Source organism: Listeria cornellensis FSL F6-0969 (assembly GCF_000525855.1).
GTDB lineage: Bacteria > Bacillota > Bacilli > Lactobacillales > Listeriaceae > Listeria_A > Listeria_A cornellensis.
The window spans coordinates 1-57,671 of the sequence record NZ_AODE01000006.1 but is presented as its reverse complement, the minus strand read 5'-3'; the positions used below and the strand labels follow the sequence as shown (position 1 = coordinate 57,671).

Here is a 57,671-nt window from a genome sequence, read left to right as displayed (position 1 = left end):
GATAATAAAATCACGATCACTGACACCGTCTAAACTGTTATCATACATCGCGCTAAAACCAAGCTGTTCAGCACTATACGCCCGATCAATCGGAAAAGTCGTCCCAGCAAGCGCCGCGCAACCTAGCGGGGAAATATCAATCCGCTTCACGCTCTCCGTCAAGCGCTCCAAATCACGGCTAAACATACCGTAATAAGCCAATAAATGATGCGCGAAAGAAATCGGTTGCGCGTGCTGCAAATGCGTATAACCAGGCATAATTGTCTCGACATGGTCTTCCGCCTTCGTCACAAGCACCGTCCGCAAATGCGCCAAAGAAGCAATAATCTCCGTCACCGCTTCCTTCAAATACAAATGCATATCGGTCGCGACCTGATCATTCCTACTCCGCGCCGTATGTAGTTTCCCAGCGACAGGCCCAATCTCTTCATGTAGCAGTTTTTCAATATTAAGATGAATATCCTCATTCACCACGCTAAATTCGAGTTCCCCCGCCGCCAATTTTCCAGCAAGAACTTCAAGGCCAGCCATGATTTGTGCCGCTTCATCCGCCGAAATAATACCACATTTCCCAAGCATCGCAACGTGCGCTAAGCTTCCCGCAATATCTTGTTTTGCTAATTTTGCATCAAAGAAAATCGAGGCGCCGAATTCATCGATCCACGCCTCACTTTTTCCTTGAAAACGACCGCCCCATAATTTTTCCATTGTTTACACCTCTGTTTTCGCGTTTAATTTTGCGTTCACTTCTGCGCTAACTTTCGTCGGTAAGCCCCAAAGCTTGATGAATCCAACCGCTGCGTCTTGGTCAAATGTATCCGCCGAAGTATACGTTGCCAAATTCTCATCATACAGCGAATTCGGTGATTTCCGACCTTCCACAATCGCGTGTCCTTTGAAAAGTTTCATCCGGATTGTACCGTTCACATATTTTTGCGTATCTTTCAAGAAAGCCACGAGAGAACTTGTGAGCGGCGAGAACCAAAGCGCATTATAGATGACTTCGCTGATTTTTTGCTCAATCACCGGTTTGAAATGCGCGACTTCACGAACAAACGTCAAATCTTCCAGCTCTTTATGTGCCGTAATTAAAGCAACTGCGGCAGGGCACTCGTAAACTTCCCGTGATTTAATGCCGACAAGACGGTTTTCAATATGATCAATCCGACCGACTCCATGCGCGCCAGCAATCTTGTTTAATTTTTGAATCAGGACAGCAAGGCTTAGCGATTCACCATTCAAAGCAACAGGAACACCTGCTAAAAACTCGATTTCAATGATTTCCGGTGTATTTGGCGTATCTTCTAGCGCTACCGTCAAGTCGTATGCCGCTTCAGGCGGAGCAACCCACGGATTCTCTAAAACACCACACTCATTCGAACGTCCCCACAAGTTCTGATCGATAGAAAACGGATTATCGAGGTCAATCGGAACCGGAATATTATGTTTTTGCGCATATTCGATTTCTTCTTCCCGCGACCATTTCCAGTCACGAACAGGAGCAACGACCTTCAAATCTGGCGCCAATGCATGAATCGCCACTTCGAAACGAACTTGGTCATTTCCTTTTCCTGTACAACCGTGAGCGATAGCTGCCGCACCTTCTTGTCTAGCAACCTCCACAAGTTTCTTCGCAATTAATGGACGAGAAAGCGCTGAAATCAGTGGATATTTCCCTTCATAATACGCATGGGCTTGCAGAGCGATTAAAGCAAACTCTTCCGCAAATTCTTCCCGAGCATCAATCGTGTACGACGCAGATGCACCGACTGTCAGGGCCTTTTCTTTAATAAATTCCAAGTCTTTTCCTTCACCAACATCTAAACAACAGGCAATCACGTCATAATTTCCCTCAACCAACCACTGAATCGCAACGGAGGTATCTAAACCACCAGAATAAGCAAGAACGATTTTTTTCTTTTTGTCATCTCTACATCCCCTTTTATTAATAAATATACATTTCGATAAAACTAATAATACCATCATACGAATGATATTTCAACTATTTTATTTATTAATATTCATAAAAATGTTTAAATATCCATTGAATGAAAAGCGGAATCGCATCAACTTGCGCGTTTTCCTAGCCTACAAATTGGTTAAAATTTTTCAAAACTGCTATACTTATAAGGTGAATTACTTGAGATTATATTTGAGGAGTGAGCGTAATTGAAACAGACATTGAAATGGATTGGCATTGTTTTAGTCAGTATCGTATTGTTACCACTAGTTGCTATTTTCTTCATCTACAAGAAGGCAGTCGGTAAACGGGAGTACGATCCAAAGGTTCTCGACAATCTAGAAGAAGCAGCACAAGATTATGTGAAAAAGACAGCACCACTATCGGATGTAGATTCGCGTTATAAGTACATCCGCCTAGCTGAAAAAGCACTTCCAGCAGCAAAAGATATCGAAGTCGGCGAAATTGAAAATAAGAAAATCGATGGCCCAGGTGGCAAAATCAGCCTTCGTATTTATTCACCAGAAGCAGACGGCCCGTACCCATTGATGGTATATTTCCACGGTGGTGGCTTTGTAACTGGTAGCGTGCAGTCAACAGATGGTATTGCCCGCAAATTAGTCCAAACAACAGGATATCGCGTGATCTCGGTTGATTACCGCCTAGCACCAGAAAATCCGTTCCCAGCAGCGATTGAAGATGCGTATGCGACGGTTGCTTGGGTTTCGAAGCATTTAACGAGTTTACGTGCGAAGTCGAAGGATATTGTTGTCGCAGGGGATAGCGCCGGTGGTAACATCGCGGCAGTTGTTGCCCAATTAGCTAAGTCAAAAGGAACACCGAACATCTCCAAACAAATTTTGCTATATCCGCCCGTTGATATTTTCTCAAGAGATGCTTCGGTACTTTATCCGTCCATGGATGAATTTGCGGAAGGCTATGTTTTGACGAAAGAATCATTAGATAAATATTTCAAACTTTACTTATCCGGTGCTGGTGATCGCAAATATGATCCACTTATTGCGCCAATTCGTAGTAAAGATGTTTCCAATTTACCAGCAGCGTTTGTTGCGACGGCTGAATACGATCCATTGCGTGATCAAGGTGAGGCTTATGCAGAGAAATTAAAAGATGCTGGCGTTCCAGTTTACGCAAAACGTTTGGAGAAGGTAACGCACGGTTTCATGAGTACACCTTCTGCGGCAACAGATGAAACGTATGAATTGATCAGCGAATTTTTACAAGAGAAATTATAAGTGAGGAAAAGATAGCGGTCTTGGATTGCTATCTTTTTTTGCGATTTTGGGATAATTATGAGAAGATGGGTTAAAAAGAAGGAGGTGGGTTCATGAGCTTAGGAAAAATTTTGATTGCAGAGGATGATAATGATATTAACCATCTGATTTCAGACGTGTTGACGCGCGAAGGCTATACCGTGACGCAAGCATTTTCGGGAACAGAGGCAAAATTGTATTGGAACAGCGAGACGTTTGACTTGTTGCTGTGTGATTTGATGTTGCCGGGTATGACTGGTGAGGAACTAGTCGCGGAAATTACAGCGAAGCAAACCGCGGCGATTATCGTGATTTCGGCTAAAAATACGGTGATGGATAAAGTGGATTTGTTGAAATTGGGAGCTAGCGATTACATGACAAAACCGTTTGATATTGAAGAGTTATTGGCACGTGTGGAGGTTCAGTTAAGAAAAGAGCGTTCTGTGTCAGGCGATGAGGATGATGCGTTAATTTGGAATGGTTTATCTTTGTCGGAGGATCGTTATAGTGCTCAGGTTGATGGGGTAGATATTCGTTTAACTGCTCGTGAGTTTGGTATTTTGCAATTGTTGCTTAGTAATCCGAGCAAGGTTTTCACGAAAGAGAATATTTTTGCGTCTGTGTGGGGCGAGACGGAGTTTATTGATGAGAATACGGTGAATGTACATATGAGTAATATTCGTGGAAAATTGGGGAAAGTAGCGCCGGATCGCGAGTTTGTGGAGACGATTTGGGGGATTGGATTTAAAATGAAAAATTGAAAAGCTGAACGGGCTCGTTCAGCTCCGAAAAAAATTTGTTAGGGGCCGCAATAAAAACCCGTACTTGGTTTTTGTGGAGGGCCCGAAAATTTCGAGGAGCTAGCCCGTGAAGCTGGATCCGAAGGCGCTGAACGTGATGTAACGCATGGATTTATATACTCACTGTAGTTCCTATACATCTGACTATATGAAACAAGACTGAGCGGGAGACACCGTTCGGTTTTTTTCGTTTGGTTTGGAGTAACATACGATTTTAAAGATTGGTGATCGTCATGCTCGGCGCCTCCAGATCCAGCCTCAATATGCAGTAGAATGAAATGAGACTGCCTGCCTTTTTTTGGCTAACGGGCTCTTTTCCGCTTTTCATTCTTAATACTTTCTTAAGCCCCCCTTCACACATACTTGAGACCTCCTTGTTATAGTTAACCTATCGAAAAGAAAGAAGGGATTGAGCGACATGAGAGAAACGATTTTGGAGACCGCTGCGCTTTCGAAAAAAATTTGGGGACAAATATGCGGTGGATCATGTGAATATGACGGTTCAAAAGGGAGATATTTATGGTTTTATTGGTAAAAATGGTGCTGGGAAGACGACGTTTATTCGTCTGGTAACGGACTTAATGCATACGAACGGCGGTGACGTTGCACTGTTTGGCTCGAGTCACCCGAAAGATATCCGACAGGCTAGGACGCGAATCGGAGCGGTCATCGAAGGCCCATCTTTATATCCTAATTTAACGGCGTATCAGAATTTGAATTACTACATCCTACAAAAAGGAATTCCCGATAAAAAGCGTATTGATGAAGTATTAGAATTTGTCGGTTTGGAAAATACAGGACGCAAAAAGTATCGTAATTTTTCGATGGGAATGAAGCAACGGCTTGGCATCGCACTTGCCATCTTACATCATCCGGATTTCCTGATTTTAGATGAACCGATTAACGGGCTTGATCCGATGGGAATTATCGAGATTCGGAACATTATCTTAAAATTGAATGAAACATACGGAACGACAGTCTTTATTTCGAGTCATATTTTGACGGAGTTGGCGCTGGTCGCAAATCGTTACGGTATTATTAACAATGGCCGGCTCGTGAAGGAACTTTCAAAAGAAGATTTAGAGTCGGAAAGTAGGCGCTATCTTGTGCTGAAAACGGTAAACAAAGAAGCAGCAGTCATGCACTTAGAAAGTTTCTTAGAACTGCATCAATATGAGGTCCATAGCGACGGCAGTATCCGGATTTTTGACTACATCGATCAACCGGAGAAAGTCAGCCAAGTCATGTTTGATGCGGGAATTATTATTACCGAGCTTCGCGTAGTTGAGGCGAATTTGGAAGAATACTTTATTGATTTAATTGGAGGGGAAGATAAATGATTGGATTGATTCGAGCGGATAGTTATCGGTTAACAAAGGGAAAAATGTGGATGCCTTTCGTCACGTTGATGGTGATTGCAGTCGCAGTCGCAGGCTTGATATATTTAGCTTTAAATGTAGATTGGATATCCTTAACACAAGACGGAGAAACACTCACAGCGCAAGACAAAGCATTACTTAGTCAAACACTGACGGGGACGCAAATGACGCAGCTGATGCTATCCTTTAGTATCGTCCTAGCCATGGCTTTTATCTCGATTTTCTCGAACTTATGGAGCATCGAATTCTCAGCTGGAGTTGCGAAAAATGTACTCGTATCCGGCGTTTCACGTACAACCTTTTACTTCTCAAAACTTGTAACAGGTTGGGCAGTCGGTACCTTGATGCTACTAGTGTATACAGCATCCATCGCGATCTCATCACAACTTTTTGTAGGGCACGTTGATTTTGTGACGATACTACTCGGCATGTTAGCACAACTCCCATTATACCTAGCCCTAATCACGATTGGCTTTTTCCTCTTCATCCTAATTCCGAAAGAAAGCATTGCCATCGTGACATACATTCTAGCATTTTTATTCATCGAACCGATTATTAAGAACTTAGTCAACGTTTTCCTACCAAAATGGACAATCATCAAAGACATGTTCTTATTCAGTAAAATCAGCGCGATGTCCGATCTGTCAGCCCTAAGCCAGCATGCAATCACGACAAATATTTTAACCGGTTTGGCGTACATGGCAGTCTTCACGATGCTCGGCTGGATGTTGTTCCGATTTAAAGAAATCAAGTAATATGATAGAATAGAGACGAAGGAAGGAGCGGATAGCATGGTTTACCTCTTAGGCGCCGTAATCGTAGTCTTACTCGGCTGGATATTTCTAATCAAAAAACAACTACGAGCCACATCGGCAAAAATAAAAGATATCGCGACAAGACGAGGATCCAACGAGCAACTAACCATGGATATCGCCGCACCAGAAATCAAGCAACTGCTCCTTCATGTCAACGAATTATTGGAAGCAAAGTCAAAAACAGAGCGCCGATTTCAGACGTTAAATAAGGAATTACGCGAGACAATCGAAAACGTCTCCCATGATCTAAGAACACCGCTAACCTCTTTATCCGGCTATTTACAACTCATGGACCGCGACACACTCACACCAGAAGAACGCGAGAAATACAGCCTCATCATCAAAAATAAAATCCAAACCTTAACCGAACTTGTCGAAAACTTCTTCGTGTTATCCAAGTTATCAAGTGATGAAGGGAAATTGCAACTAGAATCGGTGAACCTATCCGATTTCATAACAGAAGCAGCTGCCTCCTATTATGAAGACTTTTCGAAAAAAGGTATCACGCCAGAATTGTCGATTGCCTCTGATATACGTGTGAATGCAGATCGCAAAGCATTACAACGAATGGTGGATAACTTCATCTCGAATATGTTGAAGCACGGCGAGGGACCCATGCGAATAACGCTGATGACGCAAAATAGCAAGGCAGTTCTGTCATTTGCCAATCAAGCGAGCGAACTAACAGAAGCAGACGTTCCACGCTTGATTGAGCGGTTCTACACAGGTGATCGTGTCCGTAGTGGCAATAACACGGGTCTAGGTCTAGCGATTATCGACTTACTGGCGAAAAAGCTAGGAGCGAGCTTCACAGTCGAATGGAAAGAAGAAGTGTTGACATTTATTGTTATTTTTTAAATGAGAAAAGCGCTGAAATCAGGAGTTTATAAAAACTCGGATTTCAGCGCTTTTTAGATGTTGCTTACACGACAGGTTTCTCGCTATTTTCTGCTTCGATTCCTTCGCGTCGCAGTTTTATGAGTCGTACCAAGTTAACAATTAGTGTTTTTGCAAGAGCGTAGGTTGGTACACCCAAAATCATACCTAGAATTCCTGCCAAGTTACCAGCCACAATCAAGATAATAATAATCGTTAGTGGGTGGATTGCGAGAGATTTACCCATGATGTAAGGGGATAGCAAGTTCGAGTCGATTTGTTGCACAATCGTTACAACAACAATAACGAGAACAGCTTGCAATGGTGAATCAAATAGGGCAACGATAACAGCTGGAGCCGCTCCAATAAATGGTCCCAAGTAAGGAATAATATTCGTCACACCAGCGATTAAACCAAACAATAAAGCATACGGCTCGCCGATAATGAAATACCCAATCATCGTAAAAATACCAACAAACATACAGTCGATCGCTTGGCTTGAAATATACGTGGAGATGGTTTTATTCATCGCCTTGATAATTTCGCGAGCCTCTGTACGAATACCTTGCGGGAAAATTTTTCAGTGGAATCAAGGAATTTATGCCCATCCTTAAACATGTAGAACAAGATAAATGGCACAGTCACAAGAATCATCACGAAACTGGAGATAAAACCAAAAATTAAGCCCAAGCTTCCAGTTAAACTACCAACAACAGTATTTAAAATTTTTGGAATCGAGATGTTTAGTTTCTCCATCTCCGCTTTGATATCGATATTTTTAATGTTACTATTCTTAACTAAATTATCCCACCAATGTTGGAATTGTTCCCAATATTGTGGCGCAGCTTTCACGAGAGAAGCCACTTGATCCGCTAAGATTGGTCCGAGTTGTACGACTGCCAATACCAAAATAACAATAAAAGCAACAAAAATACTTAAAACACTAACTAACCGCGGAACCTTCCTTTTTTCCAAAAATAGAACGATTGGGTTGAATAAGTAAAATAAAAAACCGGCAATCATAATTGGAAGGAATAGCGTAGAAACAATTGTTCCGATGGGCGCGAAAATAAAACTCATCTTATTAAGCACAAATAAGATGGCTACTAACGCTAGAATTTCTAATGTCCAAAAAAATAATTTGGACTCTTTAAAGCGTGACATTTTCATGATAGATCCCCTTTCTATACTGGGTTTGTAAGTAAATAACATTACTGAGCCCAGCGTTTTCCATATGTAGACTATCATTAATAGTACCATTATCACACTGAAAAAACCACTCTAATCTATAACTTGACTTATTTTGTATAGTTGTTATACTATATATATAACAGTTGTAGAGAGAAGGTGCGTAGATGCTACTCCAAATAGATTTGCAGGCTGAGGAACCAATTTATACACAAATTATGCACCAAATTATCGAAGGTATTGCTAAGAAAGAGCTAAAGCCTGGCGATGATTTGCCGTCCGTGCGTAGTCTGGCAAGCGATATCGGCATAAATTTTCATACAGTAAATAAAGCATACCAACTATTGAAGCAAGAAGGCTATATTTTAATTCACCGCCAAAAAGGAGTCGTGATTCATCCAGATGGAGTGGAAAAAGCAACGGAAGCCTTTTACGAAAAATTAAGAAGAAAAGTAAGACCGCTCATTGCAGAGTCGATTTCCCGATCTGTTTCCAAAACGGAGTGGGAAGCAATCTGCGCGACTATCTATGAAGAAATTGAACCCGAGGAGGAGCAGTAATGGAGATGTTATTTTTTATCGCGATGATGCTGGTGGTTATTGCATTGCAAGCAGTGACACCATATGTCATACGTCGCGGCGAGAGCTTTGGTGTAATGGTAGGCGAAAAAGCAGCAAGTGACCCAGTACTACGTAAAATGAAGAGACAGTTTTTACAATGGAATATCGTGATTGGCATTATAGTAACGGCCATTGCTACCGTATTTTTAGCCATGACATCCACTGAAAATGGACAGGCAGCAATATTCATTATCGCGATTTTTGCGATTCTCATTATTTCGTTTCTCATATACATCCGATTTTACAAAGCATCTTTGGTTTGGAAACACGAGAATCTGCAAATGAGCGAAAATAAGGTGGACATAGTAATGGTAGATACAACATTTCACCGTCAAAAGCTAACGATTTCTTACGTTTGGTATCTAATTCCGCTCGTTCTGATTTTTATCACACTAGGGTTGACCGTTATTTATTATCAACAAATACCCAGCCAAATTCCAATGCAATATAATGTTGATAATGAAGTAACGAGAATGGTTGCTAAAAGCTACCGTACAGTAATGATGATGCCGATGATGCAATTATGCATGTTAGGGCTGTTTATATTTATTAATTACATGATGTCGCGTAGCAAACAAGTCATTGATAATGATAATCCAACCGACTCTATGCGAAGAAGCGTATTATTTAGGCTTATCTATAGTAAATTTAATTTTGTTATGTGTTTGTTACTTATTCTATTGTTTATGGCCATTCAACTATCGCTTATTTTTGCTATTTCGCAAACCGTTATCATGCTCATGGTAATCGCGATGATCGTCATTATTTTCGGTGGGCTGATATTTCTAATGGTGCGGGTAGGTCAAGGTGGCAGCAGATTGAAATTAGCGGAAAATGGAGAAAAAGATAAACCAAGACCTGTTCGCGATGACGATGCTAATTGGAAGTTGGGCGTGTTCTACTTCAACCATAAAGACCCAGCTCTCTTTGTGGAAAAGCATTTCGGAGTCGGTTGGACAATTAATATGGCAAGGCCAATAGCATGGTTATCGATAGTTGCAATTATAGGTATTATTATCATAATCAGTATCCTATTCAGCTAAACACAAAAAAGGTATAAGAATTTAAATTCTTATACCTTTTTTTTACTTGATGAGCCGTGATGGGCTCGAACCATCGACCCTCTGATTAAAAGTCAGATGCTCTACCAACTGAGCTAACGGCTCTAAAAATGGCTGGGCTAGCTGGATTCGAACCGGCGCATGACGGAATCAAAATCCGTTGCCTTACCGCTTGGCTATAGCCCAATAAAATGGTGGAGGGGGCAGATTCGAACTGCCGAACCCGAAGGAGCGGATTTACAGTCCGCCGCGTTTAGCCACTTCGCTACCCCTCCATATAAAATTTCAAAATCATCAATGCCAACTGCAGGAATTGAACCCGCAACCTACTGATTACGATTCAGTTGCTCTACCAGATTGAGCTAAGTTGGCAAAACAGAAAAACTGTTTAACCGCCCAAGAGAACAGTTTCCTAGTAACAATTACAGATGAATGGTGGGGGCTAACGGGATCGAACCGCTGACCCTCTGCTTGTAAGGCAGATGCTCTCCCAGCTGAGCTAAGCCCCCATAGATGATACTATTTCATAATATAACATAATTTCTGTTTTGACCAGTGTTTTGCTATAAAAACTTTAAAAAGTGACCCGTACGGGATTCGAACCCGTGTTACCGCCGTGAAAGGGCAGTGTCTTAACCGCTTGACCAACGGGCCGTGTGGCTAGCAAATTTACCAGCCGAAAACTATTATATAAAGAGAATGGGTGGTTTGTAAATACTTAAATTAAAGTCTTTTTATTCTGAAAAATAAAAAATAGGTTTCAATCTTAGAGTAAGAAGGGAATAGGGAGATACATTACTTTTTAAAATTTATTCAGACAAGTGATTTCGATACAAGGCATGAAGCTAAATTTCATCTAAATAAACGCGGATATCCAGTTTCAAATAAAAAGCTATTTCAATTTAAAATAGCTGTGTTATAATGTGACGTATACAATTTTTAGAAGAAAAATTTCGTTAAAAAGGCAGGGAGCAAAATGGCATCTCCATTAAAAAGAATGCTGATTGGAAGGCCGCTTAAATCGTCAGAGGCCGGAGATCAAAAACTTGGGAAACTAAAGGCTTTAGCTGTATTATCATCAGACGCTTTATCCTCTGTAGCTTATGGGACAGAGCAGATATTACTTGTGTTGATAACGGTAGGGGCCACGGCAATGTGGTATTCGCTACCTATTGCGCTATGCGTATTGGTACTTTTGTTTGCATTAAGTCTATCATATCGTCAAATTATCTATGCTTATCCACAGGGTGGCGGGGCATATGTTGTCTCAAGAGAAAATATTGGGAAGAATGCGGGGTTGATTGCAGGTGGTTCCCTATTAGTTGATTACATGTTGACTGTTGCAGTAAGTGTATCTTCGGGAACAGATGCCATCATTGCTGCCATCCCTTCTTTGTATCAGTTCACTGTGCCATTAGCGATTATACTGGTTATCATCGTTACCATCATTAATTTACGTGGTGTAACAGAATCCGCAACTATTTTAGCGATTCCAGTTTATCTTTTCGTATTTTCCATGATTGTTATGATAATCACAGGTTTGGTTAAGCTCGCGCTAGGACAGGACGTTTCGCATGAGACAGCTTCTGTTGGGACACATGTTTCAGGTGTAACACTCATTTTGTTATTAAGAGCTTTTGCTTCGGGGTCAGCATCACTGACGGGTATAGAAGCGATTTCTAATGCAGTTCCTTTATTTAAAGACCCGAAAGCGAAGAATGCGTCTAGAACTTTAATTATGATGGCTTCTATTCTTGGGTTCTTTTTTTGTTGGAGTCACATTACTGGCTTACTTCTATGGTGTAGTCCCTGAATTAAAATCGACAGTACTATCACAAATTGCTGAAAATATATTTGGCCGAAATTTCTTTTATTATTTTATTCAAGCAACAACTGCACTTATTTTAGTATTAGCTGCAAACACAGGATTTTCAGCGTTTCCAATGCTTGCTTTCAATCTTTCGAAGGATAAATACATGCCACGAATGTATTTAGATAAAGGGGACCGACTGGGTTACTCTAATGGCATCATTACACTGGCATTAGGTTCCATACTACTTATCATTTTGTTCCAAGGAAAGACGGAATCACTTATACCGCTATACTCAGTCGGCGTTTTCATTCCTTTTACTTTGTCTCAAACGGGTATGATTATTAAATGGGTGAAAGAAAAGCCAGAAGGTTATATGAAAAAGCTATCTGCTAACCTTTTAGGCGCACTCATTTCCTTTACTGTACTCATGGTTCTTTTCATCACGAGAATAAGTGAAGTATGGCCTGTGTTTATATTTATGCCAGCAATGATCTATGTTTTCCATCGAACGCGCAGTCATTATGCGAAATTAGCGCCACAGCTAAGGATTGACGAGCAGATGGACCTACCTGCGTTTGAAGGAAATGCTGTTATCATTTGCGTATCCGATACAACAAAAGTAGTCGAAGGAGCGCTTCGCTATGCAAAATCAATCGGTGACACGGTTATTGCGGTTCACGTTTCTCTGGACAAACAAGAAGGAAAAGAATTTGTGGAGAGGTGGAATAGGATACATCCAGAAGTCCGTATTGCAGACTTGTATTCCACGTATCGTTCAATTACAGAGCCTCTGATGAAATTTATTGACACAGCACAGCAAAAAGCGGATCAGGATAATTATTCATTAACGGTATTGATACCACAGTTTATTCCTAAAAAAGGATGGCAAAACATACTCCACAATCAGACAAGCTTATTGATTCGAGCGAAACTATTATTTAAAAAGGATGTTGTTGTAGCAACGTATCCATATCATTTAAAAGAATAGAAAGAGCAAAGAGATGCCACGGTTAAACCTATAAAATTCTGGGGGAACTCCTAGGGATAAAAGGGGGGAGCGTGTCATCTCTTTGCCTATTCTTACAATTCACAACTATACAGAAAGTTTGTACAGGAGGATTAACACCATCCTAACAAATAAATTGGCAAGTGTAAAAACAGTAAAAAAGCAATTTGAAGCGATTTTTTAAGATAAAATCGCTTTTTCCTCTAAGAAGAAAAACCACTTTTCATAACATAAAATGTTGCTAAAATACACATTTAGCTAAAAATGAAAAAAATTTATATTTTTGAAAAGGAAGTTACTTATGATAGAATATAGGGTAATATATACAGGAGTAGGTGAATGAGATGGAGAAAATCGGGATATTAGGTGTACCTTGGATGTTTCATGAGGAACGACAGGGAGTGGCCTTGGCACCATATGCGATTAGGTATACAGGTGTTATAGGTATGTTAGAAAAGCTAGTAGATGAAGTTGTAGATTATCATAATATGGCTTTCTTTACTGATATGGAGCAGGAAGCCATTTTAAAATCAAAGGATTTGAAAGCGATTACATACAAAGCGAAAGAACTGAGAGAAATTGTCGCGGATATGAAAGCAGAGGAAGGTATGCCGATTGTGTTTGGTGGAGATCAACTGATATCGCTGAGCTCAATCGCTGGTATGGGAGATGATGGGGCAGAGCAGACTATTATCTGGGTGAATGCGCACGCTGACATGGGACGGGAGTTAAAGCAAGATAATTTATGTCATAATGTGATGGCGACGGTTATTGGGAGGGGACCTAAAGAACTAGGTACAATTATGAACCAACGCTTTGTGCCAGGGGATAATGTGTGTATTGTTGGTACAAGGCGAATGGACTATGATGAACTGCGGTTGATTGAAGAAGAAAAAATTCTTCACTATGATATGACAAAGATAGATAGGATAGGTTTTGCAATGATGACAGATGAAATTGTCCAGTGGCTTGCTAAGAAAAATGGTAATGTTCACTTAGTCTTAGATGTGGATGCTATTGACCCAGAATTCACGCCTGGGACTGACTTTATCTCACAGGGAGGAATTTATTGGCGAGAAATTCGTTATTTTATGAAGAACTTGGCGCTTAGTGATAAAGTTGATGCTATGACTTTTGTTGGGATAAACCCGCTAAACGATGATAAAAATAAAACATCAAAATTCGTAACGTCACTTTTAGAGGAGTATTTTCAAGTGAAAAATGTGCAAATAGACCAATTTTGAGGCTATAATAATTATTACAATTTGTAGACAAATATTTCTTTTCTGTAAAGAAGCCAGTTGATTTCGATGGAAGTGAGTGGTACCAATGGATTAAAAATGACTGGATTTTATTATAAGTCTTTAAATGTAATCGTTGTACATGTTGAAAAAAGAGGTTTTTGAGAGTATACTGGAACTAAGATTTAGGTATAAAAGTCTAGTTATAGAATTATGTGTGCAAAGGAGCGTTTGATGTGGGGGATCATGAGATACGGTATTTTGTTATTCCGATGATTGTTGTTTTTATTCTTGGTATTGCTGCTATTAGTGACCCTGTTTTTCCTGTTGTTGATTTTCTAGTTGTGGGGCTAATTGCAATTTTAACGGGTACGGTTTGTGGTTGGCTTGTAGTCGGGATCAAATTACTCGGTAGAATGATTCAAACTGGAAAAGAACATCGCGCTGTAAAAAAAGTTATAACGGTACCAAAGAGATAAAATACATACATCCAAAGCATTTTTCCTATAGGGATATGCTTTTTTTTGTGAGGAAAATTGCATTTTGAGCGAAATTATCGGAAATTAAAACACTACCCTTTTACAAAAAAAACTGCTACAATTGAGTGGAGAAGAAGTAGTAAGGGAGGATACGGATGGCTACATTAGCTGATGTTGCGAAAAAAGCAAATGTTTCTAAGATGACTGTATCGCGTGTGATTAATCATCCAGACCAAGTTTCTGATGAGCTGAAACAATTAGTATACACGGCGATGGAAGAACTGGAATATGTTCCAAATTACGCAGCTAGAGCACTTGTGCAAAATCGAACACAAGTTGTTAAATTCTTAATTTTAGAGGAAATTGATACGGTGGAGCCTTACTACATGAATTTACTTACAGGAATAAGTCGAGAGTTGGATAAGCATTCTTATTCACTACAATTGGTGACGCAAAAGTCAAAAAATATTGGGCCTTACGATGGGCTCATTGTGACAGGGATGCGTGATCGTGAAATTGAGAAAGTCATGGCCGGTTTAGAAAAGCCGGTGATTGTGTATGGTGAAAATAGGCGCGATGTGGATGCGATTGATGTGGATAATCGATTAGGTGCAGAGCTCGCGACGAGGCATGTCTATGATATTGGATTTCGTAATATTATTTTTTTTTGGCATTAATTTGTTGGAGGAAGAGTTCATGCGTTCTAGGCTTACGGGGTATTCGGAGGTAGTGAAGGAGCATGATTTGATAGAAGAGAGTCATTTTATGAAAAATAGTTCACGCATTGCGGAAAAGAAAGCACTGGATATTTTGAGTAAGGTAAAGGAACCGATAGCGGTTATTTGTGCATCAGATCGCATGGCAGTTGGTGTTGTGAGAGCAGCGATGTCTCTTCATAAGAGGTTTGGAGAAGATATTGCAGTGACTGGATTTGACGGCGTATTCTTAGATCGTATTTCTTCACCAAAAATAACGACGGTTCGCTCGCCAGTCATTGAGATGGGGGAAACGTGCGCTCAATTATTGTTGAAAAAAATCAATGAGGGAGGCGCGAAGCAAGGTTCCATCTTATTCCCGCCGGAGTTGATTATTAGAGGATCGACGGTGATTGGGAGGGAGTAGTACTTCCGGATTCTATTTCACGATTGGGCTCTTGGAGTTTTCCAGGGCTAACGGGATTATTTGGTTTTTCATTCTGTTACCGATAACAAGCGAAAATTGATTGTAAGTGTTTTCAAAGCGTGCTAACTTGGAGGTAGATATTAAAAGGGGGTTTTTTTGTTATGGAAAAAGCAGCAATTTATCATCAGCCTTTCAGTTCCTATGCGTATGGCTATGATTCACAAACGTTACATATCAAGATTCGGAGTAAGCGAGATGATATTCAAGCGGTGGTGCTAATCGCCGCGGATCCTTATTTACAAACAGAGGGTGGATGGGCGTCTAAGGAAACCGTACTCCGGAAGATTGCTACGACGGAAGAGCATGATTACTGGTTTGTCGCTATAAAACCAGAGCAGCGGAGGTTACAATATGCTTTTGTATTAACGGATGCGACTGAGGAAACTGTTTTCTACGGAGGACGTGGTTTCTACGACGATACGCCTGAAAACCGTGCGATTATGGATTATTATTTTAAATTTCCGTTTTTGCATGAGACAGAGGTTTTTAAGGCGCCTGAATGGGTGAAAGAAACGATTTGGTATCAGATTTTCCCAGAGAGATTTGATAATGGGAATCCAGAACTTTCACCAGCAAATGTGTTACCTTGGGGAAGTAAAGATCCTGGACGTGATGATTTTTTTGGCGGGGATATTGCTGGAATTATCGGGCACTTGGATTATTTGGCGGAGCTTGGAATCAATGGCATCTATTTGACGCCAGTATTTGAGGCGTCTACGAATCATAAGTATGATACGCTGAATTATTTTGAAATCGATCCGCATTTTGGGGATAAAGAGACGTTCCGTAAACTGGTGAAAGAAGCCCATGAGCGTGGTATTAAAATCATGTTGGATGCGGTTTTCAATCATATTGGGGACAAGTCTCCGGAATGGCAAGACGTATTGAAAAATGGCGAGAAATTGAAATTTGTTGACTGGTTCCACATTCGTTCATTTCCAGTGACACCAGGTGAGAATGGCAATATTGAAGGGAAGAATACACTTTCTTTTGATACATTTGCTTACACGATGCATATGCCAAAATTAAATACGGCGAATCCGGAGGTTCAAAAGTATTTATTGGAGATAGCGACTTATTGGGTTCGAGAATTTGATATTGATGGTTGGCGTCTGGACGTTGCGAATGAAGTCGATCACGCGTTTTGGAAGCAATTTAATCAAGCGGTACGTGCAGAGAAAGAGGATATTTACATTCTCGGTGAAATTTGGCATGACTCATGGTTGTGGTTGCTTGGCGATGAGTTCGATTCTGTGATGAACTATCCATTTACGCAAACGATTATTGAGAATTTTGTGGAGGAGCGAATTAAGCCAACGAAGATGGTTTCAGGCATTAGTGAGCAGTTGATGCGCTATCAAGAACAGGTGAATCATGTCATGTTTAATATGCTCGATTCCCATGATACAGCGCGCTTATTGACTCGTTGTGAAGGGGATAAAGAGAAGGCCAAATTAGCGCTTGCTTTTATGTTTGCCCACACAGGCTCTCCATGTATTTACTATGGTACGGAGATTGGCATGGATGGTGCAGACGACCCACTATGCCGCAAATGTATGGAATGGGACGAAACGAAGCAAGATAAAGAGATGCTAACTTTCATGAAAAAATTAATAGCGTTCCGTAAAACGAATCAGAAAACGCTGACGTATGGCGACTTGGTTTGGCATATTGTTGATGATGAAAATCGATTGGTTGCTTTTTCTAGAACATTTGATAACAAGCGCTTGACGTTTATTTTCAATCAAGATAGCATCTCTAAAACGATTCAAAAAGCAGATTTGGAAATCGCAAACGAAGCTTGGAATGCTTGGACAAAGGGTGTAGTGAAGAACATTGAGGTTGCAGCGAAATCATTTACTATTTTAGAAAGTTAATCTTGTATCAATAATCCTGTTATCGGTAACACGAAAATATGTCTTGAAAACGTTTTCGTTATCAGCCTATAATAGCGTCAGAGGTTAACCTGTTTCACAATGCTTTACCAAGAATAAAAATTAGGGTGTGGAAAAGGAGAGCGCAAAACACAATTTTAAGGGGATGCGCAGGAATTTTTCAAAGAGGAGGAAAAAAGGTAATGAGTTCATTCAAAAAGTTTAGCTTATTAGCAATGGTTTTGGTAATTGTAACAAGTTTAGCAGCATGTGGTAGCGGAAGTTCATCTAAAGACAGTGCATCAGATAGCGATAGCAAAAAAAACGTTGACGGTTTCCGTGGATGAAGGCTATGCAAAATATATCGACAAAATTAAATCTAAATTCGAAAAAGATAATGATGTAACAATCAAAGTAGTTAAAAAAGATATGTTTGAAACCCTAGAAGCTTTGCCATTAGACGGTCCAGCGGGTACAGCGCCAGATGTGATGATGTCAGCTTACGACAGAATCGGTAGCCTTGGACAACAAGGACATTTAGCGGAAGTGAAACTAGGAAACAAAGATCAATTAGACGATAATGACGTGAAGCAAGTGACGATTGACGATAAAATTTACGGCGCACCAGCAATTATTGAAACGCTTGTGCTGTATTACAATAAAGATTTACTAGACAAAGCACCAACAACTTTCAAAGAATTAGAAGCTTTAACAAAAGATCCACGTTTTAATTTTGCAACTGAAAAAGGGAAATCAACTGCTTTCCTTGCTAAATGGACGGATTTCTACTTCTCATACGGCCTACTAGCTGGTTATGGTGGTTATGTATTTGGCGATAATGGTACGAATCCAAAAGATATCGGACTGAACAATGAAGGCTCTATCGAAGGAATCACATATGCTACGAAATGGTTCGAAACTTACTGGCCAAAAGGAATGCAAGACAATAAGAGTGCAGATGACTTTATCCAAGATCAATTTGTAAAAGGTAAAGCAGGCGCAATCATCGGTGGACCTTGGTCAGCAGCAAGCTATAAAGAAGCAAACTTAAACTATGGTGTGGCAGAAATTCCAACACTTGATAACAGCAAACCATACTCTCCATTCGCGGGTGGTAAAGGTTGGGTTATCTCAAACTACTCTAAAAACAAAGAAATCGCTCAAAAATGGGTGGATTATTTAACGAATACGGACAACCAAAATACGTTATACGAAATGACGAATGAAGTGCCAGCAAATCATGAATCACGCGATGCTGCAGCGGCTAAGAAAGATGAGCTATCAACAGCTGTTATTGCACAATACGCGAATGCACAACCAATGCCAAACATTCCAGAAATGGCTGAAGTTTGGACAGGTGCCGAGAACTTAATGTTTGACGCGGCTTCTGGTAATAAAACACCAAAAGAATCTGCAAATGATGCTGTGAAAGTAATTTCTGACAATATCGATCAAAAATATCAAAAATAAATAAGAACGAGTTTAGGAGTTTCAGAGTGCCAGCCATGATTGTGCGTTGACACTCTGAAATTCCTAGACTTACATAAAATAAAAAGATAGAAATGGGGATAACACGATGGATAAAGAACAACCAATAAAAAATGTTCGTAAGGCGACGCTGTTATCGATCATTCCAGGACTGGGTCAATTTTATAATGGGCAAATTTTTAAAGGTGTCGTGTTTATCGCCGTATTTATTGCTTTTGTTATCGAATTTATCGCAGTTGGTATTAATGCATTTATTGGTCTTATTACATTGGGCTCTGTACCTGGTGTGGATCACTCGCTATTCCTGATGATTGAGGGAACGCTTCAACTGATTGTTACAGTTCTTTTTTATCGGTTTTTATATTATCAATATATTCGATGCGAGACGTGTAGCGATAACGTGGAATTTAGGAGAAACGGTTAATAGGAAAACGATTGATATACTTAAAAATATGGTAGAGAAAGGTTTTCCGTATCTTTTCACGCTACCAGCATATCTTGTGATGACATTTGTTATCATTTTCCCAGTTCTAGTTACATTATTTATGGCTTTTACAAACTACGATTTCTATCATATTCCACCGGCCAATCTGATTGACTGGGTGGGCTTCAAAAACTTTTTCAGTATCTTCTTCCTTAGCTCCTATCGTGATACGTTCTTAAGCGTATTTTCTTGGACGCTCGTGTGGACGATTTGTGCGACGACATTACAAATTGTGATTGGTGTTTTTACAGCGGTTATTGCCAATCAGAGTTTCATCAAAGGAAAACGCCTTTTTGGAGTTATTTTCTTGCTTCCATGGGCAGTACCTGCTTTCATCACAATCATGAGTTTTTCAAACATGTTCAATGATAGTATTGGTGCCATTAATATGCAAGTTATCCCGCTTTTAAACCATTTACCGTTTGTCGATATCCCATCGCTTGCATGGAAAACAGATCCGTTCTGGACCAAAATAGCGTTGATTTCGATTCAAGGTTGGCTGGGATTCCCATATATTTACGTTATGGTAACTGGGGTGTTGCAAGCTATCCCGGGTGAATTATACGAAGCAGCGAAAATTGATGGTGCTAGTGCGATTGCTCGCTTCCGCAAAATTACGATGCCAATGATTTTATTCGTTACAGCTCCAGTTTTTATCACGCAATATACGTTTAACTTCAATAACTTCTCCATCATTTATCTATTCAATGAAGGTGGACCAGGAAGTGTTGGCGCAGGTGCTGGCTCGACGGATATTCTTATTTCATGGATTTACAAATTAACGACGGGGACATCGCCACAATATGCGGTCGCAGCTGCAGTCACGCTACTCATATCGGTTGTTGTTATTTCTGTGTCGATGATTGCGTTTAAGAAAACGAATGCCTTTGGTAATGAAGGGATGATGTAGGATGAAATCATTTTTGAAAGATCAACGTACCACTAATTTCTTGACAAAATTCTTTACGTATTTATTCTTGTTAGCCTTATCGATCGTGATTTTATATCCTATTTTAATTACAGCATCATCGGCCTTTAAGCCAGGTAATATTGCGGCATTTACATTGGAGTGGAGCGATAGTTGGACGCTCGATAATTTCGTAAGACTTTTCAATGAGACCTTGTATTTAGATTGGTATCGTAATACGCTGATTATTGCTGTCACAACGATGATTTTCCAAGTGGCGATTGTGACAATTGCGGGCTATACGTATAGTCGTTACCGTTTTAAAGGACGTAAAAACAGTCTGATTTTCTTCTTGATTATTCAAATGGTGCCAACGATGGCGGCCTTAACAGCATTTTATGTGTTAGCAATGCTTTTAGGTGCATTGGATCAATTCTGGTTCTTAACGCTGATTTATATTGGTGGTGGGATTCCGATGAATATTTGGCTAATGAAAGGGTATTTCGATACAGTACCAAGAGATTTAGATGAATCGGCCAAACTCGATGGCGCAGGGCATTTCCGGATTTTTGGTCAGATTATTTTACCGTTAGTGCGACCAATGATAGCAGTTCAAGCTCTGTGGGCATTTATGGGGCCATTCGGTGATTTCTTACTTGCCAAGTTCTTATTACGTACTCCGGAGAATTTGACGATTGCGGTTGGTTTGCAAAGTTTCATTGCGAATCCTCAACAACAAAAAGTCGCGCTATTCGCGGCCGGAGCTATTTTGGCAGCTTTACCTATTTGTTTATTGTTCTTCTTCTTGCAAAAGAACTTTGTATCGGGGCTTACTGCCGGTGGAACAAAAGGTTGATCGTCCGAGAAGCTACAAACGCTCATTTCCGTCGTTAAAGCCTGTGCCCCGGCTTATATACACAAGTACACTCCGCTCCGGTGCGCGGCGTTGCCTAGGAACTAAGCATTTGTAGCTCCTCGGAAGTTTGGCGGTGAATTTGGATCGAGCAAGTGAAATTGATTTTTTAGATTGTGATGTGAGTAGAATGAAGCGTGGATTTCCGATGAGTTATTTCTGGGGGATGTGCTCGCCAAAGCGAATGTTTGCTAGCCGGACTTTGTTTGGGTGGGGTAAATTGGTGTTTATCTTTGTATTTTTGACGGCTTGTTTGCTTATTCCTGTGTCGTTACATTTTGTGAAGCAGGAGTCGTTTGATTTAAAGACGTTGATGCCGAACATGATGAAACAAGTGGATGATGCTTTTGTTAGCGATGTTACGGCGAGTTATCAGCTACAAAATGGAATCTTGTCGGGGCAACCAAGTGAGACCTTGCAGGAATCGAATAAGGGCGTCGCAATGGTGAACCTGGGTGATACGAATGTGCCTGATGCGAAAAATATGTTTGTTTTAGGTAAGACTAGCATGGAGCTTCGGGACAGTTCGGGATATGCGTTTACAGTGCAGTATACGCGTGATGCAAGTCTTGCGGATGTGACGAATGCAGAGGATATGCAGGCGTGGATTAGTTCGCAGTGGTTTGTGCAGAACAAGGCGTTTGTATTCTTGACGATGTCTGCGATGCTTGGCTCGGTTCTTTTTGCGAGTAGCCTGATGCTGGCGCTGTTTGCGGCTTTGTTTATCTGGTTTACGAAGCGAAATCAGATGTCGGAGATTAGGTCTTATAAAGAGTCGCTGTCACTGACATTGCTGGCGTTGGGCTTACCTACCTTATTTGCTGCGGTAATCGGGATTATTTATTTTGATATTACAGTGATGATGGCGATTCAGTCGCTTGGAATGGTGCTCATGATCGCATTTACCTTCATTAAAACGCGCTTTAAACAGACGGATGATATTTTGGAACTGGGGGGACGAACAGGATGACTCAACGTTTATTTGAAATAGATGAATGGAAATTAAAATCGAAACGTGTAGAAAAAGATGCAAAACGATTACAGGAAAGCCTGACATCACTTGGGAATGGTTACATGGGGATGCGTGGTAATTTTGAAGAGCGTTATTCTGGGGACACGCACCAAGGGACCTATGTTGCGGGGGTTTGGTATCCAGATAAGACGCGTGTCGGCTGGTGGAAGAATGGTTATCCTGATTATTTTGGAAAAGTGATCAATGCGCTGAATTTTATCGGTATTGATGTGAAAATAGACGGGGAAACGCTGGACTTATTTCAGGATACGGTGACAGATTTTAACTTGGAGCTTGATATGGAGACCGGGATTCTGCGCCGATCGTTTGAAGTGACTAAGGCTGGGAAAGCATTTTTTTATTGAGACGGAGCGTTTTCTTAGTATCGTGAAGCAGGAAATTTGTTTGATTCAGTACCATGTTACTGCGCTAGATGCGGACGCTGATGTCGTGTTGACACCTTATATTGATGGTAACGTAACGAATGAGGATGCGAACTATGATGAAGTTTTTTGGTTGGAAGTGGCGCAAGAGGCGGATGCGAATAAGGCGACCATTGTGACAAAGACGATTGAAAATAATTTTGATATTCCACGGTTCACGATTGCAGCTTCGATGGAATCTCATGCGGTAAATCAGAAGGAAACATCAGCTGAGGCGAAAAAACTTTACGTTGAGAATAAATATCAATTTAGCCTAGCAAAAGGCGAGACGGCAAAATTGGAGAAACGTGTGGCTGTTGTGACATCTCGTGACTATGAAGAGCATGAGTTGGCATCCAAAGCACAGCAGATTTTAGCGGATGTAGAAGGTTTGGACTATGAAAAACTGCGCATAGAGCATGCAGACGCTTGGCGAGAGCGTTGGCAAAAAGCAGATGTTTTAATTTCAGGTGATAATGAGGCACAACAAGGAATTCGATTCAATATTTTCCAATTGTTTGCAACGTATTATGGCGAGGATGCACGACTCAATATTGGACCCAAAGGTTTCACTGGTGAGAAGTATGGTGGGGCGACATACTGGGATACCGAGGCGTTTGCATTACCGCTGTACCTCGCGCTTGCAGACAAGAATGTATCTCGAAACCTGTTGCAATACCGTCGTGATCAGCTAGATGGGGCTAAAGAGAATGCTCGCAAAATTGGTTTGAATGGCGCGCTTTATCCGATGGTTACTTTTACAGGAATCGAGTGTCATAATGAGTGGGAGATTACATTCGAGGAAATTCACCGTAATGGCGCGATGGCACATGCTATTTATAATTATACAAATTATACGGGTGACAGTTCTTACTTAGAGAATGAAGGTATGGATGTACTGACGGAGATTAGTCGTTTTTTGGGCGGATCGGGTGCATATGTCGGAACGTTTGGATAAGTATATGATTCATGGCGTTACTGGGCCAAATGAGTACGATAATAATGTTAGCAATAATTGGTATACAAATTATATTGCAGCCTGGACACTGCGCTACACAATCGAATCACTTGCTAAAATTACGCCAGCAAAGAAAACAGCGTTGCAAATTACGGATGCTGAAATCGACCATTGGCAGGATATTATTGATAACATGTACTTCCCATATGATGAAAAGTGGCAAATATTTGTGCAACATGATACATTCTTGGATAAAGAATTACGCTCTACAGATACACTTACAGATGCGGATAAACCGATTAATCAAAATTGGTCATGGGATAAAATTTTGCGGTCGTGTTTTATTAAACAAGCGGATGTATTACAAGGAATCTATACGTTTGGCAACGAATTTGATTTCGAGACAAAACAGCGGAATTTTGAATTTTACGAGCCGTTGACTGTGCATGAATCTAGTTTGTCGCCAGCTGTTCATACGGTTTTGGCTGCAGAAATTGGTCGAGAAGACAAGGCGGTGGAGCTTTATAACCGAACGGCGCGTCTTGATTTAGACAATTATAACAACGATACGGAAGATGGATTGCATATCACATCGATGGCCGGAAGTTGGATTGCTATTGTGCAAGGCTTTGCGGGTATGCGTACCTTCAATGAACGCCTTTCCTTTGCTCCTTTCTTGCCGAAAACGTGGAACAAATATGCTTTCAAAATTAACTATCGCGATCGCTTGATTAAAATCACAGTTGATGCGAAAACGGTTAGCATAGAGCTACTTGAAGGTTCTGCGCTAGAGTTAGATCTATTCGGTGAGGCTGTTCAATTAGTTGATAAGTTAGAAAAACATGATTACCACAAATAAATACAATGGGGGAGCTCCTTTTTCGGGGGGCTTCTCTTTTTGTTTGCCCTTTTTTAATCATAGCATCTCGGAGTGTGTCAAAACCAACCAATCATCACAATTTGATTTTTATGATATTTACAAATTGTGATGAATCGATGAAATAGTGGATAGGTTATCGTATAAGATAGAACTAAAGGAGGGATTCAAAATGAAACGCGGCACAAAGGACCTCTTGACCTACTTGTTGTTGAACCATCACGTTGATGTCGCCCATGTTTCTAAAAATTTACATCAAACACCGAACGAAATCAAGAAAAATATTGAGGAAATCAATCGTTCTTTAAAATCGGAACCTATTTTGATGGAGCATCAGGTGATTTCGATGACAGAACGTTGCCGGGAAGATTGTTATCGACTTTTAACGGAGAAGGAGCAGCAATTATTTTCTTATTATGAAGGGGATTTACGGCGGCAACTCATCATGATTCAGCTACTCATGGATGGACGTTATTTATCACTTCAAGCATTAGCCGACTATGTGTATGTCAGCAAAAATACAATGCTTAGCGATTTCAAACATATTAAGTCGCGGCTAAATCAGCTACAAATACAGCTTGATTATTCACGCAAAGCTGGTTACGCTATTTCAGGTTCTGAATTCCTTATTCGCAATTTACTCGGAAAGCTCATTCGTGATGTTATGAAAACCCCCTATGGAAAATTCATCCTCGACGAAAAAAGGTTGATTACAGTCAGTGAGGTATTTTTGTTGAAAAAACGGCTAGAGAAAGTGGAGAAGGATCTCCAAATCACATTTACAGACGAGCAGTTAGAGGAATTGCCATATATTCTTTTCGGTATTATCAAGCGTGCAGAAATTGCTAATATTGCATGGTCTTTTAAAATTGAGAAATATGATATTAAAAACACGCATGAATATCCGATTATCAGAGAAATGTTCTGGGGATATGATTTTTTGAATGAGACGGACTTGCTCTATTTATCGCTACAAGTCTTAGCATCAAACCTTGTCGAATCGGCATTGCTTTTTTCAGATAGTGAAGAAATTGCTTTTGCGGTAGACGATTTCACAGTGCGACTGGAGAACTATTTTGCAACGGAAATCATTCGTAAGGGAGAATTCAAAGAGAAGGTAATGCTGCATATTAGGCCTGCAATTTATCGTAATTTACTTGGTTTCCAAATAAATAATACATTAACGGAACAGTTTATCGAGGAGTATACGACAATGTTCCGAATAGTCGAAAAGGCTTCTGAACCGTTCGCTGAATTGGTTGGACACCAATGGTCAAAAGAAGAAATGGTCTATTTATCCATGATTGTACTTGGTTGGATGTATCAAACAGAGGAAACGGAGCAGAAGATTTTCAGAGCCGCGATACTGTGCCAAAGTGGTACGTCGATTTCCAAATTATTATTGGAGAATTTGAAAGGCATGTTTCCGACAATTGATTTTCAAGGGGCTTTTGCGGTGCGCCAGTTAGCTCAAGTGGAACGAGATGTGGACTTCCTTTTCACGACAGTACCGATTCAGACGGATGTGACTGTTTTTGTAGTACCTTCTATTTTGGATAAAGAGAGTCGGAAAATATTACGATGCCAGGTCGAGCAAACGATTGATATGGATATTGAGAAAAAGACAAAGGCGCTTATGGCGATGCTTCGTGACTCGATACCTTCTGAGAACATCCCTCAGGTGACAGAGAAGTTAGAGCGATTTTTTGGACAGAAGGATTTTGAAGTACGGCCATTGGATATGTCGGATACATTGCGTATTGAAGCGCAGAATATATGTATTTGGAAAGATGCTGCGCGTTGGAATGAGCTGGTTGTCAGGTCTTTTATGCCATTACTTCAGCGTGGAAGCGTTACACAGAATTATGTTGCGACGTGCGAAATGATTTTTTATGAAAATTATCAGCAAATGGTGATTGGGCCAGGGATTTATTTGCCGCATGCAAAACCGCAAGCAGGCGTTCAGAGGGCGGATATTCAGCTTCATATTGTCAAAAGAGGAATGTGTAATCCAAGTGGAGAATATGTACAAATGATGATTGCATTAGCGCCATCTGGCCGGAATCGACATATTCCGTTGTTATTAAAAATGAATGAGGTTTTCCTGCAACCAGAGAAGTTACAGTTTATTTTAGCATCGGAGAATAGAGCAGAGATTGCAGAAATGATTGAAAGGGGTTGAGTTCGTTGAATTTTGATGATTTATTCCAGGAGGATTTCACATTAATGGACGGTGAGTTTGAAAGCCAAGCCGTATTTTTTATAGAAGTTTCCGCGATTTTAGAACGGAAGGGTTGTGTAACGCCGTCTTTTTGTGAAGCAATTATAGAGAGGGAGAGGGCTTTTCCGACTGGACTCGAAATGAACGGGATAGTGATTGCAATTCCACACACGGATACGGTGCACGTGAATCGGCCATTTGTGTTTGTGGGTCAGCTTAGAAAACCGCTAGAATTTATACAGATGGGTACGATGGATAAAGCGATTGATGTAGAGATAGTTTTCGTATTGGGTATTTGCGATCCTAAGTCTCAAGTGCCTTTACTAGCAATGATTATGGAGCACTTCACACAGGAGAATTTTATAGAAGAGCTACGAGAAAAACAAAGCAAAGAAGATTTAATAGCTTTTCTGAAAATACAATTTGGAAGGATGACGAAATGATGAAAAAAGTGATTGTAGCATGTGGATCGGGCGTCGCAACGAGCCAAACGGTCGCATCAAAAGTGGAGCGAATTTTGAAAGAGCGTGGTATACGTGCGAATGTAGAGGCAGTGGATATTAAATCGCTGGATCAGCATATTCGTACAAGTGACGCGTATGTGGCGATTACGAAGGCGAATAAGGAGTATGATATTCCAACGCTTAATGGTATTGCTTTTTTGACAGGAATGGGCATGGAAGAGGAAGTAGAGAAGCTGATTGATGCTTTAAAATAATATATTGAAAACAGGGAGAGTGCAAAATGGGATCATTACAATCTGTTGTAGAATTTATTTTGAATTTAGGCGCGGCTGTGTTTGTGCCTGCGTTGATGATTATTATCGGTTTAATTGTCCGGATGAAGGTCAAGGATGCAATCAGTGCTGGGATTATTTTAGGGGTCGCTTTCCTTGGAATGAATATTGTAATTGGGTTTATGATTGAGGCGCTTACTCCTGCTGCGCAAGGTTTGGCGGAGCGGACGGGGATAGAGCTAACAATTTTAGATGGTGGTTGGACATCGATGGCCACACTTGCCTGGGCCTGGCCACTCGCGTTTTTGATGTTCCCTCTGCAATTGGGAATTAACGCGATTATGCTCGTATTTAACGCGACGAAAACGCTGAATGTGGATTTATGGAACGTGTGGGGAAAAATTTTGACTGCCGTACTCATTGTAGGTGTGACGCATAATGTATATTTGGCCTTTACAGTTGCGGCGATTCAGGTTGTCGTTGAGTTGATTTTATGTGATGCGAATCAACGTCAAATTCAGGAACTGAATGGAATTCCGGGTGTTACGGTTTCGCACAGTATGATGATTTTCTGTGTAGTGTTGATGCCGATTGATTGGCTGCTTAAGAAAATTCCAGCTCTACGCAAAAATATGGACGCGAATGCACTTAAGGACAAGATTGGAATTTTTGCGGAAAATCATGTGATGGGATTCATCGTTGGGGCGTTACTTGGGATTGCCGCGGGTTATGATGTCGCGCAAACATTGATGTTAGCCATGCAAGCTGCGGCTGCTTTGACGCTGTTTCCGATGGTTGCAAAATTATTTATGCAGGCTTTGTCGCCGTTATCTGATGGTATTTCTGATTATATGAAGAAACGCTTTAAGGATCGTGAACTTTTCATTGGTTTGGATTGGCCGATTTTAGCGGGCTGTAGTGAGGTTTGGGTGGCGATTGTTATTATGGTGCCAGTAACGCTGATTTTTGCTCTCATTTTACCTGGGAATGGCGTACTACCATTTGCTGGTATTCTAAATATCTCACTCTGCGCGCCAGCTCTTGTTGTTACGGGTGGGAACTTACTACGAATGATTATCTTAGGCGTTGTTACAACACCTGTTTTCCTATATGTGGCTACGTTTTTTGCAGGAACAATTACAGATTTGGCAAACTCGACAAAAGCAATTTCGCTACAAACTGGGCAAGAAATCACGTGGAGCACGATTGAATACCCTGTTTTCCGCTTCATTATGGGTGAAGCTAGTAAATTCTCGATTATTGGGCTATTGATGCTTGCTGGTTGGATCGTATTGCTCGTTTTCTATGTGAAAGCAATGCGGAAACGGACGACAGAATTGGAGCAACTAGGATGATTTATACATTGACGTTAAACCCTGCAATCGACCAGCTTTTATTTGTAAAAAGAGATGTGAAAAAACGGCAAGCTAATCGGATTATTCGAAGTGAATGGGACTGTGGTGGTAAAGGATTACATGTTTCAGGCGTTCTTAGCCAGTTTTCTATAAAGAATGAAGCACTCGGTATCGTGGGCTCTCAGAATAGGGCACAATTATATGGAATTCTGTCTGAAAAGCAAATTGCACATGACTTCTTAGTCCAACAAGGAGAGCGAACTAGAACTAGTTTTGTCATTATTAGTGAGGAATCAAGCGGCAGTATTATGATGCCGGAATCTGGATTTGCTATAAGTGATGCGAACAAAATAGCATTATTAGAACAAATTCGCCAAAAAGTGACACAAGAAGATATGGTTGTTATTGCGGGTTCACCACCACCAGAGTTCACATTAGCGGATTTTGAGACACTTTTACAAACAGTGAAGGCTACTGGATGCTTCTTAGCTTGCGATTTGTCAGGCGAATATTTACGATTAGCAGTAAAACTGGGCGTCGATTTCTTGAAGCCAAACGAGCATGAAATTCAAGAAATTCTCGTGGAGGAGTCGGCAACATTGACCGAAAATATGCGAGAACTGGCGAAAAACATCCGTTACCTTGTTGTATCGCTTGGTCAGCATGGCTCATATTGTGCGCATGAAGGAAAGGTATATCGCGTGATTGCCCCACCAGTCACAGAAAAAAGCGATACGGGAGCTGGAGACTGTTTTGTGGGGGCATTCATTGCCGGAATCTCCGAACATTTGCCGCTACCTGAAATTCTAAAACGCGCGACAGGATGTTCGGCAAGTAAGGTGATGCACGCGGATAGCTCGACATTTAGTCTAGTTGAAGCGGAAATTTTGAAAGAGCAAGTGACAATAATCGAAGTTGAGGAGATGTGAGGAAAATATGTTATACCAAAAAGAACGTGAGGATTTAGCAAAAGTAGTGAAGGTGATGTTTGATCGGTTTGAAACGAATGCAGCGGGTGGAAATGTATCGGTACGAATGAATGAGAAGCATATTATTATGACGCCTACATTGATGAGTCAGGCGAAGTTATGCGATTTATCGGCTTATGAAATTCTTGTGGTGGATAATAATAATGAGGTGGTAGAAGGCGATGGGAGGGTGACACGTGAAATCAATTTGCACCGAGCATGCTACACGGAAAATCCAAAAGTTGGTTGCGTTCTACATGCACATCCAAAAGAATCAATGTTATTCGCAACACTCGGTATGGAGCTACCAAATTTAACAGAAGCTACACAAAAATTAGGGGTGATCCCAACGCTTGATTTTGCGCCGGCAACAAGCCCAGAACTTGCAGAAATTGTTCGTGCTCATGTGATTGCACTAGGTGAAGCGGCTGTTCCAAGCGCTAGCTTACTTAATAAACATGGCATTGTTGTCCTTGATACTAGTCTGCATAAAGCATACGATTTGCTGGAACGCATCGAGTACAACGCCTATATTGCAGAAAAAGCACTTGTTTTTGATGCTTTAAATATTAAAAAATTAGAACACGATTTGGCGCTAAACTACAATTTAGAGGAGTAGATGGTATGGAGAAAGGCTTGTTCAACATAAGCTTATTTATTGGTGCACTGATGCTAGCTGTGGGCATTTTCAAAAACTCGCTTCTATTAACAGCTATGGCCTTAATACTAGCTATCGTCGCCCAGCATTTGTATCACAAAAAATATCCCAAACGAAATCGAAGTTTCAAAGAACTATTAGCAGAACAGAAAAGTAATAGAGAATAGTAAGGAGGAGCTGGTGAAATCAAAGAAATTATGATTTTATTGGCTTTTTTGACAATTGTCATGATTCTTTATCAATTCTTAAACAAATCTTTCTTATTTTCCGCATCTCAAATCTTTTTCCCCCTCTATTTCTGTGCTATAATGGCAAGTATAAGCATTTTAACAGCTTATATTTACGATAGAAGCAACAAAATGAAATAAGACTTGCTTTTTGAAAATGGAGGCGAATTTATGACCATTCCAGACGGATCGATTTTGCATTATTTAGCAAATGTGATTGATATTTTAGTAGTATGGTTCGTTATTTATAAATTAATTATGTTGATCCGTGGAACGAAAGCGGTGCAACTCCTAAAAGGTATTTTTATCATCGTGGTCGTGAAAATCGTCAGTAGTTTTTTAGGACTGCAGACAGTCGAGTGGATTACAGATCAGGTGCTAACTTGGGGATTTTTAGCCATTATTATTATATTCCAACCCGAATTACGCCGAGCGCTTGAAACTCTTGGGCGCGGTAGCTTTATCTCAAAAGCAGGGTCCAAACGTGAGAAAGAACAGCAATATCTCATTGACTCCATTGAGAAATCAGTTAGTTATATGGGAAAACGCCGGATTGGTGCTTTGATTTCCATCGAACGGGGAACGGGTCTCGATGATTATATTGAGACAGGAATCTCACTCGATGCAGATATTTCCTCACAACTACTGATTAATATTTTTATTCCAAATACGCCGCTCCATGATGGTGCAGTGATCATTAAAAATAATAAAATCGCAGCAGCAGCAGGTTATTTACCACTTTCGGACAGTCCATTTCTTTCAAAAGAACTCGGAACAAGACATCGTGCAGCACTTGGTATTAGCGAGGTTACTGACAGCCTGACTGTCGTTGTATCTGAGGAAACTGGTGGTATTTCAATTACTAAAGGTGGCGAACTTTTCCGAGAAGTAACACCAGAACGTTTACATGAAATTTTAGAGCATGAACTTGTTGTTCCAATGCAGAAAAAAACCGTCTATTTTCAGTAAGTGGAAAGGAGGCGGTAAGCAATGATGGATCGTATTTTAACGAATAAGTGGTCTGTTCGGATTATCTCGCTTATTTTTGCGGCGATTCTGTTTACCTCTGTGACTTCTACTAGTACCAACGTAACAAACGTCACGGATGGCGTTTATGTCGATGTGATCAATAATGTGCCAGTAGAAGTATATTATGATAAAGACAATATGAATGTCGCGGGTGTTCCGGATACAGTAGATGTTACTATCAGTGGTCCAAAAGGTCTTGTGCAACTAGCTAAAACGCAGCCTAATATCATCGCTTACATTGACCTCACAAACGCCAAGGCGGGAACACAAAGCGTTAAAATTAAGGTAAAGGGCTTATCTGATCGACTAAAAGCAACGGTAAATCCGCCGACTACCAAAGTAACGCTTGCAGAAAAGGTAACGAAAAAATATTCTGTAGATGTCGAATTAAATAAATCGGTCATTGCAGACGGGTATCAAGCTGGAACGCCCAAAACGGATCCGAAGAAAGTTTCTATAACGGCTTCCAAAGAAATTTTAGATCAGATTGCTTATGTGAAGGCAACGGTTTCTGATGAAAAAGATCAGAAGAGCGATTTCACCACGAAAGCTACAATCAGCGCTTTTGATGCGAACCTAAATAAATTAGATGTAGAAATCGATCCAGGTGAAGTAGAGGTAGCTGTGTCAGTTTCCAAAATAGGTAAAACGGTCCCGCTACGATTTCAACAAAGCGGTAACCCCGCGGATAAAACAGTGACAATTACGAGTATCACATCCGATGATGAGAAAGTAACCGTCATTGCTCCTGAGTCAGTTACGGATACGATTGAACAAATTACAATTCCAATTGATGTGACGCAAACGACAGCTGATAAAACAATCGAGGTCTCCGTGCCAGTTCCAACCGGGGCGACATCTGTAACTCCGACCTCTGTGAAAGTTAAAATAACAACTGGAAAAAAGCAGAGTGACCAGAGTTCTAATGGGGCAAATGAGGGCACTGGTCAGCCTAAAGAGGAAAGTCCAAACGTAACAACGCCAGATACTGAGACTGGTAATGAAACAGACGAGGATAAAGAGGATGACCAGACTGACACGGAGGATACAACAAAGCAAAGCTCGACAGAATTCAAAGATATAGCCATCAGTATTATTGGTCTAGTTAATTCAGACAGTTTTAGCACAGCATTCCTTAATCCAGCTAGTGGAAAAGTTAATATAACGATAAGCGGCCTAAAAACAGAGGTGGATGCGCTTGGACGAAATGATTTCAATGTCGTAGCAAATATGTCTAACTTACAAGACGGCACGCACACGATTCCACTAGCTGTCCATGGCCTAGCATCTAAGTTTACATTTACACTATCGCAATCTAAAGCAGAAATTCAAGTCACTAAAAAGGTTGCAGATGCATCAGATCCAGTTTTAAACTAATTATTCGCCCGATGAAAACCGCATTTAAAGCCAATTCATCGGGTGTTTACATAAGATTAGGTGTAAAAAAGATTAAAAAAAGGTATAATAAAAAGATACACGGATCAAAAGTTGGTCTACATCGCGTCATGGTAGGATTAAATAGAAACAAATATAGGAAAATAAGTATGGCCAACCTCTTAATGAAGAAGGAGCGAATTATAAAATGGGTAAATATTTTGGTACTGACGGTGTTAGAGGAATTGCAAATAAAGAGTTATCTCCAGAATTAGCTTTTCGACTAGGGAGATTTGGAGGATATATACTAACGAAGCATGTTGGGGAACATCCTAAAGTTTTAGTAGCAAGAGATACAAGAATATCAGGGGAAATGCTAGAATCTGCTTTAATCGCAGGTCTTGTCTCAGTAGGAATTGAAGTGATGCGTCTAGGCGTTATCTCGACTCCAGGTGTGGCTTATTTAACGAAGGCGCAAGGGGCTGCAGCAAGTGTTATGATCTCAGCTTCACACAATCCAGTAGAAGACAACGGTATCAAATTTTTTGGCTCAGATGGCTTTAAATTGTCTGATGATCAAGAGCTGGAAATAGAAGCATTACTCGATGGAACTAGTGATGACTTACCACGTCCAAGTGATGCTGGTCTTGGTACAGTAAGCGATTATTTTGAAGGCAAACAGAAATATTTACAATATCTAAAACAATCTGTGGACGGAAACTTTGCTGGTTTGCATGTAGCTCTAGATTGTGCACATGGCGCGACATCATCACTTGCAACACATTTATTTGCTGATTTAGATGCAGATACAAGTTCGATGGGGGCGTCACCTAATGGGCTGAATATCAATGCAGATGTTGGTTCCACGCATCCTGAGAAATTAGCGGAATTTGTGAAAGAAAAAGAAGCACATGTCGGCCTAGCTTTTGATGGTGATGGTGACCGTGTCATCGCAGTAGATGAGAATGGTGAAATTGTTGATGGTGACAAAATCATGTTTATCTGTGCAAAACATCTAAAAGTACAAGGACGTTTGACGAATAATACAATTGTATCTACTGTTATGAGCAATCTAGGTTTTTATAAAGGCTTAGAAGAGCTTGAAATTAAAGCTATCCAAACCGCAGTTGGTGATCGTTATGTTGTAGAAGCGATGCGTGAAGGAAGCTACAGCCTAGGTGGCGAGCAATCTGGACATATCGTATTCTTAGATTACATCACAACTGGTGACGGCTTATTAACTGGTATTCAATTAGTAAATGTGATGAAAGAAACTGGGAAGAAATTATCGGAATTAGCAGCAGAAATGCAAACTTTCCCGCAAAAATTAGTAAATATCCGTGTAACTGATAAAAATGGTGTCACTGAAAATGCAAAAGTTCATGCGGCTATCTTAGCAGTAGAGGAAGAAATGAATGGAAACGGTCGTGTCTTGGTACGCCCTTCTGGAACAGAGCCACTTGTTCGTGTTATGGTAGAAGCGGCTTCTGCTGAGGATACAGAGCGTTTTTGTGATAGCATAGCGCAAATCGTAATCTCCGAAATGGGTCTGCCTGCAGAGTAATAAGCACAGTCCTCCACCAATTGTTGGTGGGGGACTTCAAGTTTTGTAGAAAGTGATTGAAGTTCCATGCTTATTTTGTGCTTTAAAGGAGGCGCTATGTATTAAGAAGTATAAAATTATCGTGCTAACTATCGTAACCTTAGCGCTTTTTATCGTTGGTGTACAACTGATTGTTGATACACATGCGAAGAATTTGGCTGATACAAAGGCGGAGGCGAATGAACAGCCGATACAAAATATCACGAATAGCCAGATGAAAAAGATTTTAGCGGACAAGAAAACAGGTTATGTATACGTTGGACGACCGACCTGCCCTGATTGTGAGCCGTTTCGAAAGAGGCTTCTGAGTGCGCTTGAGGCAACTGATAGACAGGCTCTCTACTACAATACAGATAAGGCTAGGGAGGCTGACAAGAACTATACAGCGATTATTAAGCAAATGGGTGTAAAAGTAGTCCCAACGCTCATTTACTATACACGTGGCTTAGAAACGGATCGTTACCGTGGTGATTTGGACGACGAGGCGCAAATAAAAAAAATGGCTTGAAAATCAAAAATAGAGTGCAAAACGTATAACTGAGTGGTTCAGTCATCGTTTTGCACTCTATTTTGTGTCATCAATTAGTCATTTGTACGTGGTGTTCTGTGTATTTCTAATTGTTCGCGCAGTTTTAGAATGTCTAAAACTACTGTTGGTTTTGGCTTCAATCGAATAATTCCTTGTTCTCTTAACTTTTGAAGTTCCACGTTGGCTCGTGTTCTCGGTACTTGAGAGACAAGCGCCAAATGGTTCTGCGTAATTCCACGTGGAAAGCTGATACCATCATCGGTTTTAATGCCGACCGTATTAGCAATATAAAGCAAAGCCGAAATAAGTCTGCGACGCGGATCATGATGCGCAATTTCAATTAAAGCATTACGTTCATGCACTTGATTATACCCATCAAAATAAAGGAACCAAAAACCATCTGAATCCGTTTGAAAAAGGCGAAGAATATCATTTCGGTTATAAATTCGAATTTTTGTATCTCTTAAAGCAGTTACATTAAACTGAAAAGGAGAGTCCAACAAGAAATTAGCGCTTCCGAACCAAGTATTACTATTCAGAAAACGAGTGATAACTTGCAACTTATCCGAGTTTGTCATACTAAAAGAAATAAGTCCAGAATCTACTATGTAGAAATGCGTATCTATCTTCCCTTCCTCCACAATTAGCTCGTTCTTTTTGAAACTAGCTGTTTTATATGGAATCTCCATCTCTGTAATTTTTTCTATCAACTTCTCACCATTAAAATTCTTTACTAAGTCAGCAACATACATAATTTAATTTCCCCTTCTCTTTAACGATTGGTCTTACTTCTTATTATAAAGATTTTTTAAAATAAAAAAAGTCATAAATTATACTTTCATCGATTAAAAGTAGTACAATATGTTACAGTTTTATGACTTTGTTATAGATAATGGATTATAAAGGAATTAGAATCAATAAAAATACATTATTTGTTCAAATGATACAGCATCATTATTTGGTCTTGCGCAAGGATACCATTCTCAAAAATTGGATCCGAATGAACTCTGTCATCCGAAAATCAGCTGTTTTGGCAATTAAAGTATACATATGAAATTTTGTGCTGTTCATAATGGCGTTTTCTAGCAGTTTATTGCCGTAGTGACGACCTTGATAGTTAGGTATTGTAGCAATCGCCTTTATTCTGTATACAGATAACACCGCATGTGTGCTCATCCTCTATAAGGAAAATATCGGATTGGAAGAAGTAGCGGTGGATTGCAGACTTATCCGGATCAGCCAAAAGTAAGACTTCATAAGGTATTATACCATACTCTGTCCATTTTTTTATTTTCCTCAGAGCACCTCCAATAAAATAGAAACAAGGGTAGTAAGAAAATATAATGAAAATGGGAATTGTATAGTATATAAGGTTGGGGTTAATACTATCTCAATCTGGCTTATTTTGTTTTGGTTGTTATAGGATTATTTGCGCAAGAAATGGATGTATGTGTGTTTTTACACATTTTATTTTAAAAAAAAATCTGAAACAACCCTATATTAGACGTTTCTAGGGAAATAAATGAAAATGTTCACAAAAAGTTCACAATTGAAATCAACAAACGTTGGTTCTTTTTTGCTATAATGGCAATATAGCCCAAGTGGCTATGCTATACCTCAAGACCTAAAAAAGAAAAAGGAGTTGAATGACATGTCTGGACAAATTAGAATGAGCCCTGCTGAGCTTCGTGACCGTTCAAAAACATACGGTCGCAAGGGACAAGACATCGAACAAATTTTAAGAGAATTAGAGCAGCTGCAAGAACAATTACGCAGTGAATGGGAAGGGGAAGCTTTCCGTAAGTTTGACGATCAATTCCAACAATTGAAACCAAAAGTAACGGACTTCTCAAACCTAATGCACCAAATCGAGCAACAATTAGCAAAAACAGCAAACGCAGTCGAAGAAAACGATGCAAACCTATCACGCAATTTCGGCTTGAACTAAAGCGTTACCATTTTGGAATTGCATGAAGTATACATATTACATCTTTGTGCAGTTGCTATTTGAGGCCGTGCAGCGTGATGTACGGCCTTTTTAATTTGATTTGAGAAGGAGATGGAAGAAGAATGTCAGGACAAATTAGAATGAGTCCCGCGGAGCTACGCGATCGTTCGAAAACATACGGACGTAAAGGACAAGATATTGAGCAAATTTTAAGAGAATTAGAGCAGTTGCAAGAGCAATTACGCAGTGAATGGGAAGGGGAAGCTTTCCGTAAGTTTGACGATCAATTCCAACAATTGAAACCGAAAGTAACGGACTTCTCAAACCTAATGCACCAAATCGAGCAACAATTAGCAAAAACAGCAAACGCAGTCGAAGAAAACGATGCGAATCTATCTCGCAATTTTGGCTTGAACTAAGAAATACCGGATACTGGGGCTTTCATGGCCTCAGTATTTAGTAAACGCTTAATTTGGAAATTCGAAGTTGGGAGACTTCTTACATATAAAAAAGCAACGGGAGTGGATACAAGTGAAAAAAATAAAGTGGAGTGTGTTGGCTTTTTTAGTGCTGGCTTTGCTTCTTTCGGCTGGGACGTCGTACTTGGCGTTGGAACAAAATGCGGCTAAGAAAGAAAATGGTATGCAAACGAAAAAAAAAATGTCCATTGCGCTTGTCAATGAAGACATCGGAGTTAGGACGGATGACGGCGAGAAAATTGATTTTGGTGATAAATTTACAGCGAAGGTTTTGAAACAGACGGATCATAAATGGGCGACTACTTCTCGTGGATTTGCTGAAAATGGTTTGAAAAATCGGGTGTACGATATGATTATCTTTATCCCACAAGATTTTTCAAAAGCGGCGATGTCGATGACGTTGGAAAAGCCCGAGAAGGTGAAGATTTCTTATCGAATTAGTGAGACTGGAAATAAAGATGTAGCAGCAGAAGCGGAACGAGCGGCAGCGGCTGTACTAGAAGACTTTAATAGCCAGATTATTGATGTTTATTTTGCTAGTATTCTTACTAACCTTCATGGAGCGCAGGATAGTATAGCGAAATTGGTCGACAAGGAAGAAACGTATGGTTCGATATATGATGCGCACGTTAATTCGCCATTATCTAACTATACGCAACAATTCAAAACGGTGCAGGATTACACGGTTATGTCGAAAGATAGTTTTAAAGGATTGCAGGATATTTTAAAAGGATTTGGAACGGGACTCGCGGAAGGAACGAAAACGAATGAGACCTATTTTCAGTCTTTAGAAAAATTGGCGAAAAGTCAAGAAACGAATGCGCTTGTTTCAAAGTCGTTTGCGGAGCAGATGTCAGGAAACGATACAGCGATGGCAACGGCAGATGTGTCAGAACAACTTTCTAATCTGAAAAGTTCTAATGATGCGATTTTCAAACAATTTCAGAAAATGGAAGAGGAACGGACATTATCGACTCAGGTAGATAGTGTACAGACATATCTAGATGCAGTGAACGAGCAGGTTGCCATGATAAACACAGAGGTTACGACAAAAATGGGTGAGAGCTTGCGTGGAAGTGTGGAGGGGGATTTACTTAGGTATATTTCGGATGAGGGGAATCGGAATATTACGCTGGATGATTTGACGGATAAGACGTTGAATAATCGCTTCAATGAGGAAATTCAAAGATTAATGATAGAAATTCCGAATTACGATGCTTATTTGTTGAAAGACGATGCTAGCGCGGTGGATAGAGCGGTTTTCAATGAGCTGCGTAATGTCATTGAGATTGCTGGAAGGTACATGAGTTCGAATTCAGGTGATTGGTCTGACGGACTGCGAGATAAGAAAAAAGGATTTCCAAAATATGAAGTGGTCGAAAATGCGATTGATAAATTGAAACAAGAGAAGATTGACGGGCTTAGGACGCGTAATCTGGATGATGGAAATTACTATATTTATAACTTTAATCAAGATTTCCAGATTGAAAAGTCAGGAGTCAAAGATAGTACACAAAAAATAATTTTTAAACAGCCAGAGGGTTTTGCGGTGCCTAGTAGTGAAGCGGTTTATTCTGTTAAGCTTACGAAAGAAGATGGCAGTTATGTATACAGTACGACTAACTACGATGAGGCAAAACAGGAGTGGACGATTGATATCGATCCGAGTGTGACGGACCCTGATGGATCGGGTGTTACAACCTTGGAGTTGAATGTATCCATCGATTTGTATATTAAAGAAGAGGTGCTTACAAATACAGAAGGTACGGGATTTGATTTATTTGCTCCGATTAAGGTTGACATGACCAATATCGAGACTAGGTTGGAAGTGGAAGAACCTGTGGATCCAAACAATCCGCCTGATCCACCAGTTACTAATCCAGTAGAAGATAAAAATGTGAACATCGAATTAGGGCCGCAGTACATTATTACGACGCAAGAGCGAGATGATGCGATAAAAGAGGTACACGATACGATCGGGGCTATTGATAAAGAGACAACAATGTTAGCGGATAATGTGGCGGATTATGTAAAACCGTATTATAAATTATCTGAACTATTTAAGACGTATTACGGTATTGATGCTCATGTTACGTCGTTAGATTTAGGCGGGAAATCACTGACGGAGTATGCAGCGGACAAGAAGAATTCCTACTACTATCAATTCAATATTGAAAATCGAATTGCAAGTATGGTAACGCTGATTACAGATAATGTCACGAATTTTATCCATCGGGATTTAGAAATTTTCCAGCAGCAAGTGGATGAATCACAGACGCGGACGGCAATAACGAAAGAAAATGCGAATGTGTTATCGGAACGTTTAACAGAAACAACGACACAGGCAGCGACTATGAATACGAGTGTTGCCCAAACGCTTGCGAATGTAGAAGCATGGCGTAAAGCTAGCCTAGAGTTGCTTGAAAAAGGCGGCATCGTTGTGACGAATGGTGGCGATGAAAAGTCCGCTACTTTATCTTTGGGAAGCGAATTTGGCGCGTTACTATCGCAAAGTAAGTCATTGGCGGATTCTTCAAAAACGAATCTTAATTCGGCGGATAATGTATACAAAACATTTGATGCTATTGATAAACAAGCGAAGAACATCCAAAACAGTGGGTTAGGAATTGTAACACAAGCGCAAAAATTATCGGCGAATATGGCGAATAAGTTAGGGACGGATCAGGAGTTTGCTTCTAATTTTGCGGATATGATGAAAAATAGTCGTGTCGGTGATCGCCAAAATGAAAATTTATATAGTTTTCTGAGTAACCCGGTCGAGAAAGTAAAAGGGGAAACGATTGCGGCGGGAGATACGTTTACACCGTACTTGATTGTTTTAGTTTGCTTTATTGTTGCTTTATTCACGGGTTATGTGATTGCGGCACAGGAGCGTAAACGTAAGCAAGAGGATGAGTTTGCCGAAGAAATGGCGTTGGTGTACGAAAATACACCGATTACGCTCATGACGGTTGGAATTGCCTTGATTGAGGGCGCGATTATTGGTGCTATTTCTGCTTACTTCTTGGAAATGAAAGGCGTTATTTTCGTATCTTGGATGGGCGTTATTATTTTGATTGTATTTGTTTTTGTAACGATTTCTACTTACTTGTTACGACAATTACGAATGATTGGTATGTTCTTGCTACTCGTTATTTTAGCGCTTTATTTATTCTTAACGGAGGCAGTTGGGCTTAAAATTGACCAAGATTCGATGTTAGCTACGATTCGTTCGTTATCGCCACTGCAATATGTGGAGAACTTATTGAATGGGTTTATGAGTCGCACAGATGATTGGCTTGTTCTGATGTATAGTCTGATTGGCGCCGCGGTAGTTGGTATAATCGTGAATTTATTCGTTTGGCATCGGAGTAAACAGGCAGGAGGAAACGACGATGAAGCATAAAAAAAGTATGATTTCTGCGATTCTGATGGGGGCAATTCTTGTTATTCCTGTAAGTGTCTTTGCGGCGAATAGTGAAGATTCGTACCTTGGCGATAATGGGAAAATGGAAATGCAGTTGGACCGGGCGACAAAAACGATTGACGAGAAGAACACGGATATGGATACGGAGCAAACGGAGCTTGAAAAAATGGGAATCACGTTATTCACGCCTGAAGCTGAGAAAAATGCTGCGGAGATAAAGGCGCAAGAAAAGAAACAAATGGATGATGTGAAAGCCGCTCTGTTCACTGGGGAGTCACAAAAAGACAATTCCGTGCAAGTGATGAAAGCTTCTTTGTTTTCTGAGGCAGAGGAAGTAGCGGGGCAAAATGAAGCGACGGCAGTAGGTCAAGATGTGCCAGAAAAAACGAATAAGACGATTTGGTGGGTTCTATCGGGTATTGTTTTGGCTGTAGGCGCGTTGCTTTATATGGTTGTTCGGAAAGTATGGGAATAAGGAGAGGGAGATAGAGATGGCACAAGATACGCATATTAATGTGACGATCAATTTTACGAAGTGGGGTGGGCGGATTCACGATTTGCGAATCCCGAAGCACCAGCCGGTCAAGGCGTTGCTACTGAATTTGGTAGAGACGTTGAAATTGTCGCAGCCGAACATGTCGCATTGCGCGATTAAGGTAGCGAATAAGGAATTATTGTTGACAGATGATGATAAGTTGACGGATTTTCAAATTACAGACGGGGACATCATTGAAATTTTATAAAAGGGAGATTTGAGACATATGATAACGAGAAAAATAATGGTAGATGCGATGGAATATAATTTTCAGGTGGATGGGACGACTTGGCAGGTTGATTTTTCGAAGTCACAAACGAAGGTGAAAGATATTCGTCAATTGGCTTTGTTGAAGGAGAATTCGACGTTTTTTTGTACCGGCTTCTTTTGAGGATAAGGGCGATGCGTTGTCGTTCCAATTCGATACAGCTGGAAAAACAACATGGGATGAGCTTTATGGGCTTGATCGGAATGAGAAGTTACGAGCGATTGGTAATGTAGCGCGTTTTTCAGAGTTGTTGAAGACTCGATTCACGTTCTTCTTACATCCAGGAAATATGGTTTTTGATGTGAATCAAATGCCGTTTTTAGTGTATCGTGGGATTCGTGATGTGTTGCCGCCGTATACGATGACGGACGAGAAGTTTTTGAAGCAGTATAAATGTTTGATTGTGGCGCTGTTTTCGAAAAAGTACGCGTTTGATGAGTTGATTTCGGGATCGCTTGATAATGCGAAGGGGACGAGTTTTGATCGGAGTATTATTGAGGCGAAGGATTTAGCGGCGATTGAGGAGATTTTAGCGGAGAGTTATACGAAGGAAACCGCGGCTGTGAATCGGAAAATGACGCTGGTACAACGGAAGAATTATCGTTTGTTTAAAGGGCTTACGATTGGATTTATTATTGCGACGCTTGTTTTGGCGGTTCCGGTTGCTTACTTTGCCTTTGTGAAAGTGCCATTTCAAGAGACATTGCTGAGCGCGAATGAGGCGTTTATTGCGGATGATTATGGAAAAGTGACGGAGACGTTGCGTGATGTGGATCCAGAGAAGTTACCACAAGCGAGCAAATTTGAATTGGCGAAATCGTATGTGGAAAGCGCGAAACTGAGCGATGTTCAGAAGAAGACGGTGTTACAAAAAACAACGCTGAAATCACCGGAAGAGTATTTATTGTACTGGATTTATGATGGACAGGCGGAACTTACGAAGGCAAATGATATCGCGCTAACGATGAAAGATAATGATTTGCAGGTTTACAATTTAGCGAGACAGATTGAGCAGTTGGATGCGAATACGGAAATGAAGGCTTCTACGCGAAATGAGAAACAAGAAGCGCTCAACGACAAAATCAAGAAGGTAAAAGAGAACGAAGCGAAGTTAAAAGAAGAGATGGCGAAAGAGGAAGCCGACCAAAAAGAACAAGACAAAGCGCAAGCAACATCGGAGGTAGAATAGGATGGAGAAGCAGCTACTGACGATTAGTTATGGCAATCAGCTACATAAATGCCAGCTAGACCCGAAAAAAAGAGGTAACGATTGGCGGGGATTTGAATCATACGGTGACCTACGAGCATTTGGCGGATTCGTTGCAAGTGGCGTGGAATGAGGATGCTGGACAATGGTTCTTGGGAGATTTGCCGCTGGAATTGAATGAGCGCTTGAATTTGGAGACGTCTGACGGGGAGAAAATCCAGTTTTATTTGACGGAGGATTTGGCTGCGCAGGTTTTTGATACGACGACGAAATATTCGATTACGTTTGGTGAAAAGGATTTTAATGATGTTGTGATTGCGGGCACGACAGCGGATTTATTGTTTATTCGTGAGGAGCTTGGCGCGACGTTTAAATTGAACGTATACGGTGGCATTGTTTACCATAACTATTATCGTGTGGAGTCGGAATGTCTGCTAGCGGCCGGGGATCAGCTGTACTTTGATGGCGTGACGGTTCGTGTTGGGAAGGAAGACATTGAGATTATCGCGGGAGATGGTCGGGTTCATGCAACGCTTGCGCAGTTGGTGGCGCCGGACAATGCTTTTAGTGCGGATTATCCGGATTATCACCGGTCACCACGGATTATTTATCGTGCGCCGGAAAGCGGTTTGACGATCGCAAAACCGCCGGGCAAGCCTTCGAAACCGAGCGAGGAATTGATGAAAATTCTGATTCCGCCACTGATTATGATTGCCATGTCGATTGTGATGATGTTTTTACGTCCGAATCCGATTTTTGTGTTGATGACGCTTGGGATGACGGGCGCGACGGTGATTTTCTCGGTGATTACGTATGTGAAAAATCGCAAAAAATATAAAGTGGACATGAAGGAACGTGACGCGAGTTATCGTCGTTATTTGAAGGACAAGACGTCGGAACTTCACGCTGCGGCGGAGGAACAGGCGCATTCGCTACATTATCATTTTCCAACGGTGACGGAGATCCGCGATATGGCGCTTTCTGTTGATTCACGAATTTATGAGAAGACGATGTTTCACCATGACTTTTTGCAGTATCGGGTTGGTACTGGGGAGGAGAATACGTCTTTTAATGTGGAATTCCAAGAGGAGGAGTTCACGCAGGACAAGGATGAGCTGATCGAGAGTGCGAAGGATTTGAAGTCGCAGTATTATTCGGTGAAAGATGTGCCGATGGGGACGGATTTGATGAACGGGCCGGTTGGTTATATTGGCCACCGCGAGCTTGTATTGGAGCAGTTGCAGTTGATGGTGATGCAGACGGCGTTATTCCACAGCTACTATGATTTGCAGTTTATTACGGTATTCCCAGAAGAGGAAAAGGAACAGTGGGACTGGATGCGTTGGTTGCCACACGCGAGCTTGCGCGATATTAATGTGCGTGGCTTTGTGTATCATGAGCGTTCGCGGGACCAGGTTTTGAACTCGTTGTACCAAATTTTGAAGGAGCGCAAGATGGCTTTGGAGGAAAAGGGCAACAAGTCGGAGCAGATGTACTTTTCGCCGCATTATGTGGTGCTTGTGACGGACGAAAAACTGATGATGGATCACACGGTGATGGAGTTTTTCAATGAGGATCCGAGTGAGTACGGGGGTTTCGCTTGTGTTCGTGCAGGACGTGATGCAGAGTTTGCCGGAGCATGTGAAAACGGTTATCGATATTCGGGATGCGAAAAATGGGAATGTTTTGCTGGAGCAAGGCGAGCTTGTGAATCGTGGCTTTACGCTGGATCATTTCCCTGCCGATTTTGATAAAGAGAGTGTGAGTCGTGCATTGGCGCCGCTTAATCACTTGCAGAACTTGAAAAATTCGATTCCAGAATCGGTGACATTTTTGGAGATGTACGGTGTTGATCGCGTGGAAGAGCTTGGCATTAGCGCGCGTTGGGAGAAAAATGAGACGTATAAGAGTTTGGCGGTTCCGCTTGGTTTGCGTGGGAAAGACGATATTGTCAACCTGAATTTGCATGAAAAAGCGCACGGCCCGCATGGTTTGGTCGCTGGTACGACGGGTTCTGGTAAGTCGGAGATTATTCAATCGTATATTATCTCGCTTGCCGTGAATTTCCACCCGTATGAAGTCGCGTTCCTGCTGATCGATTACAAGGGCGGCGGAATGGCGAATCTATTCCGAAACTTGCCACATTTGCTCGGTACGATCACGAACTTGGACGGCGCGCAAAGTATGCGTGCACTAGCTTCGATCAAAGCCGAATTGCAAAAACGTCAACGTCTATTCGGCGAGCACGATGTCAACCATATTAACCAATATCAAAAATTATACAAATTAGGCGAAGCATCAGAAGCGATGCCGCATTTATTCCTGATTTCCGATGAGTTCGCCGAGCTAAAAAGTGAGCAACCGGAATTCATGAAAGAACTTGTTTCCACCGCGCGTATCGGGCGTTCGCTCGGTATCCATTTAATTTTGGCAACACAAAAACCAAGCGGCGTCGTGGATGATCAAATCTGGTCCAACTCGAAATTCAAACTGGCGCTGAAAGTACAAAACGCGTCGGATTCCAATGAAATTTTGAAAACACCAGACGCAGCGGAAATCACGCTACCCGGTCGTTCGTATTTGCAAGTCGGGAATAACGAGATTTACGAATTGTTCCAAAGTGCTTGGAGTGGTGCAGATTACGTGCCGGATAAAGACGATCAGGAGCAAGTGGACACGACGATTTACGCGATTAACGATCTCGGGCAGTATGAAATTTTGACGGAAGATTTAAGTGGTCTGGGCGATAAAGAGGATATTTCGAAAGTGCCGTCAGAGCTCGATGCGGTGATTGATTATATTCACGATTATACCGAGGAAGCGAACATTGCGATGTTGCCGCGTCCGTGGTTGCCGCCTTTGGAAGATATGATTTTCTTACCAGAACTGCATCCAATCGATTACAAAGATGCATGGCAAAAAGAGAAATCGGAACTCGCGCCGATTATTGGTTTCATGGATATTCCAGAAATGCAAGATCAGCGTGCCGTCGAAGTAAACCTTTCAAAAGACGGTCACATTGCGGTTTACTCAAGTCCTGGTTACGGGAAATCAACCTTCCTGCAAACTGTTGTGATGGACTTGGCACGCGCACATAATCCAGAACATCTGCATATTTATCTGCTCGATTTCGGAACCAATGGTCTTTTGCCGTTGCGCGAATTACCGCACGTTGCCGACACGATTATGCTTGACGAAGAAGAAAAAGTCAGCAAATTCGTTCGTCGTTTTGACCGTGAGTTGAAGGATCGTAAACGCAAACTAAGCCAGTTCGGCGTCGCGAATCTCGACATGTACGAAAAAGCGAGCGGAGAAATTTTACCGAATGTCGTGATTATTATTGATAATTTCGATCCAGTCAAAGAATCGCCGTTCCAAGAAGGATTCGAGAAGATTATGACGCAAATTGCGCGTGAAGGTGCCGGTGTCGGGATCAATCTCGTCATCAGTGCTGGGCAACAAAATGCGATGCGTACGCCGTTACTTTCGAATATTAAAACGCAAATCCCGCTTTACCTAATCGAGGCATCCGACGCGAGAAGCATCATCGGGCGCACCGACTTAACGAGCGAGGAATTACCAGGTCGTGGCTTGGTGAAACAGGACGATATCGCCGTGTTCCAAACAGCGCTTCCAAACAAAGGTGAGGACACGCTACAAATCATCAGCGCGATTCAGCAAGAAGCCAAACAAATGTCTGACGCATGGACAGGCGAGCGCCCACTTCCGATTCCAATGGTTCCAGAAGTGCTCCCATTCCAAGATTTTGTATCATGGAAATCGACGCAAAACATGCTTGCAGCAGGCCAATTACCGTTTGCTGTTGATTTTGAAAATGTCGAACCAATCCCGTTACACTACAAAGAAAATCAAAATACACTCGTGATGAGCGATCGCGTCGAATTGATTGAATCCACGATGGTGACACTGCTCGATGTCATGATCGTCAATCCACAAATCGACATTATTCTGACTGACAACCCAATGCTTCGTTTCGCGGCTTACAAACCAAACGTCAACGCGTACGGCAACGACACCGAAACGATCACGATGATTTTCAAAGAACTTCACGGTTTGCTAGAAAGTCGTCAAGACGGTTTTGCAGCGGCGCAAAAAGAAAGCAGCGGACTAACAACGACTGCCGAATTCCTAAAAGACGCCCGCCCAGTTCTTATCGCGATTGCCGATCTCGACTCCATCGTGAGCGGTATCAGCAGCGATCTCGAAACCGATTTTGTCAACCTGCTTGAAAACGGTCCACGATTCGGTATCTACTTCATCATTGCCGGCAACACAAGCACGTTGGGCCGAGGCTACGACAAAGTTAGCGGCGCGATTAAGAAGCAGAAAAATGGAATTGCCCTTTGCAAAATTGGCGACCAAAACGTTATCGACGTCAGCAACAAGAACTACAAAGAACCGAACCTACTTCCATTTGAGGCGTATTACATCCGAAACGGCATAGCGGAAAAAATCAAGATTGTGAAACCAGCAAAATAAGGAGGAGTTGGAGTGGCTAGAATTTTTGGGATAGATATTATGTCCACAGAATTGGAGAAGAAACGCGATGATTATGACCGGCTACATGATCGGATGAAAGATGCGATTATCGAGCACGACAAACTGATAGGGGAAGCGAGAAGTTCGCTTTCCTCCTATAAAAGCGGGCATCCGAATTTTAATAATTCCAAGATACCATCCGCGCATTTCGATCCGAAACGGGAAGAATTAACGGCAAAACTAGAAGGCTATATCGAGGACGTCAGTGACAAGCGTTCGAGTCTTACAGCAGCACGCGACAAAGCTTACGAGCGATATATCCATTATAGAGACGCCGCGGCAAAGGAGGAGTAATCAATGGCTGATAAAGTAACGATTTACGGAGATAAGGTCGGAGAAGCGAAAGCCTTGGCAAATCAAATCGACACATCTTTAAGCACAACCTATACCCAAGCCAAAAATCTGAAAAGCTATGTTAATGGTGTATCGTGGAAAGGTAAATCCAAAAAAGCCTTCGTAGCCTACTTAGATATCATCGTTCAATACCATAAAGATGTCAAAGAAGCGATGGAAAAACAAACAAAAGCATTAGAAAATCTTGAAAAGTACATCACAGCTTTTGACAGCGAAGCCAAAGTGCGGGAGGTCAAAAATCTATGACACAACAACTCGATCCTAACGACTATTTTAGCCTCGAAGAAATGTATCTCCTTTTAGCGGCAACAGATGGCAATGTCCTATTCGGTTTTCCAGGCAAAGAAGTGTTCCTTTTACGAGACGACGATCCAATGGCCTACGCGCAACAACAACTCATCGCAAAAGAAATCCTAACCCCAGAAGGCGCTGTCACCAAAAGTGGCGCCTTCGTTATCAACAAACTATCCGCGTACCACCGAAGCAAGAAATACGTACGCTGCAACAATATCATGTTCTCATACCAAGAAGACAACACCGAAGAAGTCGTCCTCATCATCGAAGCCGAGAAAAATAAATACTACCGCTTACTCGTTCTATCCAAAGCGCACGCCTTAAAAGTGCTATACGACGGTTTCCCATTAATCGCACGCGAACCAGGCGTCGACGAGAAAATATTCTTAACCGCTGAACTTACTAACCAAGAGAAAAACGAGATCAAGGCGCTAGAACTAAGCGAACCAGTTTTTAATTTCGAAGTTTTCCATTTAGATAAATACCCAGCCGAAATGACCGAACCAAGCTTCTATCAAAACTGGCTATTTTTCTTATATGGCGACAAACTGATTTCACTAGATGTCGCGAGGCAGCAATACCAACAAGCGAGCCAATACTGGTTGATGAAGCTCGTATTCGACGAAATGGAATTCCCTTACAAGGAGGTGGCGCAACATGGCTAATGTAGCAATGGACGGAGCAGGCGCTGGTGGCGGTGCCGCAGATATATCGATTAGCGTGGATGAGATTTCAGAGATTTACAACAAAATAAATGCGATTATGCATGAACTAGAAAATTTAGATAAATTGACCGATTCGATTGCCGCAATTAAATTTTACGAAGATGGTGAGGCAAAAGAAGCGATGAAGGTTTACGATAAAGCGAATAAAAAAAGTGCTGGATTTGTACGATAATTATTCCCAAATCGCAGGACTCATAGCGTATACCGTCAATGCTATGGTAGAACAAGACGAGTCGCTAGGCCAAGAATTCTATACGAAATTAGACTTGCCAGAATAGAGAGGAGGCAACAAAAAGATGGATGTAAAATATACAACTAGTTCATGGGATAAATCCAAAGGTGCCCTGAAAACATTGATCGGTTTAGGCTGGGGAAAAGGCGTAACGGATCACCTGAAAAAAATAAACACCAATTTCGAAGACGCAAAAAATGATATAAGCAAAGATGATAGCGATGGTGTTATTTCTTTTTCCTTCACCGACAAGGAAACCACCTATCAAAAAATGTTTGAAAAAATTGAAGTATTGCATGACTACGCCGGTGAAGCAGGAAACATGGTCGAACGCGTCATTGACGAACCATTTTATAAAGATATCGATGTCTTCACTGAAAAAATGGAGAAACTATCGATTGAAAAATACGAGACGAAAAATACGATTGGTGCAACAAGAATTATTACCACCGCGGGTTATGATTACGGCGGTTATGGCTCAACCACAACAGAGGTACCGAAAGACAAAATAAATTTAAAAGACATCATGTCAGGCGATAACTTTTTTGCAGATAATTTGAGAGATCAATTCGCCGAGTACAGTAAGCAAAATCCCGATCAGGAGTTTACATACGACCAGTACCAATCCGCAGTATCAAGTTCGCGCGCGTTTGAGTATGAATCGATTCGGGATGAACAAGAGAGCCGCGAATTTTGGCGAGATATCGGAATTGCCGTTGTGATTATTGGCGTGACCATTCTATGTCCACCCGCAGGATTGGCACTCGGAGTTGCATATGGTACACTAGAATTGTCTAGCGTCGCAGCCGGAAAAGACTGGATGACTGGACGCGAAATGGACGGGACAGAAAAAGCAACCCGTGCTGCGTTTGCGTTCTTAGATATTATTCCAGGCCTAGCACAAGGAATGCGTGCGTTTAGTACAGCGACGAAAGCTGGTGGACTGGCGTTGGATGCTGCACAAGCCGGCAGTAAGTTGACGCTGAAACAGACCGCCAAACAAGGGTTAACGAATTTGGGCACGATGGGGAAACAAGCGTTGCGTGAGAGTGCCGAGCGGATTCGGAAAATACCTAGTGTTATAAGTGACGTTGCGAGCTCGACGGCCAATGCAGCTAAAAATCAAATTAGAAATGGTGCAGGAAAACTTGGTAAGGTCGCAGATTTTGCAGAGACGACAGCTAAAAATTTTTCTCAACCACGCGTTGTAGCTACTCCTTTTGGAACTAAACAGGTTGTAATGGGGGGCGCAGAAACTACACATCGTTTTGAAAATATGGCAAAAGGTTTATTTGGTGGTAGCGATGAAGTTGTAGAGAGTATCGGTAAACATGCGGATGATATTAAAGTAGGACCAGAAGATTTGTCTGCGCTCAGAGACAAATGGAAGGTGCCAGAAACAGATACAATTGCTGCTGGGAAGACAGATGTTAAAGGGTTAGAAGATATTGTCTTTGAAGGCGGGTCACCTAAAGTGAGGAAGCAAGCAGGGTTACCGGATTTAGACGAAATCATGCCTGATCGAGCGATTAAAGCACCCTATGATTCATCTAATTCTAGATTGGTGCAGTTTACTAAACATGCCGAAGAGGGAGTTTTGAATGAGTTTGATATAGCTGTTCAAAAGTTAGGGGTAAAACCGGAAGAGATAGAGGGTGTATTAAAAATACATCAATCTAATCCTAATGGAGTATGTAATAAATGTACTAAAGGATTAATAAACACTTTCCCTGAAAATGAATCGGGAATATTTTATCAATTTAGTGCTAAGTATCCTAACATTACAGTTATAGTAACATCAGAAATAGATGAGACCATAAAGGCAAGGGATATATTAGAATTTACATTGAAAGATGGAAAAATGTTATAGAAAGGCGGATTGACATGGATAAAATATGGGGAGAATTAGAGGATAATAAGAAGAAAGTGCTGTATTTAAGTTTGGCTGAAAAAATGTTTTCATTTATGGATACCACGACTTCTAATTATAATGAAGGAAGAATGGCGTTAGATGTATGCTGGAAGAGTCTAATTGATACAAAAATCACTGCTGATGATATTTATGTACTGATAGATAGTCCAGACTATAATGATATAGGTGAGTTTGCTGAACAAGCAGAGGATCCAAAAAAACATTGAAATATGGTATACAGTTCTAGACGCAGTAGCTTATATGGCTTGGAAAATGTATGAAGAGAATGGTGTGAAATTTTTACCTCAAGCATTAGAGGAAATTAGTGAAGATAGAATCACAGATTTCATACAAAATATTGAGAAGTCAGGCTTAATGAAAAAAGAAGATATTGAAAAAGCAGTGGAAATAATAGTTGATGAGGATAGTGACTCATCACAGAAAAATATACAAAAGAAATTGGGTATTTGAGGTCTATTTATCTGAATTTAAATGAATCAAGACAGCTTAAATTCTGTTACCAATTACGTGAATGAACGCGCAAAGAATAGTTGGAATATAGGCTCTAAGTATTTTTATGGATATGAGATTAAATGAAGCGGGCTAACCTATTACTAAGGAGAAATTACGACAAAGTTACTTACAGTGATTTGAGAGAGTGAGGGTCAATGGATAATATTTTTTCAGATTTTAAGGTAGTGGAGCATACTGGTAAAGAAGTTCTAAAAGAATATGAAAATGCTCTTCCGAAAGAAATAATGAATATATGAATTGAACATGGATTTGGTAGTTTTTTGAATGGCTATATAAGAGTTATCAATCCAAACGATTACAGACAGGTACTGGAAGAATCATATTTCAGAAATGATGTAGCGATACCAATATTTACAACTGGACTAGGCGATGTTATAATTTGGGAAGAGAACAAATACTTGATGTTAATTAAGTATAGAAAAAGTAAATTAAAAGGTATATCTTTTAAATATTTTTTCTCAGACTTAGAGGACAAAGAGTTTGTTGAAGAAGAACTAGATTCTATTCAGTATTTTGCTGCTGTCGAAAAGTATGGATCATTGAAACAAGAAGAATGTTTTGGATATACCCCGCTTTTAGGATTAGGTGGGGCTGAAAAAGTAGATAATTTAAAAAAAGTTAAGCTTAAAGAACATATAATGATTATTACTGAATTTATGGGGCGAATTCAATAAGCTGGTGAAGAGAGAATGGTTAGATGAGGAAATTTAAAAGAAGTATTAACGGTAAATATATAGTTATCAAAGCCGAAGAAGAGCTGGAGCCACAAGTTAATGTACTATACCAAGTTTTATCAAATATTGAAACTAATAATATTATTGACGGTTACTCTATTCAAGTTGGATGGACTGTTTATTTCATAAGAGAAGTAAGTGATATATTCCAACTCAAGGCACCCAATTTTAGCACCAATCCATTTGAAGAGGAGACCAATGATCTTACTATTGCTTTGTGGATTCAGTTACAACAATCGCATCTTTTGCGGAAGATTAATGTAGAGGGTGAAATAATCAAATTTAGTGATAAAGTAGTTATAGCTAAGAATATCCTTCAGAAATCTGATATTTACTTACAACGTAGTGATGGACAAGAAAAAGGAGATTCTGGTTGGTATATTGGGGCAGTAAACGATGAAGATGATACTGATGATTTAGAAGCGTTTTATGCATACCAATTGTTAAAAATCAGACCAGAATTGATTAAAGTTCTTGCATTACCGTATGAATATATGGTGGTTTTTAATGATGATGAGATAAAAGCGGTTTTGAATGCAGAGGATGATGATTTATGGGATATTGTAGATGAATAGATTTAAAAAAGGAAGTTATATAAAAAAATTAAATGCATTGTACCAACAAATAGCTGAAACAGTTAATCAAATGATACCCGAGGAATGGGAGAACTTCCATTTCTATGCACAGGTTTCGGATACTGGTGGAGGCACATATTTTTATTACAAATCAAATGAGTATAATGAATACGTATATAGTCTAGACATACCGAAACTGTACAAATTAGATGAGAAAAAATTTAAAGAACTAAAAAGAAGTTTATTACCTACGTCAGAAGAAATTAGAAATGTTTTTAAAGAAAATGATCAAGAACCTTGGGATTCTTTTACAATGAGTTTACAAAAAAGCGGTAAATTTAAGATGCATTTTGATTACACTAATTGGTTTGATACAGAATATAGCTTTAGTGATCAAATGATTATTTGGAAGTATAAGTACTTGAATGAAAAACCACAAGACCAAAAACTTCAACAATTTGTTGAAAAGCATCTTTTGGAATATCCGGAAAACCCAATTTGATATTGACTGACTAGAGCCTTGAAAATGGAGTAATAAGGGCTATTCAATGAATTTAAAAATTGTTGAGTTATTATGAGGACTGCGAGCCTAAAAAGGAGAAGATTTTATGGAGTGGAATATATTGATTCCTATGATTCCGGCAGTTGTTACTGGAGTATTATCATATTTAGCAGCTATAAGTAAATCAAAGTCTGTAATTAAAAGTAATAAAATTATAGCGGATAATGAAATTAAGAAAATACGAGAGTCGGCAGATGGAGAGATACGGAGAGTAAAAGAGACAGCTGATGTTGAGAATCAGCGTTTGAAAGAACAATATAAACATGATTTAGAAAAGTTACAAAAAGAAACAGATGAGCGGATTAGGCTAATGGTAGCTGAAAAAGAGATAGAATCAAAAAGCAAGAGCGATGAAATGGCTACTAAATTTGCTGAACAATTTTTTACTAACCCTAAAAGTATGAATTTAGAAGGCTTAGGAGAATCCATGAGTGGCCTTGTTCAATTAAAAAGACAAATGGAGATCTTAGGTTTTATGCCAGAAGAGAAGGAGTTATAAATCATTCCATGCACAAGCATTGTCATATATGATGAATATATAGACTAAGGACGTGAGGAACATTGTTAACAGATTTTGAAAGAATCAGTTCAAATGGACAAGTGGCATTGTTACTAGTTTTATCAGAAAAGATTAGTAGCAGAATATCGGATTCTAAAAATTTCGCTATTGCAAGAAAGGGATTAGATGATTGCTGGGAATGGGTGGAGGAAAAGAAAATTGAAGCCGATGCTTTATATTGGTACTTAGAGAATCTTGATGATACTGGGATTCTGACTGTTATGCAGACTGAGGAAGATGATGGAAAATTAAAAGCATGGATATGTATAGCTGATGCGGTAGTCTTTACTATCAAAGAAGCTTATGCTTTCCAAGATGATAAGTATTTGCCAGCTACTATAGAGGCAGTCAATATTGATACTGTGGAAGAGTTTGATACTAATTTTGAGGATATTTATGATCTTGCTAGTGCTAATAAAGAAAAAATAATAAATTATTTTTTAGAGCTTCAGGGTGACCAACGAATTAATAAAAATGATTTGTTGAAAAATGTAAACAATATATTTGGTTGAAATTGGATTTTAGAGAGCTACAGATGCTATTTATTGTAGCTCTTTTCGTGATAATTTATGAGAATGAATATAGCAGCTTATTGAATGGCGGATAAAATAATCTCCAAGCAGAAGAGACCACAATCTAATATATTTGTAGTGTGCGGTTAGAGGTTTTGGATTATAATTTGATAAAAGTGGGTGTACACATGCAAAATGGGATATTTAAGGTACATGGACAGGATCGGATAATTGAATATTATGAGGTTGTTTTGGTGGAAGAGTGTTTTACCTACTTCCAGAAGGGTTTGGTAGCAGTCAATAAATTAGCTGAATTAGAAAGTAATACGAATATATCAATATTTAGCGGTGTATCTGACAAGTTTCACAAACAAGCAAAAATAATTTATCGAAAAAAAGAGAAACTTGAGGAATCTATAGGTATCGTAGATGAACTTGAAGCTAAAACGTCCAAAATTAAACCTAATATGAATGAACTTGAAGGAAGTGTGTTAATAGAGCGAATATATCAATACTTAATATTGAAAATGGAGGCAGAAGAGCTTATAGTCAGGTGGATTGGTGAACTGATTAATTTGGCAGCCGAGCAGCTAAGTGAGTTTCATGACAAAGTATTTCGGACAGATAAATTTGGCTCACACGTTCATAAAATTATAACTACTCAAAGGAATTTCAATGTGATTGTACCAGCAATTAGACCCTATATACATTATCATATACAATCAAATCATCCAGATATAAAAAAAGATATATCATCTCTTTCAAAAAAGGACTCACCATATCTTTTTTATAGGATAGTAGATTACTCTTTGGAAATAGAACAATTGTACACGAGGTTTGAGAAATATGAAACATTGATTTATCAATCAATGGATATTATAAATCAGGGAGAGCAAGCATTACAATCTAAAAAGCAAAATAAACTAATGTTCTACTTAGCAATTGTTTCAACAGTAACAGCTATTATTGCTGCAACAGCAACTATTATTGCAATTTTTTGATATGTAGGTAGGGAAACAAAGGTGTGATTCTATCGTATAAGTCTCTACCTAATTACAATCAGTTTACATATATAGAATCATTCCCCGCTATACTTGGTTACAGCGGGGAATGTCGTGATGATTCAAGTTGTATTATCTGCTTGAGAGGCATATAAAAGGATGGGCAGATGTGCCAGCCGAGGTCAGAGAACAAATGCTGAAATTAGAAGAAGGTTCAATTGATGCTTTGAAGAAAGCAATAGAACGTCTTGCCACCTGCCATCATATACTCCGACGCTTTCAAACGTGTCTTTGTGGAGCGTTACCTTATAGAAAAAAATTTTAAAGCGCATCATTTCGACGTCGCCATTTGGAGCATGAAGCATGTAGAACAATAAGATAACCGCTAGCGAGTGGAGAAAATGCAGGGGATCTGTTGCAGATGTAGGAATTGGAGTTGCAGGAGGAGAGGTAAGTACGGCTATAGGAGAGATTATCGGTACGACCATTCACATTCCAGTAGTTGGAGTTATATTAGACTTTTTAGTCGGTGTCGGAATTACAGCAATTGGGAACTACGTATTTGATAAAATTTATGATAAACAGGATGAAATTATTAATGATGCGAAAGAAGTTCTTGATAAGATTGGAAATGCCGCCTCTGGATTTATGAATGGACTAGGTAGTTTATTTGGTTAAGAAAGGAATGAAATAATGAAATCACCTTGGATTCCGGTTTTTTATCACAAGGAAGAGAATAAGAATTATTTTTATAATTTGGAAGAAAAAAGGCTTGTAGAAGGAAGTTATTCGTCTAAAAGTACTATTTTGATTCTTATTTCAGGTACAGTGGGAGTTATTTTATATGCGTTATTAAAGTCAGTTGTTATAAAAATGACTATTTTTCACTTGACGCTTTTAAGTATCGTAAGTGGAGTAGCTGTTAGTTTTGTTATTATTTTCATAATTGATTACTTCGCCAGAAAAAATATTTATGATAAAAATGTATCACAAGAGGAGGCGCCCATATATTTTAAAGAAGGTGAAAAACAGTTTAAGAAGAACATGATGATAAGTTTTTGGACAATTTTATTAGCACTTTCCAGCACGCTTATTTTGTATACATCTAACGGAGAAGTACTTTTATTTTTTGCCACTACTCTATTTTGGGTACTACCTATCACTATTTTTGTACTCCAAAGGCCATTTAAACGTAGAAAGATATATGCATTGAAGCAATTTCATAAGTCACTTTTTATTCGAAACTAGACGAATCCAATTTTGCGATTTTTCATTTTTTAAACAGCCATACGTTGTTTTTGGGTCAAACGCTCTACGGCAAATTTGATGGCATTATAGGTTAATTGAATCAAATTGATATGTGTGGCTGTGGCTTTGCCACCATTAAAACGGACATTAGATAATTGATACCTATTTTTTAAATATCCGTTGACTCGTTCTACAGCACTCCGGAGGTTATAAAGATTTTTCCAAGCGTGAGTTCCACGTGCGGGTACGGCATATTTTCGAAGATTAGTGGATTGCTTTATTTTGATTACTTTTTGACACAGATTTTCATCTCTTAGTGGACATGTTTGGCATTTGTCCTGCGGACAAGTAAACTTCAATGCTCCGTAACGTTTGTCTACACTATCATATTTATAGGGGTATTCTAAGAAACAAGTAGGGTGAAAATGTTCATTCACGTCTCCTCCTGTCATTTCTCGACGCCGATTAAAATCAATAATGGGTTCTATTTTTAACTGATGGCTGGCCTGATAGATTGCTGTGACATCATAGCCTTTGTCCATCATAATATAACGTGGATTACTACCAATTGCTGTTACCTTCCTCAAAAGAGGAATCGCAATAGAAGAATCCGAGACAAAGGCAGAAGAAAGCAAACTACCAACGATATATTGGGTAGTTGTTGAAACAGCTAAAT

General features: G+C 40.3%; 47 protein-coding genes, 6 tRNA genes and 8 pseudogenes (1 of these 61 running past the window's edge). 50 read left to right on the top strand and 11 right to left on the bottom strand.

Going from position 1 to position 57,671, the window contains the following annotated elements; all coding sequences use genetic code 11:
- Positions 1 to 708, bottom strand: the 5' portion of a protein-coding gene (gene argH, locus PCORN_RS02405; protein ID WP_036077209.1) for an argininosuccinate lyase. 669 nt of this gene lie to the left of the window's left edge; the window shows 708 of its 1,377 coding nt (coding positions 1-708); its start codon is at positions 706 to 708; its stop codon lies off the left edge, out of view.
- 3 nt (positions 709 to 711) lie between these two features.
- Positions 712 to 1,986 carry an argininosuccinate synthase gene (locus tag PCORN_RS02400; RefSeq protein WP_277620144.1) on the bottom strand — a complete coding sequence of 425 codons (1,275 nt, stop codon included), beginning with the start codon at positions 1,984 to 1,986 and terminating at the stop codon, positions 712 to 714.
- Positions 1,987 to 2,169: 183 nt separating this feature from the next.
- Here PCORN_RS02400 and PCORN_RS02395 point away from each other — a divergent pair, with 183 nt between their 5' ends.
- The 5 genes from PCORN_RS02395 (at position 2,170) to PCORN_RS02375 (ending at position 7,086) form a co-directional block, all read left to right on the top strand.
- Entirely contained in the window at positions 2,170 to 3,216 is a 1,047-nt protein-coding gene (locus PCORN_RS02395; protein WP_036077208.1) for an alpha/beta hydrolase, read from the top strand.
- Positions 3,217 to 3,308: 92 nt separating this feature from the next.
- Positions 3,309 to 3,995 carry a response regulator transcription factor gene (locus PCORN_RS02390; protein ID WP_036077207.1) on the top strand — a complete coding sequence of 229 codons (687 nt, stop codon included), beginning with the start codon at positions 3,309 to 3,311 and terminating at the stop codon, positions 3,993 to 3,995.
- A 518-nt stretch (positions 3,996 to 4,513) separates the two neighbouring features.
- Entirely contained in the window at positions 4,514 to 5,374 is an 861-nt protein-coding gene (locus PCORN_RS02385; protein ID WP_241433046.1) for an ATP-binding cassette domain-containing protein, read from the top strand.
- On the top strand, positions 5,371 to 6,168 hold the full coding sequence (locus tag PCORN_RS02380) for an ABC transporter permease (RefSeq protein WP_036077206.1): 798 nt from the start codon (positions 5,371 to 5,373) through the stop codon (positions 6,166 to 6,168). The genes PCORN_RS02385 and PCORN_RS02380 overlap by 4 nt, the downstream gene beginning before the upstream one ends.
- 36 nt (positions 6,169 to 6,204) lie before the next feature.
- Positions 6,205 to 7,086 (top strand): sensor histidine kinase, encoded by an 882-nt coding sequence (locus tag PCORN_RS02375; protein ID WP_036077205.1) that lies wholly within the window; start codon positions 6,205 to 6,207, stop codon positions 7,084 to 7,086.
- Between the two features lie 64 nt (positions 7,087 to 7,150).
- Here the strand turns inward: PCORN_RS02375 and PCORN_RS02370 are convergent.
- A pseudogene (locus PCORN_RS02370) lies at positions 7,151 to 8,274 on the bottom strand (AI-2E family transporter).
- Between the two features lie 185 nt (positions 8,275 to 8,459).
- Between PCORN_RS02370 and PCORN_RS02365 the strand changes: the two are divergent.
- Both PCORN_RS02365 and PCORN_RS02360 read left to right on the top strand, forming a co-directional pair.
- Positions 8,460 to 8,852, top strand: coding sequence for a GntR family transcriptional regulator (locus PCORN_RS02365; protein WP_036077204.1), 393 nt, complete (start codon positions 8,460 to 8,462; stop codon positions 8,850 to 8,852).
- Positions 8,852 to 9,955, top strand: coding sequence for a DUF1648 domain-containing protein (locus PCORN_RS02360; protein ID WP_036077202.1), 1,104 nt, complete (start codon positions 8,852 to 8,854; stop codon positions 9,953 to 9,955). Before PCORN_RS02365 ends, PCORN_RS02360 begins: the two co-directional genes overlap by 1 nt.
- A gap of 50 nt (positions 9,956 to 10,005) precedes the next feature.
- Here the strand turns inward: PCORN_RS02360 and PCORN_RS02355 are convergent.
- From PCORN_RS02355 to PCORN_RS02330, 6 genes are all read right to left on the bottom strand, one after another.
- Positions 10,006 to 10,078 (bottom strand) — tRNA-Lys (locus PCORN_RS02355).
- Positions 10,079 to 10,084: 6 nt separating this feature from the next.
- Positions 10,085 to 10,159: transfer RNA gene (locus tag PCORN_RS02350), tRNA-Gln, on the bottom strand.
- 6 nt (positions 10,160 to 10,165) lie between these two features.
- Positions 10,166 to 10,248, bottom strand: a tRNA-Tyr gene (locus PCORN_RS02345).
- Between the two features lie 23 nt (positions 10,249 to 10,271).
- Positions 10,272 to 10,345, bottom strand: a tRNA-Thr gene (locus PCORN_RS02340).
- A gap of 61 nt (positions 10,346 to 10,406) precedes the next feature.
- A tRNA-Val gene (locus PCORN_RS02335) sits at positions 10,407 to 10,482 on the bottom strand.
- 73 nt (positions 10,483 to 10,555) lie between these two features.
- A tRNA-Glu gene (locus tag PCORN_RS02330) sits at positions 10,556 to 10,627 on the bottom strand.
- A gap of 322 nt (positions 10,628 to 10,949) precedes the next feature.
- Between PCORN_RS02330 and PCORN_RS02325 the strand changes: the two are divergent.
- The 21 genes and pseudogenes from PCORN_RS02325 (at position 10,950) to PCORN_RS02225 (ending at position 35,308) form a co-directional block, all read left to right on the top strand.
- Positions 10,950 to 12,774, top strand: a pseudogene (locus PCORN_RS02325) (APC family permease).
- Positions 12,775 to 13,136: 362 nt separating this feature from the next.
- Entirely contained in the window at positions 13,137 to 14,036 is a 900-nt protein-coding gene (locus tag PCORN_RS02320) for an arginase family protein (protein ID WP_036077200.1), read from the top strand.
- A gap of 233 nt (positions 14,037 to 14,269) precedes the next feature.
- Positions 14,270 to 14,512 carry a hypothetical protein gene (locus tag PCORN_RS02315; RefSeq protein WP_051999184.1) on the top strand — a complete coding sequence of 81 codons (243 nt, stop codon included), beginning with the start codon at positions 14,270 to 14,272 and terminating at the stop codon, positions 14,510 to 14,512.
- Positions 14,513 to 14,667: 155 nt separating this feature from the next.
- Positions 14,668 to 15,634, top strand: a pseudogene (locus PCORN_RS02310) (LacI family DNA-binding transcriptional regulator).
- 161 nt (positions 15,635 to 15,795) lie between these two features.
- Positions 15,796 to 17,571 carry a glycoside hydrolase family 13 protein gene (locus tag PCORN_RS02305; protein WP_036077196.1) on the top strand — a complete coding sequence of 592 codons (1,776 nt, stop codon included), beginning with the start codon at positions 15,796 to 15,798 and terminating at the stop codon, positions 17,569 to 17,571.
- A gap of 200 nt (positions 17,572 to 17,771) precedes the next feature.
- A pseudogene (locus PCORN_RS02300) lies at positions 17,772 to 19,038 on the top strand (extracellular solute-binding protein).
- 106 nt (positions 19,039 to 19,144) lie between these two features.
- Positions 19,145 to 20,450 (top strand): annotated as a pseudogene (locus PCORN_RS02295) (carbohydrate ABC transporter permease).
- A 1-nt stretch (position 20,451) separates the two neighbouring features.
- Positions 20,452 to 21,303, top strand: coding sequence for a sugar ABC transporter permease (locus tag PCORN_RS02290; protein ID WP_036077194.1), 852 nt, complete (start codon positions 20,452 to 20,454; stop codon positions 21,301 to 21,303).
- 133 nt (positions 21,304 to 21,436) lie between these two features.
- Positions 21,437 to 22,330 (top strand): DUF1189 family protein, encoded by an 894-nt coding sequence (locus PCORN_RS02285; protein ID WP_051999183.1) that lies wholly within the window; start codon positions 21,437 to 21,439, stop codon positions 22,328 to 22,330.
- Positions 22,327 to 24,611 (top strand): annotated as a pseudogene (locus PCORN_RS02280) (glycoside hydrolase family 65 protein). Before PCORN_RS02285 ends, PCORN_RS02280 begins: the two are co-directional and overlap by 4 nt.
- A 190-nt stretch (positions 24,612 to 24,801) precedes the next feature.
- Positions 24,802 to 26,811 carry a BglG family transcription antiterminator gene (locus tag PCORN_RS02275; RefSeq protein WP_036077192.1) on the top strand — a complete coding sequence of 670 codons (2,010 nt, stop codon included), beginning with the start codon at positions 24,802 to 24,804 and terminating at the stop codon, positions 26,809 to 26,811.
- A 5-nt stretch (positions 26,812 to 26,816) separates the two neighbouring features.
- Entirely contained in the window at positions 26,817 to 27,293 is a 477-nt protein-coding gene (locus PCORN_RS02270; protein WP_036077190.1) for a PTS sugar transporter subunit IIA, read from the top strand.
- Complete coding sequence (locus PCORN_RS02265) at positions 27,293 to 27,568, top strand: PTS sugar transporter subunit IIB (RefSeq protein WP_036077237.1); 276 nt, start codon at positions 27,293 to 27,295, stop codon at positions 27,566 to 27,568. The genes PCORN_RS02270 and PCORN_RS02265 overlap by 1 nt, the downstream gene beginning before the upstream one ends.
- Before the next feature lie 26 nt (positions 27,569 to 27,594).
- A complete protein-coding gene (locus PCORN_RS02260; RefSeq protein ID WP_036077188.1) occupies positions 27,595 to 28,941 on the top strand; it encodes a PTS galactitol transporter subunit IIC in 1,347 nt (448 codons plus the stop codon).
- A complete protein-coding gene (locus PCORN_RS02255; RefSeq protein ID WP_036077187.1) occupies positions 28,938 to 29,870 on the top strand; it encodes a 1-phosphofructokinase family hexose kinase in 933 nt (310 codons plus the stop codon). The genes PCORN_RS02260 and PCORN_RS02255 overlap by 4 nt, the downstream gene beginning before the upstream one ends.
- A 7-nt stretch (positions 29,871 to 29,877) precedes the next feature.
- Positions 29,878 to 30,528 (top strand): class II aldolase/adducin family protein, encoded by a 651-nt coding sequence (locus PCORN_RS02250; RefSeq protein ID WP_036077184.1) that lies wholly within the window; start codon positions 29,878 to 29,880, stop codon positions 30,526 to 30,528.
- 5 nt (positions 30,529 to 30,533) lie between these two features.
- Positions 30,534 to 30,734, top strand: coding sequence for a hypothetical protein (locus PCORN_RS02245; RefSeq protein ID WP_036077183.1), 201 nt, complete (start codon positions 30,534 to 30,536; stop codon positions 30,732 to 30,734).
- A 231-nt stretch (positions 30,735 to 30,965) separates the two neighbouring features.
- Positions 30,966 to 31,788 (top strand): annotated as a pseudogene (cdaA, locus tag PCORN_RS02240) (diadenylate cyclase CdaA).
- Positions 31,785 to 33,200: a CdaR family protein gene (locus tag PCORN_RS02235; protein ID WP_036077181.1), complete on the top strand. Its 1,416-nt coding sequence runs from the start codon at positions 31,785 to 31,787 to the stop codon at positions 33,198 to 33,200. The pseudogene cdaA and the gene PCORN_RS02235 overlap by 4 nt, the downstream one beginning before the upstream one ends.
- Positions 33,201 to 33,405: 205 nt before the next feature.
- A complete protein-coding gene (gene glmM / locus PCORN_RS02230; RefSeq protein ID WP_036077178.1) occupies positions 33,406 to 34,761 on the top strand; it encodes a phosphoglucosamine mutase in 1,356 nt (451 codons plus the stop codon).
- A 121-nt stretch (positions 34,762 to 34,882) separates the two neighbouring features.
- Positions 34,883 to 35,308, top strand: coding sequence for a thioredoxin family protein (locus PCORN_RS02225; protein ID WP_036077176.1), 426 nt, complete (start codon positions 34,883 to 34,885; stop codon positions 35,306 to 35,308).
- 74 nt (positions 35,309 to 35,382) lie between these two features.
- Here the strand turns inward: PCORN_RS02225 and PCORN_RS02220 are convergent, their stop codons facing one another.
- Positions 35,383 to 36,081 (bottom strand): Crp/Fnr family transcriptional regulator, encoded by a 699-nt coding sequence (locus tag PCORN_RS02220; RefSeq protein ID WP_036077174.1) that lies wholly within the window; start codon positions 36,079 to 36,081, stop codon positions 35,383 to 35,385.
- Between the two features lie 899 nt (positions 36,082 to 36,980).
- On the opposite strand from PCORN_RS02220, the gene PCORN_RS02215 reads away from it, so the two are divergent.
- The 22 genes and pseudogenes from PCORN_RS02215 (at position 36,981) to PCORN_RS02110 (ending at position 56,995) form a co-directional block, all read left to right on the top strand.
- Positions 36,981 to 37,277, top strand: a complete 297-nt coding sequence (locus PCORN_RS02215) for a WXG100 family type VII secretion target (protein WP_036066144.1) — start codon at positions 36,981 to 36,983, stop codon at positions 37,275 to 37,277.
- A gap of 122 nt (positions 37,278 to 37,399) precedes the next feature.
- Positions 37,400 to 37,696, top strand: coding sequence for a WXG100 family type VII secretion target (locus PCORN_RS02210; protein ID WP_036066144.1), 297 nt, complete (start codon positions 37,400 to 37,402; stop codon positions 37,694 to 37,696).
- Between the two features lie 112 nt (positions 37,697 to 37,808).
- The gene (gene esaA / locus PCORN_RS02205; RefSeq protein ID WP_036077172.1) at positions 37,809 to 41,162 is read left to right on the top strand and encodes a type VII secretion protein EsaA; all 3,354 of its coding nucleotides are present in this window, start codon (positions 37,809 to 37,811) and stop codon (positions 41,160 to 41,162) included.
- On the top strand, positions 41,152 to 41,658 hold the full coding sequence (gene essA, locus PCORN_RS02200) for a type VII secretion protein EssA (RefSeq protein WP_051999182.1): 507 nt from the start codon (positions 41,152 to 41,154) through the stop codon (positions 41,656 to 41,658). The genes esaA and essA overlap by 11 nt, the downstream gene beginning before the upstream one ends.
- 16 nt (positions 41,659 to 41,674) lie before the next feature.
- The gene (locus PCORN_RS02195; RefSeq protein WP_036066143.1) at positions 41,675 to 41,926 is read left to right on the top strand and encodes an EsaB/YukD family protein; all 252 of its coding nucleotides are present in this window, start codon (positions 41,675 to 41,677) and stop codon (positions 41,924 to 41,926) included.
- A gap of 18 nt (positions 41,927 to 41,944) precedes the next feature.
- Positions 41,945 to 42,109 (top strand): hypothetical protein, encoded by a 165-nt coding sequence (locus PCORN_RS19195; RefSeq protein WP_159102510.1) that lies wholly within the window; start codon positions 41,945 to 41,947, stop codon positions 42,107 to 42,109.
- A 16-nt stretch (positions 42,110 to 42,125) separates the two neighbouring features.
- A complete protein-coding gene (gene essB, locus PCORN_RS02190; protein WP_051999181.1) occupies positions 42,126 to 43,175 on the top strand; it encodes a type VII secretion protein EssB in 1,050 nt (349 codons plus the stop codon).
- 1 nt (position 43,176) lies between these two features.
- Positions 43,177 to 47,693 (top strand): annotated as a pseudogene (gene essC / locus PCORN_RS02185) (type VII secretion protein EssC).
- Positions 47,694 to 47,705: 12 nt separating this feature from the next.
- A complete protein-coding gene (locus tag PCORN_RS02180; protein WP_077913753.1) occupies positions 47,706 to 48,047 on the top strand; it encodes a hypothetical protein in 342 nt (113 codons plus the stop codon).
- 3 nt (positions 48,048 to 48,050) lie between these two features.
- Entirely contained in the window at positions 48,051 to 48,353 is a 303-nt protein-coding gene (locus PCORN_RS02175) for a WXG100 family type VII secretion target (protein ID WP_036077170.1), read from the top strand.
- A complete protein-coding gene (locus tag PCORN_RS02170) occupies positions 48,350 to 49,066 on the top strand; it encodes a DUF5081 family protein (protein WP_036077168.1) in 717 nt (238 codons plus the stop codon). Before PCORN_RS02175 ends, PCORN_RS02170 begins: the two co-directional genes overlap by 4 nt.
- Positions 49,059 to 49,298, top strand: coding sequence for a hypothetical protein (locus tag PCORN_RS02165; RefSeq protein ID WP_036077166.1), 240 nt, complete (start codon positions 49,059 to 49,061; stop codon positions 49,296 to 49,298). Before PCORN_RS02170 ends, PCORN_RS02165 begins: the two co-directional genes overlap by 8 nt.
- 124 nt (positions 49,299 to 49,422) lie before the next feature.
- A complete protein-coding gene (locus PCORN_RS19990) occupies positions 49,423 to 51,228 on the top strand; it encodes a hypothetical protein (protein ID WP_051999180.1) in 1,806 nt (601 codons plus the stop codon).
- A gap of 14 nt (positions 51,229 to 51,242) precedes the next feature.
- The gene (locus tag PCORN_RS02155; RefSeq protein ID WP_036077164.1) at positions 51,243 to 51,497 is read left to right on the top strand and encodes an Imm6 family immunity protein; all 255 of its coding nucleotides are present in this window, start codon (positions 51,243 to 51,245) and stop codon (positions 51,495 to 51,497) included.
- Between the two features lie 34 nt (positions 51,498 to 51,531).
- On the top strand, positions 51,532 to 51,741 hold the full coding sequence (locus PCORN_RS02150; protein WP_036077162.1) for a hypothetical protein: 210 nt from the start codon (positions 51,532 to 51,534) through the stop codon (positions 51,739 to 51,741).
- Positions 51,742 to 52,064: 323 nt separating this feature from the next.
- A complete protein-coding gene (locus PCORN_RS02145; protein ID WP_241433045.1) occupies positions 52,065 to 52,478 on the top strand; it encodes a T6SS immunity protein Tdi1 domain-containing protein in 414 nt (137 codons plus the stop codon).
- Positions 52,479 to 52,501: 23 nt separating this feature from the next.
- Positions 52,502 to 53,113, top strand: coding sequence for an immunity protein Imm33 domain-containing protein (locus PCORN_RS02140; RefSeq protein WP_036077161.1), 612 nt, complete (start codon positions 52,502 to 52,504; stop codon positions 53,111 to 53,113).
- Positions 53,106 to 53,615 carry an antitoxin YezG family protein gene (locus tag PCORN_RS02135; protein WP_036077159.1) on the top strand — a complete coding sequence of 170 codons (510 nt, stop codon included), beginning with the start codon at positions 53,106 to 53,108 and terminating at the stop codon, positions 53,613 to 53,615. Before PCORN_RS02140 ends, PCORN_RS02135 begins: the two co-directional genes overlap by 8 nt.
- A gap of 106 nt (positions 53,616 to 53,721) precedes the next feature.
- Entirely contained in the window at positions 53,722 to 54,174 is a 453-nt protein-coding gene (locus PCORN_RS02130; RefSeq protein WP_036077157.1) for a hypothetical protein, read from the top strand.
- Between the two features lie 62 nt (positions 54,175 to 54,236).
- Positions 54,237 to 54,746 carry an Imm6 family immunity protein gene (locus PCORN_RS02125; protein ID WP_051999179.1) on the top strand — a complete coding sequence of 170 codons (510 nt, stop codon included), beginning with the start codon at positions 54,237 to 54,239 and terminating at the stop codon, positions 54,744 to 54,746.
- A gap of 188 nt (positions 54,747 to 54,934) precedes the next feature.
- Entirely contained in the window at positions 54,935 to 55,747 is an 813-nt protein-coding gene (locus PCORN_RS02120; protein WP_036077155.1) for a hypothetical protein, read from the top strand.
- 693 nt (positions 55,748 to 56,440) lie between these two features.
- On the top strand, positions 56,441 to 56,995 hold the full coding sequence (locus tag PCORN_RS02110) for a hypothetical protein (RefSeq protein ID WP_036077151.1): 555 nt from the start codon (positions 56,441 to 56,443) through the stop codon (positions 56,993 to 56,995).
- 29 nt (positions 56,996 to 57,024) lie between these two features.
- Here PCORN_RS02110 and PCORN_RS02105 read toward each other — a convergent pair.
- Positions 57,025 to 57,671, bottom strand: a 647-nt coding sequence (locus PCORN_RS02105) for a transposase (RefSeq protein ID WP_036077148.1), incomplete at its 5' end; no start/stop codon positions are given.

Coding starts and splice junctions, on each gene's coding strand:
- PCORN_RS02400 (WP_277620144.1), bottom strand. CDS start 1,986: ATGATGGTATTATTAGTTTTATCGAAATGTATATTTATTAATAAAAGG.
- PCORN_RS02390 (WP_036077207.1), top strand. CDS start 3,309: ATGAGCTTAGGAAAAATTTTGATTGCAGAGGATGATAATGATATTAAC.
- PCORN_RS02380 (WP_036077206.1), top strand. CDS start 5,371: ATGATTGGATTGATTCGAGCGGATAGTTATCGGTTAACAAAGGGAAAA.
- PCORN_RS02375 (WP_036077205.1), top strand. CDS start 6,205: ATGGTTTACCTCTTAGGCGCCGTAATCGTAGTCTTACTCGGCTGGATA.
- PCORN_RS02365 (WP_036077204.1), top strand. CDS start 8,460: ATGCTACTCCAAATAGATTTGCAGGCTGAGGAACCAATTTATACACAA.
- PCORN_RS02360 (WP_036077202.1), top strand. CDS start 8,852: ATGGAGATGTTATTTTTTATCGCGATGATGCTGGTGGTTATTGCATTG.
- PCORN_RS02320 (WP_036077200.1), top strand. CDS start 13,137: ATGGAGAAAATCGGGATATTAGGTGTACCTTGGATGTTTCATGAGGAA.
- PCORN_RS02305 (WP_036077196.1), top strand. CDS start 15,796: ATGGAAAAAGCAGCAATTTATCATCAGCCTTTCAGTTCCTATGCGTAT.
- PCORN_RS02290 (WP_036077194.1), top strand. CDS start 20,452: ATGAAATCATTTTTGAAAGATCAACGTACCACTAATTTCTTGACAAAA.
- PCORN_RS02275 (WP_036077192.1), top strand. CDS start 24,802: ATGAAACGCGGCACAAAGGACCTCTTGACCTACTTGTTGTTGAACCAT.
- PCORN_RS02265 (WP_036077237.1), top strand. CDS start 27,293: ATGAAAAAAGTGATTGTAGCATGTGGATCGGGCGTCGCAACGAGCCAA.
- PCORN_RS02260 (WP_036077188.1), top strand. CDS start 27,595: ATGGGATCATTACAATCTGTTGTAGAATTTATTTTGAATTTAGGCGCG.
- PCORN_RS02255 (WP_036077187.1), top strand. CDS start 28,938: ATGATTTATACATTGACGTTAAACCCTGCAATCGACCAGCTTTTATTT.
- PCORN_RS02250 (WP_036077184.1), top strand. CDS start 29,878: ATGTTATACCAAAAAGAACGTGAGGATTTAGCAAAAGTAGTGAAGGTG.
- PCORN_RS02245 (WP_036077183.1), top strand. CDS start 30,534: ATGGAGAAAGGCTTGTTCAACATAAGCTTATTTATTGGTGCACTGATG.
- PCORN_RS02235 (WP_036077181.1), top strand. CDS start 31,785: ATGATGGATCGTATTTTAACGAATAAGTGGTCTGTTCGGATTATCTCG.
- glmM (WP_036077178.1), top strand. CDS start 33,406: ATGGGTAAATATTTTGGTACTGACGGTGTTAGAGGAATTGCAAATAAA.
- PCORN_RS02220 (WP_036077174.1), bottom strand. CDS start 36,081: ATGTATGTTGCTGACTTAGTAAAGAATTTTAATGGTGAGAAGTTGATA.
- PCORN_RS02215 (WP_036066144.1), top strand. CDS start 36,981: ATGTCTGGACAAATTAGAATGAGCCCTGCTGAGCTTCGTGACCGTTCA.
- PCORN_RS02210 (WP_036066144.1), top strand. CDS start 37,400: ATGTCAGGACAAATTAGAATGAGTCCCGCGGAGCTACGCGATCGTTCG.
- essA (WP_051999182.1), top strand. CDS start 41,152: ATGAAGCATAAAAAAAGTATGATTTCTGCGATTCTGATGGGGGCAATT.
- PCORN_RS02195 (WP_036066143.1), top strand. CDS start 41,675: ATGGCACAAGATACGCATATTAATGTGACGATCAATTTTACGAAGTGG.
- PCORN_RS19195 (WP_159102510.1), top strand. CDS start 41,945: ATGATAACGAGAAAAATAATGGTAGATGCGATGGAATATAATTTTCAG.
- PCORN_RS02175 (WP_036077170.1), top strand. CDS start 48,051: ATGGCTGATAAAGTAACGATTTACGGAGATAAGGTCGGAGAAGCGAAA.
- PCORN_RS02170 (WP_036077168.1), top strand. CDS start 48,350: ATGACACAACAACTCGATCCTAACGACTATTTTAGCCTCGAAGAAATG.
- PCORN_RS02165 (WP_036077166.1), top strand. CDS start 49,059: ATGGCTAATGTAGCAATGGACGGAGCAGGCGCTGGTGGCGGTGCCGCA.
- PCORN_RS19990 (WP_051999180.1), top strand. CDS start 49,423: ATGGATGTAAAATATACAACTAGTTCATGGGATAAATCCAAAGGTGCC.
- PCORN_RS02155 (WP_036077164.1), top strand. CDS start 51,243: ATGGATAAAATATGGGGAGAATTAGAGGATAATAAGAAGAAAGTGCTG.
- PCORN_RS02150 (WP_036077162.1), top strand. CDS start 51,532: ATGGCTTGGAAAATGTATGAAGAGAATGGTGTGAAATTTTTACCTCAA.
- PCORN_RS02140 (WP_036077161.1), top strand. CDS start 52,502: ATGAGGAAATTTAAAAGAAGTATTAACGGTAAATATATAGTTATCAAA.
- PCORN_RS02135 (WP_036077159.1), top strand. CDS start 53,106: ATGAATAGATTTAAAAAAGGAAGTTATATAAAAAAATTAAATGCATTG.
- PCORN_RS02130 (WP_036077157.1), top strand. CDS start 53,722: ATGGAGTGGAATATATTGATTCCTATGATTCCGGCAGTTGTTACTGGA.
- PCORN_RS02120 (WP_036077155.1), top strand. CDS start 54,935: ATGCAAAATGGGATATTTAAGGTACATGGACAGGATCGGATAATTGAA.
- PCORN_RS02110 (WP_036077151.1), top strand. CDS start 56,441: ATGAAATCACCTTGGATTCCGGTTTTTTATCACAAGGAAGAGAATAAG.